Below are 57671 nucleotides of genomic sequence, written 5' to 3' on the forward strand. Positions count from 1 at the left end.
TGTTACTCATACCTAAAACCTACCTATCGATAGGTAGGTTTTGCAAGAATCTCTCTTCCGGGACTCCATCCGCCGAAAAGCCGGGGTCAACGGTGCCGCAGGCACGGCACCGGCAGGAAGAGGTGCCCGGCGCCCGCGCCTGCCCGCCGGGGAGCCGGCCGGCACCGGTACCGGCCGGGCGTTCGCGGCCGTCCGCGGGACGGGTGCGCGTCACGTGGTGCCGTACCCCCGCTTCCCGGGCGGCTGTCACAAGGACGCGGCGCCGAGGGCACGGCGCTGAGGACGCGGCGCCGAGGGCGCCGGCCCCGGCGGGGTGGCGGTGGCGGGGCCCGGCCGGTCAGCCGGAGCAGGCCGTGCGGCCGGCCTCCTGCCACGCGCAGACCGGGCACAGGGTGGCGCCCTTCGCCGACTCGGGGTACTCGGTCGGCTCCCGGCACAGCACGCACTCCGCGAACGGCCCCTCCACGGGTCCGGGTACGGGCGGTCGCTCGGGTGTGGCGCAGTAGGCGTCGTCCATGTGCACGAGCGTACTCACCGTCCCGCGGGCGTACTCGCTGTCCGCAGGCGTACTCACTCGCGCACGGCGGTGAGCCGCGCCGTGAACCAGGCCACCGCCACGGCCAGGAGCATCGCCGCTCCCGAGGCCGCCAGGGGCAGGCGCACGGTGCCGTCCTGTGATCCGGAGACCAGGTCCGTCACGGCGGAGCGCGCGGGCGAACCGCCGGCCACGAGGGCGAGCAGGGTGCCGAGCACGGTGGCGGCGAGCGACCGTCCACGGCGGTGCAGGACCGGACGGGCGCAGAGCGCCCCGATGGCGGTGCCCACCAGTGCGCAGGAGGCCGTGGCGAGCAGCCCGGCGAGCGCGGCGGACGGGAGCGGGATGCCGGTGGTGCGGTCGTTGCCGACCGGCGCGCCGGTCAGCAGGACGAGCCCGGTGGCCGCGACGCCCAGCGCCAGGGTGCAGCCGAGGGCGGTGAGCAGGGCGGCCAGATGGGCCCGGCCCGGTCCCGCGGCGGCCGCGGTGACGTCCCGGGAGGCGGGCGGCTCCTGGGTCACGCAGAGACGGGCCAGCCAGGCCCCGGCGGGCAGCAGGGCGGCGGCCGCGTATCCGAGGGAGTCCAGCAGCGGCTGCCCGGCCTGGATGCCGATCCCGGCGAAGGCCGCGTACAGGAGGACGGGCGCGAGCCATCGCTGTGAGCGGGCGAGCAGGGCGGCCTGGCAGCGCAGCAGGGGGCCGAGCCGGCGGCCGGGTGCCCGGGGGACACCGGCGGGCCGTGGGGCACCCGGCCGTACGGGCGGGGCCGGGGCGGCCGCTTCGGTGTGCCCCCTCCGGCCGCCGTCCGGCCCGGCCGGGCCCGCGGCCGTCGCCGTGCTCTCGTCAGGCGCCGGGGGCCCGTCGGACGTCCGTGCCGCTTCCGGTGCCGGCTCCGGGGTGAGCCGGGTGATGTGCCAGGGCTCGCCCGAGGTCAGCAGGGTGCGCAGCAGTCGGTCCGAGTGTGCCGTGGCGACCGTGAGGAGGACCCGGCCGGGGGTGTCCGGGTCCCGTTGGCAGGCCGGTGCGCCGGGCAGCCGGGGCGGAAGCGTCGCGCCGGGCGGGGCCGTCGCCTCGATCCGGACCCGGGAGGCCCCCGCGGCCCCGGCAGGCCCTACGGTCCCGGCGGAAGCGGTCGGCCCGGTGGTCCCGGCAGGCCCTACGGCCCCGGCGGAAGCGGCCGGTACGGCTGTGAGCCGGCCGCCGCCCAGCAGGTACACGGCGTCGACCGAGCCCGCCAGACGGCGTGGATCGTGGTCGACGAAGACCACGGTGGCTCCGGCGGCGACCCGTTCCCCGACGGCCCGGTCGAGTTCCTCGCGGGCCGCCGCGTCCAGCCCGGTCCACGCCTCGTCCAGGACCAGCAGGTCCGGTTCCGCCATGAGCGCCTGGACGACGGCGACCTTCTGGCTGCTGCCCTTGGACAGTTCCGCCAAGGGCGTGCGGGCGTACTCGGCCGCGTCGAACCTGGTCAGCCACCGTTCGGCCCGCCGGGCCGCCTCCGCGGTGCCCAGACCGTGCACCCTGCCCAGGTGGACCAGGTAGCCGGCCGCGGTGAACGGCAGGGCGGCCGGGAAGCGTTCGGGGACGTACGCCGTGCGCGGGCGCCCCTCGGCCCGCCCCTCGGTCGGCGCGTCGATACCGGCGAGCAGCCGGAGCAGGGTGGACTTCCCGGTGCCGTTGGCGCCCTGGAGCCGTATCAGGGTGCCGCGCGGCAGCACCAGGTCGGCCCCGCGCACCACCCAGGCGCCCCGAAGGCCGTAACGGCGGCCGGCCCCGCGCAGGTTCAGCTCGACGACGCCTTCTCCTGCTTGAGTTCGCTCGGCCGTACGATCACGAAGCCCTCGCCCTGGAGCATCAGCTGGACCGCCTCGCCGGAACCACCGCGCACCATGGACCCGAAGCTCTGCGAGCGGTGCAGCGAGGTGTTCAGCTGGGCACTCCAGCCGACGACCGCGTCCGTGTCGACGTACACCGGCTGCTGGGCGGTGACCGGGATGACGATGGGGTGGCCGTCACAGATCAGGCCCAGCTTCCCGTAACCGCTGAAGACGCTGTTGAAGAGCCCGCCGCCGGCCATCCCGGCGCCCTTGACCGTCTTGATCTCGTAGGAGAGGCCGGCGTCGAAGCAGAGGACGTTGCGGCCGTTGACGGTCAGGACGTCGCCCTGCTCCATCTCCACGATGAAGCAGTTCGCCGCCTCGTGGGCGAACCACGCCTCGCCCTGTCCCCGGACCGCCATGAGCGGCAGCCCCTCCCCGGTGACCGCGCGCTTGAGCATGCCGCCGATGCCCTGGCCCTTGCGCTCGAACTGGAGGTTGCCGCGGAAGGCGATCATCGAGCCCTGGCGGGCGTGCATCTCGCCGTTGACGGCGTACTTGATGGACTTGGCGTTCTGCAGGGTCATCCCGGGGGCGGTGGCCTGCTCGGCCAGGTGCTCGCTGGAAAAGAGGTCGCTCTTCATCCGGGCATCCTCACCCGGAGCACCGCCTTCCGCCAAGAGGCTCCTCCCGCTCGCCGGAAGGGGCCTCCGCCGGAAGGGACCGCTCCGCCGGAAGGCGCCTTTGCAGGAAGGGCCCCGCCGGCAGGGGCCTCCCCGCCGCCCGGTGTGCTGCCCGGTTCCCGCCCGGGAGGGGGACACGGCGGCCTGGCAGACTGGAGCCCGTGAGCAGCGACGACGTTCCCGAACCCCTTCCCACCGCTTCCGCGGACAGTCCCTTCCGGGTGGAGCCGGCCCCCCGCGACGAGGCACCGCAGTTCGTGCTTCCGCTGGTGGTGCGTCTGGAGAAGACCGATCCCCCGGCGCGTACCGACGCCCTGCGGACGGCGGCGCGCGCGGTGCTCACGATCCTGTCGGACGAGCGGTCTCTCGGGGACGGCGAGTGGGCCGAGGCCGTGCGGGACTGGCAGGACGCCCGGATCCGCAAGGTGGTGCGGCGGGCGCGCGGGGCGGAGTGGCGCAAGGCGTCCGCGCTGCCGGGCATCACGGTCACCGGCGAGCACGCCGAGGTGCGGGTGTTCCCGCCGGTGCCGCTGGACGGCTGGCCCAAGGAGCTGGCCAAGCTCCAGGTGTCCGGGACCGAACTGGACGACCCGGAGCCCCCGCCGGTGCCGGACGGGTCGAAGCCCGTGCTGTGGCTCAACCCCGGGCTGGGCATGTCCGCGGGCAAGACGATGGCCCAGGCCGGGCACGGCGCGCAGCTGGCGTGGTGGGGGCTGTCGGACACCGAGCGCGAGGCGTGGCGCGCGGCCGGGTTCCCCCTCGACGTGGCCGCCCCGGACGAGGTCCGCTGGCGTGAACTCACCGGGAGCGGGCTGCCGGTGGTACGGGACGCCGGCTTCACCGAGATCGAGCCGGGTTCCTGCACGGTCGTCGCGGACCACCCCGCGCTGCGCCGCTGAGAGGAAGGCGTTCCGCGGGCGGGCCCGGCGGCTCGCCGGACGCCGCACCGAGGGCGGGCCCGGCCCCGGAACCTCAAATCATGCTCTGAACGTCCCCGTTCACGGGTTCGGCGCTCCGGCACGGGGCCATGACCCCTGCACAAGGCATGGAGGGGGACGTCATGGGGCTGGGAATCGGAATCGGCTGGCGCCCGGAGATCGCGGACGCCGTCGAGGAGCTGCCGGGGATCGACTGGGTCGAGGCCGTCGCGGAGAACCTCTGCGACGACCACCTCCCCGGTCCGCTCGCACGGCTGCGGGAGCGCGGGGTCACCGTCGTCCCGCACGGGGTGTCGCTGGGCCTGGGCGGGGCCGGGCGCCCCGACCCCGGCCGTCTCGCCGCGCTCGCCGCGCGGGCCACGCTGCTCGGTGCTCCGCTGGTGACGGAACACATCGCGTTCGTACGGGCCGGAGGGCCGCTCACCGCTTCTCCCGGACTGGAGGCGGGTCATCTGCTGCCCGTCCCCCGTACCTGGGACGCGCTGGACGTGCTGTGCGAGAACGTCCGGATCGCCCAGGACGCGCTGCCCGTGCCGCTCGCGCTGGAGAACATCGCGGCGCTGGTCTCCTGGCCGGGCGAGGAGCTGACCGAGGGGCAGTTCCTCGCCGAGCTGGTCGAACGCACCGGGGTACGGCTGCTGATCGACGTGGCCAATCTGCACACCAACCACGTCAACCGGGGCGAGGACCCCGTGGCGGCCCTCGACGAGCTCCCCGTGGAGGCGATCGCCTACGTCCATGTGGCGGGCGGGATCGAGAAGGACGGTGTCTGGCACGACACCCACGCCCACCCGGTGACCCGGCCGGTCCTGGACGTGCTGGCGGAACTGCGCTCGCGGACCGATCCGCCGGGTGTGCTGCTGGAACGGGACGACGACTTCCCGCCCGCCGGGGAGCTGGCCGGTGAACTGGCCGCGATCCGCACCACCCTCGCGACCGCCCCGCCCGCGCCGCCGCCCGTGCCCCGTGCCCGGGCGCCGCGCCCCGCTCCGGCCGGGGGCGCCCGGGACCGGGTCGCGGTCGCCCAGACCGCGCTGCTGTCCGCGCTGGTCGCGGGCGCCCCGGCGCCGGAGGGGTTCGACCGGCGGCGGCTCGGGGTGCAGAGCCGCGCACTGGCCGCCAAGCGCGCCGACGTCGTCGCCAAGGTCGCGCCGGAGCTCCCGGAGATCCTGGGTGAGGGGTACCGCCCCGCGTTCCTCGCCTACGCCGGGAGCCGTCCGCAGACCGGGGGTTACCGGCGCGACGCGCTGGACTTCGCGGAACACCTGCTGATCGCGGGGGCCCCGGCCGACGGTGCGGCCCGGGACATGCTGACCGCGTGGTGGCGGGACCGGGCGTCGCCCCGCCCGCCGCGCCGCGCCGCCCGGCTCCTCCGGGCGGCGGGCGGCACACGCGTGGTGCGGGCCGCTCGCGGTGTTCTCGGCGGGCGGTGGGCGGGATGACCGTGCTGAGCGCTCTCGCCGTCCTGCTGACCGCCGTGGTGGCGGTGCTCTGCGTATGCGTACTGCGTCCGTCCCGCGGGCCGGCCGGGCGGTCCGCGGACGCCTCGGAGGTCCACGACGTCTTCGAGGCCGCCTTCCTGAGCGGGGGTCCGGCCCGGACGGTGGACACCGCGCTCACCGCGCTGTACGCGGACGGCCGGCTGGAGATCGGCGGCCCCGGCATCGTGGCCGTACGCCGTGCCGAGGCGCGCGACGCGGTGGAGCGTGCCGTCCTGCGGGAACTGGCCGCCGCGCCGAGCGGCGCCCTGGACGCCCTGCGGACGGCGGTGATGCGGCATCCGGCGGTGCAGGAGGTCGGTGACGGCCTCGCGGCCCGGGGGCTGCTGGCCGCACCGGGGGACGACCGCGGCCGGCGGACCCTGGCACGGGTGCTGGCGGCCGGGTCGGGCGTCGCCCTCCCGGTGAGTATCGTCCTGACGGTCCTGGAGTACCTCCTGCTCACCGACTTCGACGACATGCCGTTCCCGTTCGCCGCCAAGGTGCTGCCCGCGATCATGGCCGGGATCGTCGTCGGTCTGATCGGCGCCCCGTCGGCCGGATCACGGATCACCCCGGCCGGCCGCCGGGCCGCCGCCCGGTACCGGAACGCTCGTGCCCAGGAGGACGACCCCGTCCTCCTGGTGGCCACCCGGGGACCGGCCGCACTGCCGTACACGGAGCTGCGGGAGCGGTTGTCGGCCGCCGCCCGGACCTCCCGGCGGCATCCCTCCCCGCTCCTGGCCACCGGCGGTCCGTCCGACGGGGGCGTGCCGCCGCCGGTGTGGTGCGCGGGGACGGATCCCGGCCACGAGGGCTGCGGTGCGGGCGGTGACCCGGGGACGGGCTCCTCGTGCGGTTCCGGAGGCGGCGACGGCGGCGGGTCGAGCTGCGGGAGCGGATCGAGCTGCGGCGGCGGGTCGAGCTGCGGGGGCGGCGGGGGGTGCGGCAGCAGCTCCTGACGGGCTCCGGCTCCTGCGGAGCCCCGGCCCGGGCACCGGCACCGGCACCGGCACCGGAGCGTCCCGATCCAGCCACTGATGACCGACTACGACCACTTTTTGTCCACATCACGAACAAGGTATGGCGCTTCTGTGCCCTTCTCGCATAGAAATCGGCCATGCTCTGGGTTCTCTTCCTCCTGGTCGCATGGGGCGCGGCAGCCGTCTCCTGCATCCGGCTCTGTCTTGTCACCGCGAACGCCGCGCCACGGCCGGGCGATGCCGCCGATGGCCCGCCGCCGCGTGAACTGAGCCTTTACGAGACGGCGTTCCTGGCCGGCGGCCCCCATCGGGTCGCCGATCTGGCACTGGTCTCGATGCATCTGCGGCGGGGACTGCTGCTGGCCCACACCGGCTGGGCGACGGTCGTCGACCCGGAGGGCCGGGACGAGGTGGAGCGCACCGTGATCCGGGCGATCGGCCCGCAGGGGCAGTCGCGGATAGCGCCGATACGGGCGGCGGCGGCCGCCGCCGACACCGTGCGGGCCCTGGCCGACCGGCTCGTGGCGGCCGGCCTCGCCGTGCCGCACGGGACGCGGACCACTCTGGAGTCGGCGGCGCGGGGGGTGCGGGGAGCAGCGGTGCTGGTGGTGGTGCTGGCCGTGGCGACCGTGCTGATGCCGGGTCAGGAGACCGGGGACACGGGCCCGGTGGTGGCGTGGTTCGGGCTGCCGCTGGTGCTGACGCTGGGGTGCCTGGCCATCGCCCGGGTGGAGAGCCATCCGTACAGTCCGTGGGCCTCGCCGTCCGGACAGCGGTGGCTGGACTCGCTGCCCGCCCCCGCGCACGGGGCCGACCGCGACGTGCTGGCGGCGGTGGCCGTGCGGGGAGCGGCGGCCGTACCGGACCCGGGGCTGCGGGCCGCTCTGCTCGGCAGCGCACACGGTTCCCGTACCGGGGTCTGAGGGACGACGGCTGGTGAGGCGGCGAGGCGCGGTACCGGCTGCCGCGGCCCGGCCGGAGCGCCCGGCTTCGCCGGACCGTGCGGCCGCGGTGTGCGGCCCCCGGCACGGCGGGCCTGACACGGGGTCAGCGGGTCCGCCGTACCGGGGGGCCGTTCGGCCCGGGACACACATCGGCCGTACCCGGCACGGGCGGCGGCCCGCGGGGAGGAATGGCTGACTCCCCCGCGGGTCACCGCACATCGCCGGCCGGAGCCGATGTGCTCCCGGAACCGGACCCGGTGTCGCTGGAACGACGGGCGGCGTCACACACGCCGTTGCCCGCCAACTGATCTTCCGGGTCCGGGCGGCCGGTACACGCTGGCTGTGCGGGTCCGGCCACCAGGTCTTCTGTACGCGCCGGTTACGCGAGCCCTGCCACCAGGTCCGCGACCGACTTCCTGCGCCCCGTGTAGAACGGGACCTCCTCACGCACGTGCAGCCGCGCCTCGGAGCCGCGCAGATGACGCATCAGGTCGACGATGCGGTGCAGCTCGTCCGCCTCGAAGGCCAGCATCCACTCGTAGTCGCCGAGCGAGAACGCGGGGACGGTGTTGGCGCGGACGTCCGGGAAGCCCCGGGCCATCTTGCCGTGGTCCGCGAGCATACGACGGCGGTCCTCGTCCGGCAGCAGGTACCAGTCGTAACTGCGTACGAAGGGGTAGACGCTGACGTAGTTCCGCGGGGTCTCGTCGGCGAGGAAGGCCGGGATGTGCGACTTGTTGAACTCGGCGGGCCGGTGCAGGGCCATGTTCGACCAGACCGGTTCCAGGGCCCGGCCGAGCCGGGTGCGCCGGAAGAGGTTGTACGCCTCCTGGAGCGCGTCCGAGGTCTCTGCGTGCCACCAGATCATCAGGTCGGCGTCGGCCCGCAGACCGGAGACGTCGTAGGTGCCGCGGACGGTGACGTCCTCGGCGGCGAGCTGGTCGAACAGCTCCTGGACCTCGTCGGCGTAGCCGGTCCGGTCCTCGGGAAGCACATCGCGCAGTTTGAAGACCGACCACAGCGTGTAGCGGATGACCTCGTTGAGGTCCTTGGCCTTCTTACCGGCGTTCGGAAGCTTTTCTGGCGCACTCATACGGCTATTGTCCCGCCTCGCTCGAATCGCCCTGAACCCGGGTCGTCCTCCCGGCCGCCGGGCCGTTCTCCCCGGTGATCACGCGGTGGACGCGGCGTCGAGGTCCCGGGTGATCTCGTCCGCGGCGCGCCGGGCGCTGGCGACGCAGGCGGGGATGCCGACCCCGTCGTACACCGCTCCGCAGACCCGCAGCCCCGGCAGTTTCGCGACCTCCTCGCGGATCCGGGCGACCCTGGTCAGGTGGCCCACCGGGTACTGCGGCAGACCGCCGGTCCACCGGGTGACCACGGTGTCCACCGGCCGTGCGGCCAGCCCGGTCGCCTCCGCGAGGTCCCCGAGCGACACGTCGACGAGTTCGCCGTCCTCCCGGTGCAGATGGTCCTCCTCGCCGTACCGGCCGACCGAGGTACGCAGCACGAAGAGGTCGGGAGCGGCGTCCGCGACCCACCGCCACTTGTTGCTGGAGAAGGTCGCCGCCTTGATGGTGCGCCCGTCGACGGGGGGTACGAGGAAACCGGAGCGGTCCCGCAGCGCCTTTGTGCCGGCGAGGTCGGAGCGCCGGAAGGCCATGGTGATCAGCGCCATCGAGGCGTACTCCACGGCGGCCAGCAGGGCGGACGCGGCCGGGCACTCGGCGGCCAGCAGGGTGGAGGCCGACCAGGCGGGCGCCGCCAGCACGACCCCGTCCGCGGCGATCACCCCGGTGTCGGTGCGCACGTCCCAGCCGTCCCGGGTCCGGGTCAGGCCGAGGACGGGGGTGGAGGTGCGGATCTCGGCGCCGCCCCGGCGTACGGCGTCGGCCACCGCGTCCGGGAGGGTGCCGATCCCGCCGGCGACCCCCTGGAAGACCGGACCGGTCTGCTGCCGGGCCGCCGCCCGTTCCTGGATGCGGAGCACCCCGTCGAGGAGCGAGCCGCCCTCCTTCGCCGCCTCGAAGAGCTGCGGCACGGCGGCCCGCATCGAGATCCGGTAGGCGTCGCCCGCGTACACCCCGCCGAGCAGCGGCTCCACCAGCCGGTCGACCACCTCGCGGCCGAGCCGGCCGGCCACGTAGGCACCGACCGCGACGTCGTCGCCGACGGCGGTCGGGGCGAGGCCGCGCTCCTCGGCGATCCTGGCCAGCCCCTCGGGCGAGAGCACCCCGCCGAGCGCCGCCGGGTCCCCCGGTACGCCCATGACGTGGCCCTTGGGCATCGGGCGCAGGGCGTCACGGGTCCAGACCGAGGCGGTGGCGGTGGCGGGCGGCTGGAGGCGCCCGCCGAGCCCGGCCGCGGTGGCCAGCTCGACCGCCTCGGGGCGGCGCGCCAGCATCGACTCGGCGCCCAGGTCGACCCGCACGCCCGCGACCTCACCGGTCATCAGCTTGCCGCCGAGCCGCCCGGTCGCCTCCAGGAGGGTGACCCCGAGCCCGCCGGCCAGGAGCCGGTGGGCGGCGGCGAGTCCGGCGATCCCGCCGCCGATGACGACGACATGGCCCGTACGCGAGGTGTCGCGCTGAAGAGAACGCTGCATGGGTCCACTCTCTCAAACCCGTAACGAGTCCCGAACGTGACCGCTTCGAAACCGCTCACCGGCAACCCGCTCGCGGGCCCCCACGTCGAAAGGGCACCAACGGCAACAGTCCTGGGGGGACATGTCATGCACCTCGACCGGCACAGCGGCACCCGTCCGTCCGCGCATCCCGTACGCCGCCGCTTCCGCGCGCCGGCGGCGGCCGCGCTCCTCGTCCTGCTGCTCGGCACCGGAGCGTGCGGAGCGGCCGACAGCTCGTCCGACAGCGACAAGGGGGTGGCCGCCGCCGCAGACGCGAAGGGCCCGGCGCCCGAAGCGGAGGGGGCTCCCGGCGCGGAGGGCGCGGGCCGGGCGGAGGGTGCCGGGAAGGACGGCACCTCCTCGTCGGAGTCCGGACCCGGTACGGCGGTGGCCGTCCACGTCGTCCGTACGGCCACGCTCACCGTGGAGGTGAAGAGCGTGCCCGCGGCGGTCGCGGCGGCCCGCGGCGCCGTGGAGGGGGCGGGCGGCCTGGTCTCGCAGGAGAGCACGGAACGGGTGGACGACACCCGCGAGGTCTCGCACCTGGTGCTGCGGGTGCCCCAGGAGCGGTACGAGGACGTGCTGAGGACACTGGCGGGCTCGGGCAGGCTCCTGGCCCGGACGTCGGACGCGAAGGACGTCACGTCCCAGGTCGTCGACGTCGAGAGCCGGATCGCCACCCAGCGGGCGAGCGTGGCCCGGGTCCGCGAACTGATGGACAGGGCCGGGAAGCTGTCCGACGTGGTGACCCTGGAAGGCGAACTGAGCAGCCGTCAGGCAGACCTGGAGTCGCTGCTGGCCCAGCAGGCGTCGCTGAAGGACCGCACCTCGCTCGCGACGGTCACCCTGGAGCTCAGCGAACCGGAGAAGGAGGGCGAGGAGCGGAAGGACGAGGACACCGGCTTCCTGGACGCGCTGGCGGGCGGCTGGGACGCCTTCGTGACGCTGCTGCGGTGGATCACCGTGGTGATCGGGGCCTCCGCGCCGTTCCTGGCCGTCGCGGCCGTCGGGGTGGTGCTGTGGCGCCTGCTGCGCCGCCGCCGCCCGGCACGGCCCGCACCGGCGGGGCCGGACTCCGTTCCGGTCCGGGCCCCCGCCGCGGACGCCCCGGACACCCCGGACGCTCAGCCCGCTCCCTGAGCGCCGTAGCGTGGGCTCCCTGCGACTGCGGCGGAGGGAGCCGGCATGGCGGTGGAGCGACTGGTGGTCATCGGGGGCGACGCGGCGGGGATGTCCGCCGCGTCGCAGGCCCGCAGGCTGAAGGGGCCCGGCGAACTGGGCATCGTCGCCTTCGAGCGCGGCCACTTCGCCTCGTACTCCGCCTGCGGCATCCCCTACTGGGTGGGCGGGGACGTCGAGGGGCCCGAGGCCCTCGTGGCCCGTACGCCCGAGGAGCACCGGGCGCGCTCCATCGACCTGCGGACACGCACCGAGGTGACGGAGATCGACGTCGCCGGGCAGCGGGTGCGGGCCCTGGACCGCGACAGCGGTGAGACCTACTGGACGGGCTTCGACAAACTGGTGGTCGCGACCGGGGCCCGCCCGGTACGCCCCGCGATCCCCGGGATCGACGCGCCCGGGGTGCACGGGGTGCAGACGCTGGACGACGGCCGGGCGCTGCTGGACTCGCTGGAGGGGACCGCGGGCCGCCGGGCCGTCGTGGTCGGCGCCGGCTACATCGGTGTCGAGATGGCGGAGGCGCTGCTGAACCGGGGCTTCGAGGTGACGGTGCTCAACCGCGGGGCGCAGCCCATGGCGACGCTCGACCCCGACATGGGCCGCCTGGTCCACACCGCGATGGACGGTCTCGGCATCACCACGGTGAACGGGGCCGCGGTCACCCGGGTCCTCACCGGGGACGACGGCCGGGTCTCTGCGGTCGCCACCGCCGACGCGTCCTATCCGGCGGACGTGGTGGTGCTGGGCATCGGCGTGGAACCGGAGACCGCGCTGGCCCGCGCCGCCGGTCTGCCGACCGGCCCGAACGGCGGCCTGCTGACCGACCTGTCGATGCGGGTCCGGGGCCACGGCAACATCTGGGCGGGCGGCGACTGCGTCGAGGTCCTGGACCTGGTGGCGGGGCACACCCGGCACATCGCCCTGGGCACCCACGCCAACAAGCACGGGCAGATCATCGGATCGAACGCCGCCGGGGGTTACGGCACGTTCCCCGGTGTCGTCGGTACCGCGGTCAGCAAGGTCTGCGACCTGGAGATCGGCAGGACCGGGCTGCGGGAGAAGGACGCCTCGGCGGTGGGCCTGCGGTACGTCACGGCGACGATCGAGTCGACGGGCCGGGCGGGCTACTACCCGGGCGCCCGGGCGATGACGGTGAAGATGCTCGCCGAGTACCGCACCGGGAGGCTGCTGGGCGTCCAGATCGTGGGCCGCGAGGGGGCGGCGAAGCGGATCGACGTGGCGGCCGTGGCGCTGACCGCCCGGATGACGGTGGAGGAGATGACCGCGCTCGACCTGGGGTACGCCCCGCCGTTCTCCCCCGTCTGGGACCCGGTGCTGGTCGCGGCGCGCAGGACGGTGGCGGTGCTGCGCAGGGCGGGCACCGCCTGAGGGGCCGCCGCGGTGCCCTCCCCCTCGCGGTGAGGGGGAGGGCACGGGTTCAGCGGGCCGTCCGCTCGTGGACGTACTCGACCAGGCGGGTCAGCGCGCCCGGGTCGGTCGTGGGCATGACGCCGTGTCCCAGGTTGAAGATGTGGCCCTCCAGGCCGGCGGCGGCGTCCAGCACCTCGCGGGTCTTCGCCTCCACCGTCGCCGTCGGCGCGAACAGCACCGCCGGGTCGAGGTTGCCCTGGAGCGCCTTGCCGGGGCCGACGCGGCGCGCGCCCTCGTCCATCGGGACGCGCCAGTCGACGCCGACGACGTCGGCTCCCGCCTCGCCCATCAGCCCCAGCAGCTCACCGGTGCCGACGCCGAAGTGGATGCGCGGGACGCCGTAGCCCCGGACCGCGTCGAAGACCTTGGCGGAGGCCGGCATCACCGAGCGCCGGTAGTCGGCGGGGGCGAGGGCGCCCACCCAGGAGTCGAAGAGCTGGACGGCCGAGGCCCCGGCCTCGATCTGCACCTTCAGGAAGGCGCCGGTGATCTCCGCGAGCCGGTCGAGCAGGTCGGCCCAGAGTTCCGGGTCGCCGTACATCATGGCCTTGGTGTTCTCGTGGTTGCGGGACGGCCCGCCCTCCACGAGGTAGCTCGCGAGGGTGAACGGCGCCCCGGCGAAACCGATCAGCGGGGTGGCCCCCAGCTCGCCCGTGAGCATCCCGATCGCCTCGGTGACGTACGGGACGTCCTCGGGTGTCAGGTCGCGGAGCCGGGCCAGGTCGGCGCGGGTGCGGACCGGTTCGGCGATCACCGGGCCGATGCCCGGCTTGATGTCGAGGTCGATGCCGATGGCCTTGAGCGGTACGACGATGTCGCTGAAGAAGATGGCGGCGTCGACCTTGTGGCGGCGCACGGGCTGCAGCGTGATCTCGGCGACCAGCTCCGGCATCATGCACGAGTCGAGCATCGCGATGCCCTCGCGCACCTTCAGGTACTCGGGCAGCGACCGTCCCGCCTGCCTCATGAACCACACCGGGGTGTGGGGCACGGGCTCCCGCCTGCAGGCCTTGAGGAAGGCCGACTCATGGGTGGCGGATGTCGTCTGCGGGATCGAGGGGCTGTCGTAGGCGCTCACACCCGGAATCTTCGCATGAAGCGGTGGCGAGCCGTCCCGGCCGGGTGTCCTTCCCTGCGCGAAGCCCCTGTTCCGCCTACTCTTCCCCGCATGGCTCGGGCTCAGGGACACTTTTCCGATCAATCCGATGGCGCCGGCACCGAGGAGGGCGGGGAGGACGATCCGGTCGCGCCCGCGTTCCGGTCGGCGGTCGAAACTCTGCGCTCCGCGCACCTGCGCCCCGAACTGGAGGTCGAGCCGACACGGCCGCCCAAGCGGCTCGCCCCGTACGCGTACGCCCTGGAGGCGGCGGTCGTGGACGGCGAGGAGGACCTCGCCGACGGGCGTCTGGTCCTGCTGCACGACCCGGCCGGCCACGACACCTGGCAGGGCACCTTCCGGCTGGTGACGCTCGTACGCGCGGAGCTCGAACCGGAGATGGCCGCCGATCCGCTGCTGCCCGAGGTCTGCTGGTCCTGGCTGACGGGCGCGCTGGACGCGCGGGGCCTGTCGTACGGGGAGGCGGGCGGCACGGTGACGCGCGCGGGCTCGCACTACTTCGGCACCCTGTCCGCGCGCCTTTCCGCGACCCAGATCGAGATCCGCGCCTCCTGGACGCCCAGGGAGGACCGTGACGGGGTGCCGGACGTGGGCGCGCACCTGTCGGCGTGGGGCGAGCTGCTCTGCCAGCTCGCCGGCCTGCCGCCGTCGGGCACGGCCGACGCGGCGGTCGTCACGCTCCCGCAGCGGCGCGGCCCCCAGGCGCCGTAGCCGCCGCCGGGGAGCCCCGGGGCGCGGGGCGTCCGCAGAGACCACCCCGGGGCGTGCGCCGCGCAAGGCCCGGGGCGTGCACGGCGCGGGCCTCCCCGGGCGTGCACGGCGCGGGACCCGGGGGCGTGCGCGGCGCGGAGGACCGCGGGCCGCGCCCGTACCCCGTCCCCCGGAGCCCGTGACGGTGTGTCATTTCCGGGAGAGCCGGTCGCACAGGCGCCGGCTCTCTTTTCGTACAATCGATCGCCCGTCCGATTTGCCCGAATTGTTACTCACCAAATCGTGATCTTCCCCTAAAGGAGCACGCCCCTGCTGCCGAAGAGGTCAATGACCCTTCAAGCACGGTTCGCCCCGGCTTCACCCCGAGCCGGCCCGTCCCGCCACTCCCCCCAGGAGGCCTGGTGTCCGTTCTCCTCGAGCAGCCCGCAAGCCTGGTCGCCTACCGCCCGAACAAGCCGACGGCCATGGTCGTCGTGGCCGACCCGCGCGTCCGTTCCACCGTCACCCGCCATCTGTGGGCACTCGGAGTTCGTGACGTCATCGAGGCGTCGTCCATCGCGGAGGCCCGCCCCCGCGTCGGCAACCCACGCGACATCTGCGTTGCCGACGTCCACCTGCCCGACGGTTCCGGGCTGACCCTGCTGTCCGAGACCCGAGCCGCGGGCTGGCCGAACGGCCTCGCCCTCTCCGCCGCCGACGACATCGGGGCGGTACGCAACGCCCTCGCCGGCGGTGTGAAGGGGTACGTCGTCACCGGTACCCGCACCAACATCGGCCACCCCGGCCGTCCCGGCATGTCCGCCATCGGCATCGGCGCCGCCCGCGCCCACCGCAGGCCCCCCGGGTCCCCGAGCCACCCGGGCGGCTACCGCGAACTGTCCGGCCGCGAGGTGGAGGTGCTCCGCCTGGTGGCCGAAGGCCAGTCCAACAAGGCCATCGGCGTCTCGATGGGCCTCTCCGCACTCACCGTCAAGAGCCATCTCGCCCGCATCGCCCGCAAGCTGGGCACCGGGGACCGCGCCGGCATGGTCGCCGTGGCCCTGCGCACCGGCATCATCCACTGACCCCCCGGCTCCGGCACCGGCCGCCCGCGCGCGCCCGGCCGGTTCCCACACACCCGCGCCCGCCGCCGGAGCCTTCCGTCGGCGGGCGCCCGGCATACACAGATACCCTTGGCATGTGACCGACGCCCAAGAGACCGCAGAAGACACATCACTGCGAACCACCGGGGGCGCTCCCCCGGACGACGTCGCCCCGGCGCCGATCCCCTTGCTCGAACCGCGCGAGGGCATCCCCCCGGTGGTGGCGACCGATGACGCGCTGGCCGGGGTCGTGGCGGCCTTCGCCGCGGGGCGGGGCCCCGTGGCGGTCGACGCCGAGCGCGCCTCCGGTTACCGCTACGGCCAGCGCGCCTACCTCGTCCAGCTGCGCCGCGAAGGCGCCGGGAGCACGCTGATCGATCCGGTCGGCTGCCCCGACCTGTCGGTCCTGGGCGACGCGCTGACCGGCACCGAGTGGATCCTGCACGCGGCGACCCAGGACCTGCCCTGCCTGCGCGACATAGGCATGGTCCCCACCTCGCTCTTCGACACCGAGCTGGCCGGGCGGCTGGCCGGGTTCCCCCGGGTCGGCCTCGGCGCCATCGTCGAGAACCTCCTGGGGTACGCCCTGGAGAAGGGCCACTCCGCCGTCGACTGGTCCACCCGCCCCCTGCCCGAGCCGTGGCTGCGCTACGCCGCGCTCGACGTCGAGCTGCTGGTGGACCTGCGCGACGCCCTGGAGGCGGAGCTGGAGCGGCAGGGCAAGCTGGAATGGGCCCTGGAGGAGTTCGAGGCCATCGCGTCGGCACCCCCCGCGCCCCCGCGCAAGGACCCCTGGCGCCGGACCTCCGGCATGCACAAGGTGCGCCGCCGCCGCCAGATGGCCGTCGTACGGGAGCTGTGGACCGCCCGCGACCAGGTGGCGCAGCGCCGGGACGTGTCGCCCGGCAAGGTCCTCGGCGACGCAGCGATCATCGAGGCGGCCCTGGCCATGCCCTCCCATGTGCAGGCGCTGACCGCGCTGCCCGGGTTCGGCCACCGGATGGGGCGCCGCCAGCTCGAACAGTGGCAGGCGGCCGTGGACCGGGCCAGGGCGCTCCCCGAGGCGGAGCTGCCGCAGCCCGGCCAGCAGCCGGCCGGCCCGCCGCCCCCGCGGGCCTGGGCCGACAAGGACCCGGCCGCGGCGGCCCGTCTGTCGGCGGCCCGTACGGCGGTGTCGGGGCTCGCCGAGCAGCTGCACATGCCGCAGGAGAACCTGATCACCCCCGACACGGTGCGGCGGGTCTGCTGGGAGCCGCCCAAGAGCCTCACCCCGGGGGCGGTGGAGACGGCGCTGGCCGGGTACGGCGCACGCCGGTGGCAGATCGAGCAGGTCGCCCCGCTCCTGCTGCGCGCGCTGGGCAGCGGCGCCTGAGCCCCGCGGCCGGGCGCCGGGGGCTCCCGGCCGCGGGACCGCCGTTCCGGCGCCTTCCGCGGGGGCCCGTTCCGCTCTCCCCGCCGGGCGGCCGCTTTGGGCACCGTGCGGCGTGTGACCTTCGACGCTCCGGGCAGGGGGGCTGGGCAGCCTGGTTACCCGCAAGTAGCATGTGGGGGTCGGCGTGCCTCTCGGTGCGCCGCGCAGCAGTGCCATCCCGCACCCTGGAGGAGAGCCACCGTGCCTCGTACCATCCGGGACGTCGTCTTCGTCGACGGCGTCCGCACCCCGTTCGGCAAAGCGGGCCCGAAGGGCATCTACCACGAGACCCGCGCCGACGATCTCGTCGTGAAGGCCATCCGGGAGCTGCTGCGCCGCAACCCGGACCTGGACCCCGCACGGATCGACGAGGTCGCCGTCGCGGCGACCACCCAGATCGGCGACCAGGGCCTGACCCTCGGCCGGACCGCCGGGATCCTGGCCGGCCTGCCGCAGTCCGTCCCGGGCTACTCCATCGACCGCATGTGTGCGGGCGCCCTGACCGCCGTCACGTCGACGGCCGGTTCCATCGCCTTCGGCGCGTACGACGTGGTCGTCGCCGGCGGTGTCGAGCACATGGGCCGCCACCCGATGGGCGAGGGCGTGGACCCGAACCCGCGGCTGGTCTCGGAGAAGCTGGTCGACGAGTCCGCCCTGTTCATGGGGATGACCGCGGAGAACCTGCACGACCGGTACCCCTCGATCACCAAGCAGCGCGCCGACGAGTACGCGGTCCGCTCGCAGGAGAAGGCCGCCAAGGCGTACGCCGACGGCAAGATCCAGCAGGACCTGGTGCCGGTCGCGGTGCGCCGCACCAACGCCGAGGGCGGCGAGACGGGCTGGGGCCTGGTCACCGCCGACGAGCCGATGCGCCCGGGCACCACCCTGGAGTCCCTGGCCGGCCTGAAGACCCCCTTCCGCGCCCACGGCCGGGTCACCGCCGGCAACGCCGCGGGCCTCAACGACGGCGCCACCGCCTCGCTGCTGGCGGCCGAGGACGTCGCCCGCGAGCTGGGCCTCCCGGTCAGGATGCGCCTGGTCTCCTACGCCTTCGCGGGCGTCGAGCCCGAGGTCATGGGCTACGGCCCGATCCCGGCGACGGAGAAGGCGCTGGCCAAGGCCGGCCTCTCCATCGACGACATCGGTCTCTTCGAGATCAACGAGGCCTTCGCCGTGCAGGTGCTCGCCTTCCTGGAGCACTACGGCATCGCCGACGACGACGCGCGCGTCAACCAGTACGGCGGCGCGATCGCGTACGGCCACCCGCTGGCCTCCTCCGGTGTCCGGCTGATGACCCAGCTGGCCCGTCAGTTCGAGGACCACCCCGAGGTCCGCTACGGCCTGACGACGATGTGCGTCGGCTTCGGCATGGGCGCGACGGTCGTCTGGGAGAACCCGAACTTCGAGAACGCAGCCGGAGGCAGCAAGTGAGCACCACCACCGAGCTCCTGAAGGGCGCGGCCGAGCTGTTCCCCGGTGAGGTCGTCACGCAGGCGCACGTACGCCACCTCGACCTTCCGGCGGGTGCGGGCCGGTTCGCCCTGATCACGCTGGACAACGGCCTGGACCACACCAAGCCGACCACCATCGGCCCGCAGTCGCTGGCGAACATGGACGCCGCCCTCGACCAGGTCGAGAAGGAGGCGGCCGAGGGGTCGATCGTCGGTGTCGGTGTCACCGGCAAGCCGTTCATCTTCGCGGTCGGCGCCGACCTCAAGGGCGTCGAGCTGCTGAAGCGGCACGAGGACGCGCTCGCCATCGGCAAGGGCGGCCACGACGTCTTCCGCCGTCTGTCCTCCCTCGCGGTCCCGACGTTCGCGTACTACAACGGCGCGTCCATGGGCGGCGGTGTGGAGATCGGTCTGCACTGCACCTACCGCACCGTCTCCAAGGCGATCCCGGCGTTCTCGCTGCCCGAGGTCTTCCTCGGCCTGGTCCCCGGCTGGGGCGGCTGCACGCTGCTCCCGAACCTGATCGGTGCCGACCGCGCCGTGTCGGTGATCATCGAGAACGCGCTGAACCAGAACCGCCAGCTCAAGGGCCGGCAGGTCTTCGAGCTGGGCATCGCGGACGCGATCTTCGAGGGCGCCGACTTCCTGGAGCAGTCGCTGATCTGGACCGCTTCGGTCCTGCGGGGCGAGCTGACGGTGGAGCGCCCCGAGGTCGACCGCGGGGACGCCTGGGACCAGGCCGTCGCCCGGGGCCGCGCGATCGCCGACTCCAAGGTGCACGGGGCTGCCCCGGCCGCGTACCGCGCGCTGGAGATCGTCGCCGCGGCCAAGGACGGCGACCTGGGCGCCGGCTTCGACGCCGAGGACCAGGCCCTCGCGGACCTGATCATGTGCGGTGAGCTGCGCTCGGGCATCTACGCCTTCAACCTGGTCCAGAAGCGCGCCAAGCGCCCGGCCGGTGCCCCGGACAAGTCCCTGGCCCGCCCGGTCACCAAGGTCGGCGTCGTGGGCGCGGGCCTGATGGCCAGCCAGCTGGCGCTGCTGTTCCTGCGCCGCCTGGAGGTCCCGGTCGTCCTCACGGACATCGACCAGGAGCGTGTGGACAAGGGTGTGGGCTACGTCCACGCCGAGATCGAGAAGCTGCTCGGCAAGGGCCGGATCAACCAGGACAAGGCGAACCGCCTGAAGGCCCTGGTCACCGGTGTGCTGGACAAGGCCGAGGGCTTCTCCGACGCCGACTTCGTCATCGAGGCGGTCTTCGAGGAGATCGGCGTCAAGCAGCAGGTGTTCGCCGAGGTCGAGGCGGTCGCCCCGGCGCACGCGATCCTCGCCACCAACACCTCGTCCCTCTCGGTGACCGAGATGGCGTCGAAGCTGAAGCACCCCGAGCGGGTCGTCGGCTTCCACTTCTTCAACCCGGTCGCGGTCCTGCCCCTGCTGGAGATCGTCCGCGGCGAGCAGACGGACGACGCCTCGCTGGCGACGGCCTTCGGTGTGGCGCGGAAGCTGAAGAAGACCGCGGTACTGGTGAAGGACGCCCCGGCGTTCGTCGTCAACCGCATCCTCACCCGCTTCATGGGCGAGATCCAGAACATCATCGACGAGGGCACCCCGGTCGAAACGGCGGAGAAGGCCATCGAGCCGCTCGGCCTGCCGATGTCCCCGCTGGTGCTGCTGGAGCTGGTCGGCCCCGCGATCGGCCTGCATGTCTCCGAGACCCTCAACCGCGCGTTCCCGGACCGCTTCACGGTCTCCGGGAACCTCGCGGCCGTGGTCAAGGCCGGCAAGCGCGGTTTCTACGTCTACGACTCCGGGAAGCCGGAGCTGGACCCGGAGGTCGCCGCCCTCCTGAAGCAGGGCGACACCGTCCTGACCGAGGAGCAGGTCCGCGAGCGCGTCCTGGACGCGGTGGCGCAGGAGATCGGCCTGATGCTGGACGAGGGCGTCGTCGCCGAGGCCCAGGACATCGACCTCTGCCTGATCACCGGCGCGGGCTGGCCCTTCCACCTGGGCGGCATCACGCCGTACCTGGACCGCGAGGGCGTCTCCGAGCGGGTCAACGGGAAGCGGTTCCTGGCGCAGGGCGTGGCGAGCGTCCCGGCGTAACCCACGCTCCGGCCGAAGCGGAACGGGCCGTACGGGCAGATGCCCGTACGGCCCGTTCCGCGTGGTCTGCGCCTGCTCCCTGTCCCGGCGCCCCCGGATCACCAGGTGGCAGCCGAAGGCGCCGACGTCCTCCGGCCGTTCTTCCGGAAGAGCGTCCGCCGTGGCCCCGGGAACCGCGACTCCCGGGGCGACGGCGGAGCACAACTGGCTCAGCCCCTTCGGCGCCTGCGGGGGTTGGAGCGGCTCAGCCGGGCCGCGGCAGCGGAGTTGGGGTTGAACTTCAGCGCCTGCCTGGCGGCGGAGCGGCGCAGGTCCTTGCCCTTACGGCCCATCAGCTCGGCCGTCTCGGCTATCCGGATCCAGACCAGCGCGCGCTCGTTGCCCTCGGCCGCGGCCATCGCGTCCACCAGACATGACTCGGCGTCGGGAGCTGCCGGCGGCGTACGTAGATCTGCGCCATCCCGACCAGGACGTCGACGGACTCCTGTTCGGTGAGCAGCTTCTCCCCGACCTCCAGGGCTCCGTCGTCGTCGCCGGACTCCAGCAGTGAGCTGAACCCGCTCACCGAGACGTCCCACACCGGCGCGGCCGGTTCGGGTTTCCGCTTCCCGCCGCGCTCCTTCTTGGCCGCGGGCAGCGGCGGGCCGGGCAGTGAGAGCTTCTCGCGCACCCGGGGGTTGAAGTGCATCCCCAGCTCCGGCCTGCTGTCCCACTGCGGGACCGCTCCGGCGACGTAGTCCTCGGCCACGCCCCGCAGGAACGCGTAGCGCTTCGGCTGCATGCAGAAGCCGACGGTGGCCACGTACGGCGAGAGTTCGGACCGCACGTGGCCGAGGTCCATGATGCGGTCCTCGGCGTATCCGCCGGGGCTCTCCAGGTCGGACAGCAGCGCGTGCGTGATGGTCACGGGAATGCGGTTGCTGTTCTCGTAGGGGCGCATCCTGCGGATGATCTCCCGGGCCCCCACCTGGGCCACGGAGATCCCGTAGAAGGCCTTCGCCGTGAAGAGCCCCGTGGAGAAGCAGCCGATGACCAGCCTGGGCTGGAGATAGTGGAACACGGTCTCGGCCAGGACGGGCACGTCCAGGACGAGGAACTCGACGCCCGCCTCCCGCGCGGCCTGGGCCAGGGTGGCCGCGAGGCTGTCCGGGGCACTGGGGTGCGGCTTGAAGATCACCGTCCTGAAGCCCAGCCCGACGGCGGACTCGAACATCCTCAGGTGAAGGTTCTCCTCCTCCTCCTCGGTGAGGATTCCCAGACTCGACAGGTACTGCCCGAGCAGGACCGCGGTCTCCGGTCCACGCTCACGCAGGTGCTCCGGGATCGCCTGCTCGATCTGCGGCACGCATTCCTGGGTCACCTCGGCCATGAGCGACCACACGGCCGAGGAGTCCACGGGCCGCGACGGGACCTGATATTCCGTCAGGAGCATCGGCTCCAGGCCGGGGACGAGATCGAGGTAGAGCACCTCGGAGATGCGGGAGTGGATGTCACGGTGCAGGTCGTTCCGGGTGGGGCCGTAGCTCATCACCCCGTCGGCGTAGACCGTGACGGAGGCGTCCTGGAAGATCTTGCACAGCGTCTGGGCCGGCTTGACCTGGATGGACTCCACGATGAGCTGGAGCGGTCCGGGCGCCACCCCCAGCCGCCCGCCGAGCATCCTCCGCCACAGGGAGAGGTCCTCGTCCCGGGGTGCCCACATCGCCGGGTGGTAGGGGCTGATCAGGCTGTTCCAGTAGGCGACCTTGGTGAAGCGCTGCCGGATCGACTCCGCTCCGGGCATGAGGTGCAGCGGGGTGGAGACTTCCGGGATGTCCACGTTGTTGCAGACCAGGAGAATACGCTCGTGTTCGTCCCCGCCGAACTGGCCCGCGTCGATGGCCGCCGCCACCGTCATCGCACCGTACAGGGTGGATGCCGCGAAGATCTGAGTCATCAGGCTGCCACACCGAAATCGGACCAGAGCGCCCTGAGCTTCTTCACCCGTCGCGCGTCCATTCCACGCAACGTCTCCTCCAGAACATCCTGAGGAGAGTTGTGCAGCGCTCGCGCACTTCGTTCCATGAGGAGTCCGCGAGTGAATTCGTCATAGGTGTCCGCACGGTCCAGGTGAACGACGATCATCGCGCAGAGCGTACGCATCACCTTGAAGGAAAGATCGTACCCGCGCTCATGAACGGCTACTTCCTGGAATACCTTCTCGTAGCATTTGATGAAGTCCAGCTGGCGCTCGTCCGGGATTTTCGTGAGCGATCCCGCGACGTCCCGCCGATAGAATATCCCGTGCAGATCCGTGACGGCGAAGGTCCGCGTACGCAGATGCAGGCGCCACATCCAGTGCCGGTCCTCGGCGGTCCGGAGGGACTGGTCGAAGAAGAGGGAGTCCAGGGCGAGCAGGCGCTCACGGTCGTACACCCCGGCCCAGACCAGCGGATAGTCCACCATGGACGACGCGTCGACCGGAAGGACGAATGAGGCCGGGTCGAGCGGGACCGCCCTCGGCGACACGGGGGCCCGCACCACCTCCCGCTTCTTGCCGTACACACGGACATGGCCGGTGCGGACGAAGTCCACCCCGGCGGCGGTGATCGACTCGACCAGCTTCGCGAGATATCCGGGCGCAAACCAGTCGTCCCCGTCGAGGAAGGTCACATAGGTCCCCCGCGCCGCGGCCAGACCCACGTTCCGGGTGGCGGATATCCCCTTGTTCTCAGAATTGCGGAGCAACAGGGCACCCGGGACCGAAGGAATCATGTCCCGCAGGATCTCGAAGGTACCGTCCGTCGACCGGTCGTCGACGACGATGAACTCGAAATCACTCCTGGCATTGAGGGCAAGGGACTTCAAAGTGGCCCGACAATAGTCCCGGACGTTGCACATCGGAACAATGACCGACAACGTCACCATGTCCCCTCCTCCTTCTGTTCACCGAATACATACGCACGGCGACACCACCCCCCGGCACGACACGCGCGGCCGCAAGCCTACGCACACCCGCCCGAGCCGTCAGCCAGGAAGTCCACCCCCATAACGGACATACGCAACGCTATGGTTATGAAACATGCAATACAAAGCGCTTTGTGCATCAATCTTGACTTTGAATCGAAATCAACTTGTCACCTGTGAAGGCAAAGTGAACATGTAGGGTAAGTTCACTGGTGGCCGGCTGCACTTATCGGTGATTCCACCCCCGCCCGCGAGGGCCACGGGGGCGCCGTCCGGCCACCCGGGCAAGGGAGCCGACTCGAGCTCACGCCCCACCCCGCAGGCTCGAGATCCGTACCACCCGCCACCCGAGTAGGAGTCAGGGACTTGCGCATCCATGTCCTCGCCGACTCCGACACACGCTGGAAGTGGGGAGCCGGCCTCGCGACCGGCTTCTGCCCCCAGGGGGAAGTGCACGCGCACATGCTGCGCGGCCGGAGCACGCCCACCGCCCGGCAGATGGCCGAGGTCGGCATCACTCCGGCGAGCATCACGGAGACCACCCTTCCCGAGTTCGTCACCTCGCCGGAAGTCGCCGACGCGGACGTCATCGTGCTCGGTACGGTCGGCGGTGCCACCCAGGCCGCCCTGCACGGACTCGCCCACGCCTTCCGCGACTACCCGCAGCGCCCGGTCCTCGTGACCGGCTATGTCGGGGTCGTCTACGAGAAGGTGACGGACGGTCTGCTGCTGCGGGCCGGCGCCGACATCGTCCTGGCCAACAGCCCGTACGACACACGCAGGTTCCGCGGCATCTACGAGCCGCTGGGGATCCCCGGGGGCTCGGTCGTGCAGACCGCCCTCCCCTTCCTCGAACAGCGCCCCTACGACATGAACCGTGCGGGGGCCGAACACCCCTACACCGTCTGCTTCGCGGTGCAGCCGTCCGTCCCCGAGGACCGGAAGTCGCGCACCTACCTGCTGCGGCGGGCCATCCAGCACGCCCGGCTGCGCCCCGGACGCGATGTGCTCATCAAGCTGCGCAGCCGCCCCGGCGAGCAGACCACCCACATCGAGGCCTACCACTACCAGGACCTGGCCGAGCAGATGTCCGAACCGATGCCCCCCAACCTGCACTTCGTGTACGGGAACATGTCGGACACCCTGGACCGCACCGACCTCATGATCACGGTCAGCTCCACAGCGGCACTGGAATCGATGCACCGCGGCATGCCGACCGGCATCCTCAGCGATCTCGGCGTGCGCGAGGCCCACGGCAACCACTACTTCGTCGGGTCGGGCTGCGTCACCTCCTGGGACGACGTGGACCAGGGCGAGGCGCCCCTGGCGCACGAGGCGTGGAAGCGGGACCAGGGCATCCTCGCGGACGACCCGTACGGCGAGCTGCGCTCCCGTATCGACGTGCTGCTCCGGGCGCCCGCCCTGCCGCCGATCACCCCCTACTACACCAGGGCGAATGCGTCGGGCTACATGCCCACGCTGCTCGCCCGCCGCGGACTCAACCCCGACGGCTCCCCCGCCAGGGGGGAAGGGGCGACCGGCGGCAGCGGTTCCGCCCGGCGCACCTCGCGCCGGGTGATGCGCAGTGCCTACCAGTTCGGCGTCCAGCGAGTCGCACCCAAACTGCAGCGTTGGGGCGACGTCTGACGTGACCCTCCGTACCTACCAGGAGATTCCTGTGTCCGACACCCTCGCACGGGAGGCTCTTTCCTCCACCGTGACGGCCGTCATACCCGCGCGCGGCGGATCCAAGGGGATCCCCGGCAAGAACGTGATGCCGGTCGGCGGCGTGGCTCTGGTCGCGAGGGCGGTCCACGCCTGCCTGGCCGCCGAGCACGTCGGCCGCACCGTAGTCTCCACCGACGACCCGCTCATCGCGGCAGCCGCCCTGCGGGCGGGCGCCGAGGTGGTGGAGCGTCCCGAACAGCTCGCCTCCGACCAGGCGTCGAGCGAATCGGCCCTGATCCACGCGCTGGACACGGTCGAGTCCCGGCACCGGCAGTCCGTCGAGGTCCTGGTCTTCGTGCAGTGCACGAGCCCCTTCGTCACCGCCGGGGAGATCGACGAGACGGTGCTGGCGATCACCCGCGACGGGGCGGACACGGCGTTCACCGCCGCCCCCTTCCACGGCTTCGTCTGGCGCGCGGAACCCGCGTCCGCCGGTGCAGGGGCGAACGCCCGTGGCGCGTACGGGGTGAACCACGACAGCGCCGAGCGGCAGCGCCGGCAGGACCGCGTACCGGAGTTCCTGGAGACCGGGGCCGTCTACGCCATGCGCGCGGACGGTTTCCGGAAGTACCTGCACCGGTTCTTCGGCCGGACCGCGATGGTCGCCACCGCCCCCGAGCGGGCCATCGAGATCGACGAGCCCGGCGACCTCGACCGGGCTCGCGCCCTGGCCCCGCTGCTCGACGCCGCGACGCGCCCCCACCGGGACGACATCGACGCGGTCGTCCTCGACTTCGACGGCACCCAGACCGACGACCGCGTCTGGATCGACGGGACGGGGCGGGAGACGGTCTCCGTCCACCGCGGCGACGGCATGGGGACGTCCCGGCTGCGACGGGCCGGACTGCCGGTCCTCATCCTGTCGAGCGAGACCAATCCGGTCGTGGCCGCACGGGCGCGCAAACTCGGTGTCCCGGTGGTCCACGGTGTGGAGACCAAGGACGTCGAGTTGGAGAAGTGGTTCCGTGCGGAGGGCATCGACCCCGGACGCATCCTCTACGTCGGAAACGACGTCAACGACCTGCCTTGCTTCGAGCTCGTCGGCTGGCCCGTCGCTGTGGGAGACGCCCACCGCGCGGTGCGGGAACGGGCTCGTCTGACCACGTCGGCCCATGGAGGGCACGGCGCCGTGCGAGAAATCGCCGAATGGCTCCTTGGAAAGGACCTCTGAACAGTGGCGCACAACAACCGAATTCGCCAGATCGGCACCACCACCGTGGGGCCGGGCGCTCCCACCTATGTGATCGGTGAGATCGGTATCAACCACAACGGTGAACTCGACAACGCCCTCGCGCTGATCGACGCCGCCGCGGACGCCGGCTGCGACGCCGTGAAGTTCCAGAAGCGCACCCCGGAGATCTGCACCCCGCGCGACCAGTGGGACATCGAGCGCGACACCCCCTGGGGCCGGATGACGTACATCGACTACCGCCACCGCGTGGAGTTCGGCGAGGCCGAGTACACCGCCATCGCCGAGCACTGCGCCGAGCGCGGCATCGCCTGGTTCGCCTCCCCGTGGGACACCGAGGCCGTCGTCTTCCTGGAGAAGTTCGACGTCCCCGTCCACAAGGTGGCCTCCGCCTCCCTCACCGACGACGAGCTGCTGCGCGCGCTGCGCGCCACCGGCAAGCCCGTCATCCTCTCCACCGGCATGTCGACGCCCCGTCAGATCCGGCACGCCGTCGAGGTCCTCGGCAGCCAGAACACCATCCTGCTGCACGCCACGAGCACCTACCCGGCAGCGACCAACGAGCTGAACCTCCGGGTCATCAACACCCTCCAGGAGGAGTACCCGAACATACCGATCGGGTACTCGGGCCACGAGATCGGTCTGCAGACGACCCTGGCCGCCGTGGCGATCGGAGCGTGCGTCGTCGAGCGCCACATCACCCTCGACCGCGCCATGTGGGGCTCCGACCAGGCCGCCTCCGTCGAGCCGCAGGGCCTCACGCGCCTGGTCCGCGACATCCGCACCATCGACGAGGCCAAGGGCGACGGCGTCAAGAAGGTCTACGAGTCGGAGCTCGGCCCGATGAAGAAGCTGCGCCGCGTCCCGGGCAGCCTGGCCGAAGAGACCCTGCAGATCACGGCATGAGTGAGACCCTCGCCCTGGTGGAAAGCCCGGCCCAGCTGCTGAACGTCCTGGAGTGGGCCCACACCCACCGGGGCGAGGCCCCCTCTCTCTCCATCGCCGTCCTCATGCCCCTGGACGACCATTCGCGTTTCCAGGTGCGCCGGCTCTGCGACTACGCGACGCGGGCCGGGCTGGAGTGGCAGTGCTACGAGATCCGCTCCGGGCTGCTGGAACGGTTCCGGCAGATCGCACGGCTGCGCAGGCGCATGGCCGCGGCGCACCGGCTGCTGATCGGCGACCTCTTCTCCGGCATGATCCAGACCCTGCTGCCGGTCTCCCGCGCGCGCGAGGTCGTCATCGTGGACGACGGAACGGCCACCACCGAACTGGCCAGCCTGCTGGCGTACGGCCGCACCCTGTCGCGGTGGCACAAGCAGACCGAACGGCGCTCCTCCCGGAAGGACTCGGTGAACCGCTGGCTGAACCGCGGTTCCCTGGAGCGGTTCACCTTCTTCACCTGCCTGCCCATCGTCCCGCCGGCGAGGACGGAGATCGAGTACAACGACTACACGTGGATCCGCTCGACCTTCGGCCCGGTGAGGGTCCTGGGAGGCGCCGACCTGGCCGGGACGTCGCTGGTGGAGACCGAGGTGATCGACCAGGACCACTACCTGGAGGCGCTGACCCACATCGCGGAGGAACACCGTGTGTGGCGATATCTCGCGCACCGTCGCGAGAGTCCCGAGAAACTCCACCGGATCGCCGAGGCGACCGGTATGGAAATCGTCCATCCCGCCTTGCCCTTGGAGCTTTCGGTCAGACTCGAACCGATCGGGCGGAAGATCCTGACTTTCCCTTCGACCATCGCCTACACATTGCCGATAGTCCTGCGGCGGACGCCTGTCCAGGTGGAGCTGTGCGATATCGACGAGTCCTGGATCACACCCAGGACTTCGGACCGCTCGATAGAATTCCTCAAGCGTGTCTCGGTGCTGGCCGTCGACCGGCACGCCTTGACCCGCATTCCTCCTCCGCGCACCGGGAATGGCGGGTTCCGTACTCCCGGGAGCCACTGAGGACAGCGTTCAGAAGCGCATCCACTTTCCGAGCGAAAGTCCTCGGTTGTCTTTTTGCCGGGTGACGAGGAGTTCGCCGCTCCGGCTGATCGCGGCGATGACGATGCGGCCCTGCGCGTCGGTGGCCAGGGCGGGTGAGCCGAGGCAGTCCTCGCCCGTCTCCGTCCACCACAGGCCCGCGGCCTCATTCTCGGTCGGATAGGCCGCCAGCGCGGTGCCGCCCGTGAGGCTCCGGTAGGCGAGCACGGTGCAGTCGTAACCGTCGATGACCGCCCGGGTGGCCGCCAGGGCGTCACTGGCGGGGCCGCCGCCGAGTGACATCAGCCCGGCGCCTTCCCGGTATGCCTGGACACCGGTGCCGTCGGCCGCGTGCCAGAGGTACGTCACCCGGCCGGGCGCCGTCTCGATCGCGCAGCAGGACCCCTGCTGCGCGAGGACCGGCAGATCACCGGCGTGCTCGACCGGGCCGCCCGCCTTGGACTGGGCCCACAGGCTCAGCCGTTTCTCGGCCGGGGCCACGAGGGAGACGAGCCCGTCCCGGGTGGCGAACGCGAGCAGGCCGTCCAGGACCCCGCTGCCCTTCATGTCCGCCCACTTGGTCCAGGAGCCTTCGGAACTCTGGCGGCGCCCGTGCACGCCCTTCCCGAAGTTCCGTACGAAGACGTGGAGTCCGCCGTCCTTGTCCACGGCCGCGGTCGGCGTGCCGACCTGCCGGCTCATGTCCTCGTTCTTGTAGAGGTTGCCGAGCGACCTCCAGGAACCGATCGGCCTGCCGGTCTGGTACTGGGCGGCGTGCACGAAGGAGACCGCGGCCCCCTCTTCCCGCGTGCTGCTGCGGCGGCCCACCACATGGACGTATCCGTCCGCCCCCTGGGCGAACACCACGTCCGTCAGGTCCGGTACGGGAAAGAAATCAGGATGGAACCATTCCGCTTTGTCCGTCCCCTGCTCCGTCCAGCGCACGATCCCGCCGGACACGGAGGCGAAGGCACTCAACCGGCCGTCCTTACCGAGGAAAAGCCAGGAACTCGAAGCCGCGTCCTTTACCACGGGCCGTACGCTCGGCGTGGGCCTCTCCCGGCCCGGCCGCTGCGCCGGCCTCGGAGATCTACGCGCAGATCGCGTTGCCATGAATCGACCGCAGCCCTTCTCGATGTGCTTCACACACGCCTTCTCGGCCCAGGGCCGGGCCTCGGCGAAGCGTTGATTCCACCCCCGCCCCGGATCGCGCTCTACCGGTCCGTGAAGTTCCGGGGCGCGTCCGGGAAGCACAGGAACGGGAACGAGGATACCCGCCGCACTGCCAAGTCGAAACTATGTCTATAGTTCGCGTGAGTTTACTTACAGAGATGGATGGGCCGGTACCCCTGCGCCCGTACCCCGGCACGTTGGCCGTTTCGGCGAAGGGTCCAAGACATGGCATCGCATCGTTCAAACCCCGACACCGCTCAGGGTGTTCCTCGTTCCGGCCGGAGAGCCACCCCCCGCAAACGCCGCCGCGGGCTCAAGATCACGCTCGGGGTGCTGGTGGTGCTGGTGCTCGCCGGGGGCGGTACGGCGTACTGGATGTACCAGGACCTCGACGGCAACATCAAGGCCGTCGACATCGACGAGGCGCTCGGCGAGGACCGTCCCGAGAAGCTCCCCACCACCGGCCAGAACCTGCTCGTCCTGGGCTCCGACTCGCGCGCCGGCGCGGAGAACAAGGAGCTGGGCGGGGGCGGCGGTGTCAGCGGGTCCCGGTCCGACACCGCGCTGGTGGTGCACATACCCGAGGGCCGGAAGCAGGCCGTCGCGGTCTCGATCCCGCGCGACACGCTGGTGACCCGCCCGGAGTGCGTCAAGGCCGACGGGACGACGGTCCCGACGGCGGAGCGCAAGATGTTCAACTCCGTGTACTCCGAGGTCGGTCCGGCCTGTGTGGTCAAGACCGTGGAGAAGATGTCCGGGGTCCGCATCGACCACTACATGGAGATCGACTTCGCCGGTTTCAAGGATCTGGTGGACGCCATCGGCGGGGTCACCGTCGAGGTCGAGGAGCCGATCAGGGACAAGGCCTCCGGACTCGACCTGGCCGCCGGTGAGCACAAGCTGAACGGCACCGAGTCCCTGGCCTTCGTCCGTACCCGGCACGGCATAGGGGACGGCAGCGATCTGGGCCGCATCGGGTTGCAGCAGCAGTTCCTGCTGGCCCTGCTCACCGAGATCAAGTCGCAGGACCTGCTGGGCAGTCCGGCCAAGACGTACAAGATCGCGAACTCCGCCACCAAGTCGCTCACCACCGACGAGGGGCTCGCCTCGCTGACCTCGCTCAGCAAGTTCGCCCAGTCCATGAACGGTGTCGATCCCTCCACCATGGAGACGGTCATGCTGCCGGTCGCCTACGACACGATCGACAGGAACCGCGTGGTGGCCGCCGAGCCGCAGGCCGGTGACCTGTGGAAGGCGATCCGCGAGGACACCGCGGTCCCGGAATCGGCGAAGAAGTCGCCCGCCACCGGGGGCTGAGTGTGTGTCACCCTTCGGGGGTGACCGACCGACAGCCTCCGGAGCCCAAAGACCCCCTGACCGCCGAGCAGCCCCTGGTCGTGGTCGACGCGGCGAACGTCGTCGGGTCGGTGCCGGACGGCTGGTGGCGGGACCGGCGGGGTGCGGCCGAGCGGCTGCGGGACTCGCTCGTCCCGTACGCCGCCGCCGGGCTGCCCGGGTTCCCCGGGCCGCTGGAGATGGTGCTGGTCGTGGAGGGCGCGGCCCGGGGTGTGGAGTCCGTACCGGGTGTACGGGTGGAGAGCGCCCCGGGCGAGGGCGACGACCGGATCGTCGAGCTGGTCTCCGGCCGGGGGTCCGGTGCGGCGGCCGGGCGGCCGGACCGCCCCTGTCTGGTGGTCACCGCAGACCGGGGGCTGCGGCGGCGCGTGGAGGCGTACGGCGCCCGGTGCGCCGGCCCGCGTACGGTCCGCCCCCGGGGCTGAGCGGTCCCCGAGGCCGGACCCCGGCCCGCTGCCGGCCCCGTCTGCCGCCCGCCCGGCCCGCTGCCGGTGGTGCTCCGCCCGTCAGCGTTCCGCCCGGTCCGCCTCCGCGGCCTTCGCCATCGTGCTGTTCCGGCGTCCGTACACGAAGTAGATGACCACTCCGAGCACCATCCAGATCCCGAACCGGAGCCAGGTCTCCGCGGGCAGGTTCAGCATGAGCCAGACCGAGGCCGCCACCGAGAGGACCGGGATCAGCGGTACCCAGGGGGTGCGGAAGGCCCGGTGCAGGTCCGGGCGGGTGCGGCGCAGCACGATGACGCCGAGGGCGACGACCACGAACGCGAAGAGCGTGCCGATGTTCACCAGGGTGGCGAGTTCGTTGATGCTGGTGAGACCGGCGACGACCGCGATGATCACACCGAGCAGGACGGTGGGGCGGTAGGGGGTGCCGAAGCGCGGGTGGGTCTTGGAGAAGAAGCGCGGGAGCAGCCCGTCACGGCTCATCGCGAAGAACACCCGGGTCTGGCCGAGGAGCAGGATCAGGCAGACGGTGGTGAGGCCGACGGCGGCGCCGAAGCTGATGACACCGGCGTAGAAGGGGTGTCCGGCGGCCTTGAAGGCGTCGGCGAGCGGGGCGCTGACGGAGAGTTCGGAGTAGTGCTGCATTCCGGTCACCACGATGGACACGGCGACGTAGAGCAGGGTGCAGATGAGGAGTGAGGCGAGGATGCCGCGCGGCATGTCGCGCTGAGGGAGTTTCGTCTCCTCGGCGGCCGTGGCCACGACGTCGAAGCCGATGAAGGCGAAGAAGACGATGGAGGCGGCGGTGAAGATGCCCATGACCCCGAAGTTGGTCGGTTCGTAGCCGAAGATCAGCTGGACCAGCGGGGCGTCGAGGCCCGATCCCGAGGGCTGCGGTTCGGCGTCGGGGACGAAGGGCTTGTAGTTGGCGGCCTCGATGAAGAACAGCCCGGCGATGATCACGATCAGCACGACGGCGATCTTGACGGCCACCACGACCGTGGTGACCCGGGCGGAGAGCTTCATCCCGAGCACCAGGATGACGGTCAGGACGAGGACGAGGGCGAACGCCAGGATGTCGAAGCCGAATCCGTCGGCCACGTCGGGGCCGGAGAGCGCTTCGGGCATCGTCCAGCCGATGTTGTCCATCAGCGACCGCACGTACCCGGACCAGCCGACCGCCACCACCGCCGTGCCCAGCGCGAATTCGAGCACCAGGTCCCAGCCGATGATCCAGGCGACGAGTTCGCCCAGCGAGGCGTAGGAGAAGGTGTACGCCGACCCGGCGACCGGCACCGTCGAGGCGAACTCGGCGTAGCACAGGGCCGCGAGCGCGCAGACGATACCGGCGGCGACGAAGGCGAGGGCGGTGGCGGGGCCCGCCGTCTCCTTGGCGACCTTGCCCGTGAGGACGAAGATGCCGGTGCCGATGATGACACCCACCCCGAAGACGGTGAGGTCGAGGGCGGAGAGGGATTTCCTGAGGGCGTGCTCCGGTTCCTCCGTGTCCCTGATCGACTGTTCGACCGATTTCGTTCTGAACAGTGTGCTCATCGGCCAGCCTCCGTGGTGTCCGTCGGCGCGTCCTCGCGTTACCCGAATCACGGTCATGATCGAGAGGGGGCGCGGCCGACGAGCGGCAGCGGGGGGCGACTCACCCGATGGGGCCCGGGAGAGGGAAGCCCGCTGGGCCGAACGGCGTACGGAGCGGTGTCCGCGCGCCCCTGAGCGGCCCGCGCGCCTCCGCACGGCGCGCGGCCGCCCTACGGCCGCGCCCCTCCGTCCGGGTGGGCGGAGGGGCGCGGCGGGACCGGGCGCGGCGGGGCCGGACCAGGCCGTACGGGGCTCAGGCGGGCCGGGTCAGTCGCGGACGGGAGCCACGGCGGCCCGGCTCTCGTAACGGCCGTCCAGTTCGGCGACCAGACCGGTCACCTGGCGGGCGATGTCCGGGGCGGTCAGCCCGATCTCGGCCATGACCTCCTTGCGGGAGGCGTGGTCCAGGAAGACCGGCGGGATGCCGAAGTCACGCAGCGGTACGTCGACCCCGGCGTCCCGCAGCGCCTGGGAGACGGCGGAACCGACGCCGCCGGCACGGCTGTTGTCCTCGACGGTGACGACGACCCGGTGGCGCGCGGCGAGCGGGGCCAGGGCCTCGTCGACGGGCTTGACCCAGCGCGGGTCGACCACGGTGGTGGAGATGCCCTGGGCGTCCAGCAGTCCGGCGATCTCCAGGCACATCGGGGCGAGCGCCCCGACGGAGACCAGCAGGACGTCCGGCGCGTCGGTGCCGGCCTCACGCAGGACGTCCATGGAACCGGCCGTACCGACGGCCTTGACCGCCGGGCCGACCGCGCCCTTGGAGAAGCGGACCACGGTCGGGGCGTCGTCGACGGCGACGGCCTCGCGCAGCTGGGCGCGGACCTGGTCGGCGTCGCGCGGGGCGGCGATCCTGAGGCCGGGCACGCACTGGAGGATGGACATGTCCCACATGCCGTTGTGCGAGGCGCCGTCCGTGCCGGTGATCCCCGCGCGGTCCAGGACGAAGGTCACCCCGCACCTGTGCAGGGCGACGTCCATCAGGACCTGGTCGAAGGCCCGGTTGAGGAAGGTGGCGTAGACCGCGAAGACCGGGTGCAGTCCGCCCGTGGCGAGGCCGGCCGCGGAGACCGCGCCGTGCTGCTCGGCGATGCCGACGTCGTAGATGCGGTCCGGGAACGCCTCCTCGAACTTGCCGAGGCCGACGGGCTGGAGCATCGCCGCGGTGATGGCGACGATGTCCTCGCGTTCGTGGCCCAGCTTGACCATCTCCTCGCCGAAGACCGACGTCCAGTCCAGGCCGGAGGTGGAGATGGGCAGGCCGGTGTCGGGGTGGATCTTGCCGACGGCGTGGAAGCGGTCCGCCTCGTCCTGGAGGGCGGGGGTGTAGCCCCGGCCCTTCTCCGTGATGCAGTGGACGATGACGGGGCCGCCGAAGCGCTTGGCGCGCTGGAGCGCGGATTCCAGGGCCTCGATGTCGTGGCCGTCGATGGGGCCGACGTACTTCAGGCCCAGGTCCTCGAACATGCCCTGCGGGGCGATGAAGTCCTTGAGGCCCTTCTTCGCGCCGTGCAGGGTCTCGTAGAGCGGGCGGCCGACGACCGGCGTGCGCTCCAGGATGTCCTTGCCGCGCGCCAGGAAGCGTTCGTAGCCGTCCGTGGTGCGCAGCGTCGCGAGGTGGTTGGCGAGGCCGCCGATGGTCGGGGCGTAGGAGCGCTCGTTGTCGTTGACGACGATGACGAGGGGGCGGTCCTTGGCGGCGGCGATGTTGTTCAGCGCCTCCCAGGCCATACCGCCGGTGAGGGCCCCGTCACCGATGACGGCGACGACGCGGTCGTCCTTCTTCAGTACCTCGTTGGCCTTGGCGAGGCCGTCGGCCCAGCCGAGCACCGTCGAGGCGTGCGAGTTCTCGATGACGTCGTGCTCGGACTCGGCGCGGGAGGGGTACCCGGAGAGGCCGCCCTTGCTCTTGAGCTTCGAGAAGTCCTGCCGGCCGGTGAGCAGCTTGTGCACGTAGCTCTGGTGGCCGGTGTCGAAGAGGACCTTGTCCCGGGGCGACTCGAACACCCGGTGCAGGGCGATGGTCAGCTCGACCACGCCCAGGTTCGGGCCGAGGTGGCCGCCGGTCTTGGACACCGCGTCGACGAGGAAGGTACGGATCTCCTCGGCGAGCTGCTCCAGCTGCTCGAGGCTGAGCCGGTCCAGGTCGCGCGGTCCCCCGATGCGGGTCAGCAGGTCCACCCGTGCCTCCTTGCGTTTGAGCTGGTCGAGCGTGCCGATCCGATGAGTCTAATGTTCCCCCGGGCCGCGCGGTCATCCGGCGGTCTTTTCCGCCGCCTCGCGCCGGGGGCCCGGGGCACGCGTGTGCCCGGCGCCGTGGAGGACGCCGGGCACGTGGGAGCGGGTGCGGCCGTCAGGCGCGGCCCGCCGTCTTCTGCGTCTTACGGGTGACGGAGTCGATGACGACCGTGGCGAGAAGCACAGCTCCGGTCACCATGTACTGCACCGGTGTGGCGATGCCCTCCAGGGACAGGCCGTACTGGATCGAGACGATCACCATGACGCCGAGCAGGGCGTTCCAGGTGCGGCCCCGGCCGCCGAAGAGGCTGGTGCCGCCGATGACGGCCGCGGCGATGACGTTCATCAGGAGGTCGCCGGTGCCGGAGCCCTGGTTGGCGGCCGCGATCTTGGAGGCCCAGAACAGGCCGCCGATCGCCGCGAACGTGCCGGCGATGGAGAAGACCGAGACGCGGATCGCGGTGACGTTGATACCGGCCCTGCGGGACGCCTCGACACTGCCGCCGAGCGCGAAGATCTTCCGGCCGTAGGCGGTGCGGCGCAGGCCGAAGTCCGTACCGACCAGGACGACGAGGAAGAGGACCAGGGCCAGCGGCAGGCCCCGGTACTGGTTGAACATGTACGCGGCGGCGAAGGAGAACACCGCGAGCACCGCGGTGCGCACCACGATGTCGGCGACCGGCCGGGAGGGGACGCCCGCGGCCTCACGGCGGCGGCCGTCGAGGAACGCGGAGAGGAAGTAGGCGGCCACCGCGACGGCGGCGAGCCCGTAGGCGGCGGCGACGTCGGTGAAGTAGTACGTGGTGAGCTTGGAGACCACGCCCTCGCTGTCGAGGTTGATGGTGCCCGTGTCGCCCAGCAGCTGGAGCATCAGGCCGAGCCAGAACAGCAGCCCGGCGAGGGTCACGGCGAAGGCGGGGGCGCCGATCCTCGCGAAGAAGAAGCCGTGGAGGGCGCCGATGACCGCGCCGCTGGCGACGGCGACCAGCACGGCCAGCCACTCGTTCATGCCGTGGGTGACGCTGAGCACCGCGACGACGGCTCCGGAGACCCCGGAGACCGAGCCGACCGAGAGGTCGATCTCGCCGAGCAGCAGGACGAAGATGATGCCGACGGCCATCATGCCGGTGGCCACCATGGTCACGGCGATGTCGCTGATGTTCTTCGCGGAGAGGAACTCGGAGTTCAGGCTCTGGAAGACCACGCCGATGACGATCAGGCCGATGATCACCGGGATGGAGCCGAGGTCACCGCCGCGCATCTTGCGCTTGAACTCGGTCATGTACCCGGCGAAGCCCTGCTCGCGTATGAGCAGCCGGGGGTCGACCGCGGTGTCCGCGCCCTTGGCCGCCTCCGGGTTGACCACGGGGGCGCCGGCCGCGGTGGTCTTCTTGTCGGTTGTCACTTCTTGGCCTCCGCGTTGCGCGCCGCACGACGGGTCACGGCGTTCTCCGTGGCGCCCGTGATGGCGGAGATGATCTCTTCCTGCGAGGTGGTCTTCACGTCGAAGACCCCGTTGTTCCGGCCCAGCCGGAGCACGGCGACCTTGTCGGCGACGGCCTTCACATCGGCCATGTTGTGGCTGATGAGGATGACCGCGTGGCCCCGCTCGCGCAGCCGTTCGACGAGGTCGAGGACCTGGGCGGTCTGCTCGACGCCGAGGGCCGCGGTGGGCTCGTCGAGGATGACCAGCTTCGGCTCGCCGAGCATCGAGCGGGCGATGGCGACGGTCTGGCGCTGTCCGCCGGAGAGCGAGGCGATCGGGATGCGGACGCTGGGGATACGGATCGACAGCGTGCTCAGGAGCTCGCGCGAGCGGCGCTCCATCTCGACCTCGTCGAGGATGCCGAACCTGCGGATCTCCCGTCCGAGGTACAGGTTGCCGACGACGTCGATGTTGTCGCAGAGCGCGAGGTCCTGGTAGACGGTCGCGATCCCGAGACCCTGGGCGTCGTTGGGCTTGTTGATGTGGACCGGCCGGCCTTCCCACTCGATGACACCGTCATCGATGGGGTGCACCCCGGCGATCGTCTTGACCAGCGTTGACTTGCCGGCGCCGTTGTCACCCACGAGGGCGACCACCTCACCGGCATGGATCTCCAGCTCTACGTCGGTGAGCGCCTGGACGGCACCGAAACGCTTGGAGACCCCTCGCAACGCCAGCACGGGCGTAGCGGACACGTGAACCATCTCCTTCGCCGCCTGACCCGGCGGGGATGCCGCGCCTGGGGGGAGGCGCGGTGGTCGAGCAGAAGAGTTGAGTACGGAGCGCCGAAGCGCCGCGATCCTGCGCGCGGTGGCGGGAGCGGATACGCCGGACCGGTGTGCGGAATCGTTCCGTCCGGCGCCCCGCCCGGTAGCGGGGACGGTTGGTGGGCGCGGCGCCGGACAGGCTTCGGGGGCCGCCCCGGGGGAGGCGGGCCCGGTCCGGGCCGTCCGCGGTGCGGCGGCCCGGTGGCGGGGCTACTTCAGGCCGGCCGCGTCACACGCGGACTTGTACTTGGCCGTGCAGATCTCGTCGACCGTCCAGATACCGTCCTTGACGACGGTGTCCATGATGTTGGCCTTGGTCAGCGAGACGACCGGGACGAGGACGCTGGGGATGCCCTGGGTGCTCGCGTTGTCGACCTTCGAGGTGGCGATCGAGTCCAGCTTCTCGCCCTTGGCCAGCGCCACGGCCATCTCGGCGGCGACGATGCCCTCCTGCGGGTAGGGCTTGTAGACGCTCATGTACTGCTCACCGGTGACGATGTGCTGGACACCCGCGAGCTCGGCGTCCTGGCCGGTGACCGGCGGGAGCTCCTTGATGCCGGCGGCCTTGAGGGCGGTGATGATGCCGCCCGCCATGCCGTCGTTGGCGGAGTAGACGCCGTCGATCTTGTCCTTGCCGAGGGCCGTGATCGCGCCCTCCATGTTGGCGTTGGCGTTCTCGGCCTTCCACTCCTTGGTGTCGTACTCCTTGCCGTACGTCACCTTGCCGTCGAGGACCGACTTGGCGCCCTTCTTGAAGAGCGCGGCGTTCGGGTCGGTGATCGAGCCGTGCATCATGACGACGGTGGGCTTGTCCGTGCCCTTCAGCGCCTCCAGGAGGGCGGTGCCCTGGACGCGGCCGACCTCTTCGTTGTCGAAGGAGGTGTAGGCGTCGATCGGGCCCTCGGCGAGGCGGTCGAAGGCGATGACCGGGATGCCCTCGGCCTTGGCCTTCTTGACGCTGTTCTCGATGGCCTTGGAGTCGACGGCGTCGAGGATCAGGGCGTCGACCTTGTTGGTGATCATCGTGTCGACCTGCTGCGCCTGGAGCGTGGCGTCCTGCTTGGCGTTGGCGTAGACGACCTCGCCCTTGCCGCCCGTCAGCTCGTCGACCTTCTTCTCGATGATCGGCTTGTCGAACTTCTCGTAACGGGCCGTGCCGTTCTCGGGAAGCAGCAGGCCTATCTTGACGGCGTCGCCCTTCTTCCCGGCGGCCGGCTCGGAGCCGCCGTCCTTGTCGCCGGACTCCTTGGCGCTGCCGCAGGCGGCCAGCGAGACGGCCATGGCGGTGGCGGCGACGGCAACGGCGGCACGGCGCATACGCGTGTTCATTTCGAACCTCCCTGACGAGGCCGCGACGGTGCGGCCGAGGTGACCGGAAGTCAACTCGGCCCCTGAGCCGACGTCAAGGAGTAAATTCTTAACGAGATGACAACGGTGCCATGCCTTCTCTAAGTGAAGGCGGGGCTCCCCGTCGGCAGTGTGCTCTCCAAAAGGGTCGAATCCCCCATCTCGCTGAGCACCAGGGCCAGCGCGCCGAGCACTTCGGCACGCCCTCCGAGTGCTCCGGGGTCCACCGCGAGCTGCCGGGCCGCGCTGGGGATGGCGTAGCGCGAGACCGAGTCCCTGATGGGTCCCAGCACCAGCTCCCCGGCCTCCGCGAGGGACCCGCCGAGCACCACCCGGCTGGGGTTGAGCAGGTTGCACAGGTTGGCCACACCACTGCCGATGTGGCGGCCGACGTCGCCGATCACCCTGCGGCAGCCGGGGTCGCCCTCGCGGGCCAGCTGGACGACCCGCTCCATGGTGAGGTCGGGGCCGTGGCTGGGCCGCAGCAGCGGCAGGACGTACCGGGCGGCGGTGAAGGTCTCCAGGCAGCCGCGGTTCCCGCAGCGGCAGACCGGGCCGGACTCGTCGAGGGTGATGTGCCCGATCTCGCCGGCCGTGCCGCCGGGGCCCCGGTAGATGCGGCCGTCTATCACGAGACCGGCACCGACCCCGCTCGCGACCTTGATGTAGGCGAGGTCCCTGACGCCCCGGCCCGCGCCCCAGACGAGCTCGCCGAGAGCCCCGAGGTTGGCATCGTTGTCCACGTAGACCGGTACGCCGAGGCGGCCGGCCAGCTCCTGGCTGGGATTGATGCCGGTCCAGCCCGGCAGGATGGACGTGGAACCGAGGGTGCCGGACTCGACGTCGATGGGCCCGGGGACGCCCAGGCCGACGCCGATCACCTTCCCGGGGTTGATTCCGGTACTCTCCACCAGCCGGTTGACCAGCTGTTCCGCCCGGCCGAAGCCCTGTGCCGAGGACGCGTCCACGTCCAGCGGCTCGGACTCCTCGGCGAGGACCTGGTGGGCCAGGTTGCCGATGGCCACGCGCAGGTGGGTGTGGCCGAAGTCCACCCCGATGACGATTCCCGCGTCCCCGCTCAGCGAGACGCTCCTCGCCCGGCGGCCGCCCGCCGAGGTGGGGGTCACCTCGACCGTGCCGCCGTCCTTGAGCTCGCGGACGATGTTGGAGACGGTGGCCGCGGAGAGGCCCGTGCTCCGGGCGATCTCGGCCTGGGTCAGCGACCCCGCCATCCTCACCGCGCGTACGACCCGCTCAAGGTTGGCCCGATGCAGAGACGTCTGCGACCCCGGAGTCTCCATCGACTCTCCCACTCCTGCCGTTTTCTCCAACATGTGAACCCTAAGCTGAGCGTTCGGGGGCGCCCCCCGTCAAGACCTTGAGCAGCGGCAGCCACGGATGAGCATCGGGCACCGACATCCGGACAGCCACGAACACCCGCGAAACGCCATGAACCGCCGCCCGGCTTCCTGCCCGGCGGCGGTTCATGACCGAAAGAGATGTTCGTTTTTGGTGACTGTTGTTTTCGGGCCTCTGTACCGGACTGTTACGTGAACACGCCGCCGGACCCGTGCGCGGCCCTCCCCCGCCGTGTCACCCGGGCGCCCGCGGTCACTTGAGCGCCCCCGCGGTCAGCCCCGCCACCACCTGGCGCTGGAAGACGACGTACGCCGCGAGTACGGGCAGCATCGCCATGACCAGACCGGCGAAGAGACCGGACCAGTCCCCCTTGTACCCCTGGCTGACGGCGAGTTCGACCAGCCCCTGGGAGAGCACCTTGCCGTCCGGTTCGGTGTTGAGCACCGTCGGCAGCATGTACTGGTTCCACTGGCCGAGGAAGTTGAAGATCCCGACGCTGATCAGGCCGGGCTTGGCCATGGGCAGCATCACCTGGAAGAAGGTCCGGGTGTGCGAGGCCCCGTCGAGCATGGCCGCTTCCGCGATCGAGGTCGGCAGCGTCCGGAAGAAGGAGGTGAGGAAGAAGACGGTGAAGGGCAGCGAGTAGGCGATGTAGACGAGGATCAGCCCGTGCACCGAGTTCAGCAGGCCCATGTTGTTCATGACGAAGAACAGCGGGACCAGGGCCAGGATGATCGGGAAGCTCATCCCCCCGATGAAGAGGAAGTAGATGAAGCGGTTGCCCGGGAAGTCGAACCGCGCCAGCACGTACGCCGCCATCGAGCCCAGCAGCAGGGTGCCGACGAGTGAACCGCCGACCACCAGGATGGTGTTCAGGAAGTAGTCACTCATATGGGCCTGGGTCCAGGCCCGGGACCAGTTCTCGAAGTGGAGCTTGTCGGGCAGCGCCCACGGGGTCGAGAGGATCGAGTCGTCCGTCTTGAAGGACGACATCACCGCCCACAGCAGCGGCATGACGACCAGCACCGCCCAGATGATGAGCATGCCGTGCGAGAAGACGTTGAGGACGGTGCCCTCGGTGCCCTTGTCCGGGCGGCCCGACGGGGCATCGGTCTTCGCCACCGGCGAGCGGGGCGCCGGGGCGGCGGGCGGAGTCTCAGTGACCTTCACGTGTGCTCACCTCGTACAACTGTCGAGCCGGCCACCGGGACCGAACTGATCTGCGGGCCGCCGGGAACCCGGTCGTCGCGGTACCTCGGGTGCGCCGGCATCAGAACTCCAGCCGCTCGCGCCGGCCCAGCCGCATGACGACCGCGGCGAAGAGCATGGTGACGATGAGCAGTCCGACGCCGATCGTGGTCGCGTATCCGGCCTGGGCGTCCCGGAAGGCCGTCTGGTACACGTACAGCGGCAGGACGCTGGTGGAGTAGTCGGGGCCGCCGGGGCCGACGGTCATGACCTGGACGGCGGTGAACGCCTCCACGCCGAGGGCCAGGATGCCCATGTAGACCCAGCCGGACTGCACGGTGTCCCAGAGCAGCGGCAGCGTGATCCTGAAGAAGGTCGTGATGCGGCTCGCCCCGTCCAGCAGGGCCGCCTCGTAGAAGTCCTTCGGGATGGAGGCCATGCCCGCGGAGAACAGGACGACGAAGAATCCGACGGTCGACCAGATCAGGACCACCATCACGCAGTACAGCGCGAGGTCGGGGTCACCGAGCCAGTCCGACTGGAGGCTCCCCGCGCCGATCGCCTTCAGGGTCGAATTCAGCATCCCGGACGTCGGGTTGAACGCGAACTGGAAGAGCAGGGCCACGATCACGATCGAGAGGACCTGAGGGAAGAAATAGGCGATCTTGTAGAACGAGGACCCCCGCACGCCGGTGACCGCGGCGCCCTTTCGCCGCCGGCCACCGACATTGAGCATGAAGGCGAAGAAGAGCGCGAGCCCCAGCGTCACCAGCGGCAGCAGCAGCACGAGCAGCACGCTGTGCTGCAACGACTTCCAGAAGATGTCGTCCTGGAGCATCTTGCTGTAGTTGTCGAACCCGACCATTTCGAAGTCCGGGCTCAGTCCGGTCCAGTCCGTGAAGGAATAGTAGATGGACTGGACGAACGGCCAGATGACGAAGACCGCGTACAACGCCAGGGGAACCACCAGGAATCCGGCTATGAACCGGTACTTGCCGTGCTGCATCGTTTACCGACCCCGATCTCTGAGCGGGTGCCGCCGCTGGTGACGGTTGCTCACTGGTGCTTGTAGTGCTTGATGGACTGGTCCTTGGCCGCCGCGTCCGCGAAGGCCTGGATCTTCTTGATGGTCTCCGCCGGGGTCGCGCGGCCCGCCATCATCTCTCCGAGTCCCGCGTTGCCGATCTGCTCCTTCTGGAGCTTGACGTACCAGTCCTGGAGGCGCGGGTTGACGACGTTCTCGCCGGCCCGCTCCAGCACGTCCACACCGGACTGCATGGCGGTGGAGAGCGCCAGTCCGTCGGTGCCGCCGTTGAAGGCGCTGAGGGACTTCACCGACTGGGTGAAGTTCTTGGAGGACTCCTCGCTGAGCATGATGCGCAGCTGCTCCATCGCGCCCTCGGGGTTCTTCGCCTTCGCCGGGACGACGAAGGGCTCGCCGCCGGAGGCCCAGATGGTGCCGTAGGGCAGCTTGTCGGACGAGTCCAGGCTGGACGGCGCGCCGACCATCATCTTGAAGTCCTCGGGCGTGGTGGGCGCGGCCTCGTTCTCCACCCACGAACCGTTCGGGATGAAGAGGGCGTTGCCCTTGGTCCACTCGGTCTGCGACTGGATGTGCGTCAGGCCGGGCGTGCCCTTGAGGATGTAACCCTTCTGCTGGAGCTCGTAGTAGGCCTCGAACGCGGCCTTGACGGCCGGGTCCTTCCAGGCGTTGGGCTCCAGGTTGTCGATCTTGTCGAGGACCTCGCGGCCCCCGATCTTGCCGATGAAGGGGTACAGCGAGAACGGGATGTAGTACGGGTACTTGCCCGGGTACGTCCAGCCGGCGATGCCCTTCCTCTTCGCCTTCGCGCACAGCGCGAGCATGTCGTCCCAGGTCTCCGGGTACGCCGCGTCCAGCTTCTCCAGGGCGGTCTGGGAGTACCAGACGCCGTAGACCGTGTACGCGTAGTACATGATCCAGACCGGGTCGCCGTCGAACTGGCCCATCTCGACGATGCCCGGACGGAGGGTGTCGCGGACCTTCTTGGCCGGGTCGTCGTAGGACGGGGCGTCCAGCAGGGGCGTGAGATCGAGCAGTTGCTTCTTGCCGACCAGGACGCCCATGTCCATCTGCTCGGCGCCGGAGTTGTCGATCAGGTCCGGCGGGGTGCCGCCGTTGAAGCGCGGCTGCAGCGTCGACTGGATCTTCTCGGTCGCCGTGTGCTTGACCTTCGGCGCCTTGGGGAAGGCCTCGTTGTACTTCTTCTCCGCGTCGATGGCGTACTGCTCACCGAAGCCGCCGTTGAAGATGACGACTTCTAGAGGGGCGGTCTCATTGACACCGAGCGGGTTCTTCGCGCTCTTGGTGCCCTTCTCGACCTTCTCGTCGGTTCCGCTGTCGCTGCTGGCACACGCCGACAGGAAGCTCATCGTCGGGACGGCGATCAGGCCGAGTGCGGCAGAACGCTTGATCACATCGCGACGGCCAAGGCCCTCATTGGTGTGGGCGGAGGTGGATCCCATGCTCAAGTCCTCGCCTTCTCCAGGACTCAGGCGGTGTACCGGTCACCCGTCGTGAATTCGCCTAGGCGAAGGGTCCCGCCACCGCGGTCAGTTGCGCTTGGGTTGTGCAGGTTTCCGGATTGCCAGGTGCAGTGGGGAAGTTCCCGGGGACCGTTACGAAGATGCCTCAGGGCATGCCGCGACCGTTCCTCCGTCCCCGTGTCCGCGGACCGTGTGAAACGGCTGTGCGGACGCCGACAGGTATAGTCCACTTGCCGCCGACCGGGCAAGATCGAAAGCAGGTTTGAACGGCAGTCTTTCCCGAGTTGAGACCTCGCGGACACTTCGGCACCGTGTGCCCCGCGGCAGCCCTTCCACCGGAATGCGACTTTCCGGATCACGGGCGGATTTCCTCACGCGGTACCCCGCAACACCCTTGACATGAAGCATCACTTGGGTATTCCGCACCGGATCGGCCACCGCGGTCCCGTCTTCACCGAACCGGAATCGTCCAAAGCCCTCCGGACCACCGGAATACCGCAGAAGAGGACTGCGGCCGCAGAAAAAGGGCACCGGGAACCGGGGCCGGATTCCGGGAGCCGGCGGAGCAGCCGGGCCGGAAGGGACGCCGGCTCCCGGAACGCCGGCCCGCCGCGCCTCCGCCGGACCCGGGGACGGGTCCGCCCCGTCACCGCGCTCCCCCGCGGCGCCCATGGCCCGTTCGGGTCACATATCGGCCAGTCAGGGTACTTCTACGATTATTCGTGGTGTCAGAACACCAATTCCTGACGATCCATGGCATTTCTTAGGCGATCAGGTGATCAGTACGACAATCACATCTCGGCTTCAAGGAGTCCCCCATGCGTATGTCCGCGTCACCCCGTTCCCGCACTGTCCGCGCAGGCACCGCTCTCGCCGCCGCGGTCGCCGCCGCCGGAGTCACGCTGGCCGCAGCCCCGGCCGCCCACGCCCTCCCCGGCGACAACGGCGACCTCGACGTCCGGGCCGCGGGCTGGGCCTCGGAGGGCAAGACCGCCGGGGTCGAGGTCTGCAAGTTCGTGCTCGTGGCCAAGAACTTCGAAACCCTCCCCGCGGTCCCCTGGACCATCACCGAGCAGCCGCCGACCGTGCCCCCGGGCGACACACTGCTGGGCACCCTCCCGCTCGTCGACGGCAGGGGCACCAGCCAGGAGTACCTGCTCCCGGAAGGCACGTACCAGCTGGTGTGGACCGTCACCTCCGGTCCGCGGCAGAAGAGCTTCGAGGTCGACTGCACCAAGCCCCAGAACGCCGGGGACAGCCGCCAGGGCGGGGACGGCAACCGGGACGGATCGCAGTCGGGCTCCGGCAAGGGCTACGAGAAGCCGTCCGGCGCCGTCCCCGCGGGCGGCGGTGGCGTGCCGGACATGGAGAGCGTGAGCTCCGAGAGTGACTCGGGCCTCGGGACCACCGCCGCGCTGGCCGCCGGTGCGGCCGGGATCGCCGGCCTCGTCCTGGTCCGCCGGACCGCACTCCGCCGTGCCCGCAACCAGGCCTGACGCCCGTAGCCGACGGCGACGGCGACGGGGACCCACGCGTGCATGCCGTCTGACCATGACGCTGTGCGTGACCTCCTCGCTGGTGGCCGGCATCGTCTGGGCGGGTTCGGACCCGCCCGAGGACGGCGCGTCGGCCGCCGCCGCCCGCGGCAGTGACGCCGCGGGCGGCGGGGCGGAGCCGTTCCGGAGGGCTCCGCACAGGCCGCAGGAGCAGGTGCCCGCCTCCCATGCGCCGCTGGTGCACTCCCGCCCGGTGAAGATCGCCGTTCCCGCCATCTTCATCGAGGCCCCGGTCACCGGCCTGGGTCTCGACAAGAAGGGCCGGCTCGGTGCCCCTCCGCTGGACAAGCCCAACCTGGTGGGCTGGTACCGGAAGGGCCCCTCCCCCGGCGAAGCCGGGACCTCCCTGATCGTCGGCCACCGCGACACGGAGACAGGGCCGGCGATCTTCCTCAACCTCAACGCCCTGCGGCGGGGCGACACGGTGAAGGTCACCCGGGCCGACCGCCGCACCGCGGTCTTCACCGTCGACGCGGTGAAGACGTACACGAAGGACGAGTTCCCGGACGAGAAGGTCTACGGGGCCACCGGCCGCCCGGAGCTGCGGCTGCTCACCTGCGGGGGGCGGTTCGACAAGAAGAACGGCTACTCGGCCAACGTCGTCGTCTTCGCCCATCTGACGTCGTTGAAGAAGCAGGCCGCCTGACCACCCCGCGGGCGTCGTCCGCGGACGGAACCGGCCGGCACCTCGGGGGCGGGGTGCCGGCCTCCGCCGTTCCCCGCCCCGCCCGGCGCCCCTGCCCCGCGGAGTCCCACCGTCCCGCGGATTCCCACGCCCCGCGGAATGCCACCGTCCGGCGCCGTCGCCCCGGCCGGCGCACGCCGGGAGGTGACCGGTAGCCTCCTCGCACACAGATTCGAGGAGGGGCCGTGGGGCGGGCGGGGCGAGGGCTGCGGCGTGTGGCGTGGGTGTCCGGAGTGGCGGGAGCGCTGCTGCTGGCGGGGGCGGTGACGCTGATCGGTACCGGTTACACGGGCGTGCGGGTGGCCGGCTCCGCCATGGAACCGACGTACACGGGCCGCGATCACCTCGTCCTCGAACGGACAGGCGCCGGGGAGGTCCGGCGCGGGGACGTGGTCCTGTACGACACGGGGGACGACCGCTACATGGGCAGGCCCGTCCTGGGACGGGTGATCGGTGTGGGGGGCGACCGCGTCGCACAGGGGCCCGACGGGCCGGTGGTGGTGAACGGCGAACCGCTCTTCGAGCCGTACGTCAAGGACGGCGACCCGTCCGGCGGGACGCCCGGATACGACGTACGGGTCCCCGAAGGGCGGCTCTTCGTGCTCGGTGACTCCCGGGCCGCCGCCCGCGATTCCCGCTCCTTCCTGGACGACCACGCGGGCACGGTCGCCGCGGCCGGTGTGTCGGCCAGGGTCCCGGACGGCCCGGCCGGGCTCCTGGGGCGGGGGGCGGCCCTGTTGCTCGGCGTCCTCCTGATGGTCACCGCGCTGGTCACGGGTGTCGTCTCCGCGACCCGGGGCCGCCCCGCGGTCCTCCCGCCGGGGCCGGTGCCCTTCCCCGGCTGAAAGGCGTCCGCCCGTCCGCCGGGGAGGGCCGTGGCGTCCGTGGCGTGCCACCGCCCGGCCGTCCCGCGGCGCGGCCGGACGCCGTCACCGGGTCCGCCGCCGCGCCGGCCCGCGGGGGCGGGTCCGGCGCGACGGCGGGACCGGCGCGGGGCATGCCCGGAGCGGGCCGGCCGTCAGCCCGTCAGCCCGTCAGCCCACGAGCGTGACGGTGTACGGCCGGTCCGTGTCGGCCGTGACGCGGACCTCGCCGCCCTCGTACACCACCTCGTAGGTGGCGGCGGTCTCGCCGGTGAGTCCGGGGACCGCCACCGCGCGGGTGAAGTCGCCGGTGCCCTCCGGGGCGTAAACGCGCAGTTCCAGGTCCGTCAGCCAGTCGCCGTCCGGGCGGGACTCGTCCGCGCCGAGGGCCAGGACGGCGCCCTGGCGCACCAGCAGGGGCAGGCTGTCGAAGCCGTGGACCTCCTGGCGCCAGGCCGGGCCGGTGACGGTCTCGCCGGTCAGGAAGTGGGTCCAGGTGCCCTCGGGGACGTAGTACTCCACCTCTCCGCCGGCCGTGAAGACCGGAGCGACCAGCAGATCGGGGCCCAGGAGGTACTGGCGGTCCGCGGTGCGGGCCGTCGGGTCGTCCGGGAACTCCAGCAGCAGGGGCCGCATGGTCGGGACGCCGGTGCGGTGCGCCTCGGCCGCAGCTCCGTAGAGGTAGGGCATCAGGCGGTGCTTGAGGCGGGTGAACTTCCGCGCCACGTCCACCGCCTCGTCGCCGAACTCCCACGGCACCCGGTACGACGAGGAGCCGTGCAGGCGGCTGTGGGAGGAGAGCAGGCCGAAGGCGAGCCAGCGCTTGAAGACCGCCGGGTCGGGCGTGCCCTCGAAGCCGCCGATGTCGTGGCTCCAGAAGCCGAAGCCGGACAGCGACAGGGACAGTCCGCCGCGCAGCGACTCCGCCATCGCCTCGAAGGAGGACCAGCAGTCGCCGCCCCAGTGCACCGGGAACTGCTGGCCGCCGGCGGCGGCGGAGCGGGCGAAGAGGACCGCCTCACCGGCACCGCGCTCCTCCTCCAGGAGTTCGAAGACGGCCTTGTTGTAGAGGTGGGTGTAGTAGTTGTGCATGCGCTCCGGGTCGGAGCCGTCGTGCCAGACCACACCGGTGGGGATGCGCTCGCCGAAGTCGGTCTTGAAACCGTCCACGCCCTGGTCCAGGAGGACCTTGAGCTTGGCCTGGAACCAGGCGGTGGCCTCCGGGTTGGTGAAGTCGACCAGGGCCATGCCGGCCTGCCACTTGTCCCACTGCCAGATGTCGCCGTCGGTGGTCTCGACGAAGTAGCCCTTGGCGGCGCCCTCTTCGTACAGGGGGCTCTTCTGCCCGATGTAGGGGTTGATCCAGACGCAGATCTTCAGGCCCTTGTCCTTGAGCCGGGCGATCATGCCCTCGGGGTCGGGGAAGACCGCCGGGTCCCACTCGAAGTCGCACCACTGGTACTCGCGCATCCAGAAGCAGTCGAAGTGGAAGACGCTGAGCGGGATGCCCCGCTCGGCCATGCCATCGACGAAGGAGGTGACGGTGGCCTCGTCGTAGGAGGTGGTGAAGGAGGTGGTGAGCCAGAGGCCGAAGGACCAGGCCGGCGGGAGGGCCGGCCGGCCGGTGAGGGCGGTGTAGCGGGCCAGGACGTCCTTCGGGGTGGGCCCGGCGATGACGAAGTACTCCAGCGTCTGGTCCTCGACGCTGAACTGGACCTGGCCGACGGCCTCGGAGCCGACCTCGAAGGAGACCTTGCCGGGGTGGTTGACGAAGACGCCGTAGCCGCGCGAGGACAGGTAGAACGGGATGTTCTTGTAGGCCTGCTCGCTGCTGGTGCCGCCGTCGGCCTGCCACATGTCGACGACCTGGCCGTTCTTGACGTACGGCGTGAAGCGCTCGCCGAGGCCGTGGACGGTCTCGCCGACGCCCAGGGCGAGCTGGGCGAACATGTGGTGGCCGCCGTCCTCGACGGTGGCGAAGGCGGTGCCCTTGCGGCCGGCCGAGGTCAGCACACGGCCGTCCTGGTCGAGGAACTCCAGCCCGAAGGCGCCCTCGGTGGGCAGCCGCAGGGTGAGCGGGCCGCTGGTCAGCTCGGCGGTGGTGCCCTCGGTGCGGGTGACCGCGGCGGACCGGCCGGCGGCACCCGGCAGAGCGAAGTCGGGGCCCTTGCGCCGCTTGCCCGCGTGATGGGTCAGGCGCACCGCGATGACGCCTTCGGCCGGCGCGTGGGCGTCCACGGTGATCAGCGGGGCGTTCAGCGTGTCGCCGCGCCGCTCGACGCGCTTCACGGCCGCGTAGGCGGCGAGGCGGTCGTCGTCGAGACGGACGTCACGGACTTCGGTGGCGTACGAGGCGTGCACTCCGCTGCGCAACTGCCAGAAGCCGTCGGTGAACTTCATGGGGGTGGTCCTTAGCCGATCGGATGGTGCTGAGGTGCTGGACCCGGGGGCGGGCCGGGGCGCCCGCGGCCGGACGGGCCCGCTGGGTGCCGCCGTACGCCCGGGGGAGCCGGACGGGACGTCGAGGCCCCGGCCTCCTGCGGCTACGGGCCCTCTCGATAGCTCCTCAGATTTTGATCGTACACAAAACAAATGTGTCCGAGGAGGCCGGTAGACAGGGAAATTCCCGGATTGCCCGGTAAACAGAAGAGCGGGGCAGAGGCCCGTATCAGCGGCGTTGGCGCCGCGTGACCGATACATCACGGAAACGGTCTAGAAACCGCCAACGGAATGGAGTATTAGTACTGCAAGCAAACAAATGGGGTCGGGTGGCAGCGCAGCCGCCCGGGCCCCCGTCGACAAGAGGCTGAGCAATGTCGGACCGCTTCACTCCCACTCCTGCTGACAGGTTCACTTTCGGTCTGTGGACCGTGGGCTGGCGGGGCAACGACCCGTTCGGTGAGCCGACGCGTCCGGCGCTGGACCCGGTCGAGTCGGTCGAGCGGCTGGCGGAGCTGGGCGCGCACGGTGTGACCTTCCACGACGACGACCTGATCCCGTTCGGGTCCACCGAGAGCGAGCGTGCCGGTCACATCTCCCGGTTCAGGGACGCGCTGGAGCGGACGGGGCTGAAGGTCCCGATGGCCACGACGAACCTGTTCACCCACCCGGTGTTCAAGGACGGCGGTTTCACCTCCAACGACCGCGAGGTGCGCCGTTTCGCGCTGCGCAAGGTGATCCGCAACATCGACCTGGCCGTCGAGCTCGGCGCCACCACCTACGTCGCCTGGGGCGGCCGCGAGGGCGCCGAGTCCGGTGCGGCCAAGGACGTGCGGGTCGCCCTGGACCGGATGAAGGAGGCCTTCGACCTGCTGGGCGAGTACGTCACCGAGCAGGGCTACGACCTGCGCTTCGCCATCGAGCCCAAGCCCAACGAGCCCCGCGGCGACATCCTCCTGCCCACCATCGGCCACGCCCTGGCCTTCATCGAGCGCCTGGAGCGCCCCGAGCTGGTCGGCGTGAACCCGGAGACCGGCCACGAGCAGATGGCCGGCCTGAACTTCCCCCACGGCATCGCCCAGGCCCTGTGGGCCGGCAAGCTCTTCCACATCGACCTCAACGGCCAGTCCGGCATCAAGTACGACCAGGACTTCCGCTTCGGCGCCGGCGACCTGCGCCAGGCGTTCTGGCTCGTGGACCTGCTGGAGAGCTCCGACTACCAGGGCCCCCTCCACTTCGACTTCAAGCCGGTGCGCACCGACGGCATCGACGGGGTCTGGGAGTCCGCGAAGAACTGCATGCGCAACTACCTCATCCTCAAGGACCGGGCCGCGGCCTTCCGCGCCGATCCCGCCGTCCAGGAGGCCCTGACCGCCTCCCGCCTCGACGAACTCGCCCGCCCCACCGCCGAGGACGGCCTCAAGGCCCTCCTCGCCGACAGGACGGCCTACGAGGACTTCGACGCCGACACCGTCGCCACCCGCTCCATGGCCTTCGAAGCACTCGACCAGCTCGCCATGGAACACCTCCTCGGCGTCCGCTGACGCCCGGGTCCGTCCGGTGCCCCCCGGTACCGGACGGCCCCCGCCCCCCGCCGTGGCTCCGCCGGATCACGCCGGGGGTTGACGATGAACCCATGGGAGCGTTCCCATGGGGCCGGCCACCCTCTCAATGCAAGGGCACCACCGTGACAGAACCCTCCCCGGACGGGCGGCTCCGACGCCGTGACCGCCGTACCAGGCGGATCGTCGTCCCCCTCACCGTCGTCTCCGCGATCGTCGCCGGCACCGTTCTCTCGGGGTGCGGCCAGCAGCGGGATCCTGACGTCTACACCGTCATGAACTCCTCGACCGACGAGTCGTACCACCGCTGGGACGGGGACACCCTGAAGCGGTGCAGCAAGGAGCTCGGTATCACCATCGAGCAGCAGAGCGTGCCGGCCGCGCAGCTGATGACGAAGGCGCTGCGGATGGCGTCCTCCAAGTCGCTGCCGGACGTCCTCCAGCTCGACGCCTCCGAGATGCCGACCTTCGCCGAGGCCGGCGGCCTGATCCCGCTGAAGGACCTCGGGCTGGCCACGACGGACATCCCCGAGGGGATCGTCGACTTCGGCTCGTACGACGGCGAGTACTACGGGGCCGCGCGCACGGTGAACACCCTGGCGCTGTTCTACAACAAGGACATCCTCGACAAGGCCGGGCTGAAGGTGCCCACGACCTGGGACGAGATGCGCGACACCGCCAAGGAGCTCACCCAGGGCAAGCGGTACGGCCTGGCGCTGAGCGCGGGCGGCGCGGAGGACGGCGTCTTCCAGTTCACGCCGTTCATGTGGTCCAACGGCGGTGACGAGACGGAGCTGGACTCCCCCGAGGTCGCCGGCGCGCTCGACTACTGGAAGGCGCTGCTGAAGGACGGCTCCCTCTCCAAGTCCACGGTCAACTGGACGCAGGCCGATGTGAACGACCAGTTCATGGCGGGCAACGCGGCCATGATGATCAACGGCCCGTGGCAGGTCGAGACCCTGAACGCCAAGAAGGGCCTGGACTGGGGCATCGCCCAGATCCCGGTCCCCGAGGCGGGGGACGACTCGGTGGGCCCGCTGGGCGGCGGTGTGCTGACGGTGCCCAACACCGGTGACAGCGAGCGCGAGAAGACGGCCGCCAAGATCATCGGCTGTATGGCGAGCGAGCAGGAGCAGATCACCTACGCCCTGAACAGCTGGATGGTCCCGGCCAACACCAAGGCCGCCGCCGTGTGGCGTACGAAGGCCCCGGAGCTGGCGGCCCTGGCAGGACAGGTCTCGACGGCGCGCTCGCGTACGGCGAAGGTCGGCGCCCAGTGGTCGTCGGTGTCGCTCGCCCTCCAGAGCGCCTTCCAGTCCGCGCTCACCGGCGAGTCCAGCGAAGCCGCTCTGAAGCGCGCCCAGCGCCAGGTCACGAGCGGGAACTGAGGTAACGAACGATGTCATCCACCACCGCCTCCGCGGCCACGGCGGGCGCCCCGCAGACCGCGGGCACCGCCGCCGCCAAGAAGCCGCTCAGCCCGCAGGGCGCGAAGCGCCGCAGGCAGCTCGCCCAGTGGGGCTTCATCGCCCCCGCCGTGATCTTCATGGCGCTGTTCTTCGGCTACCCGCTCGTCCGCAACATCGTGATGAGCTTCCAGGACTACTCGCCGACCACCTTCTTCACCGGTGAGGCGCCGTTCAACGGAACGGACAACTGGAGCAACGTCTTCAGCGACGGGCTGTTCGGCAAGGCCCTGTGGCAGACGATCCTCTTCACCGTCGGATCGCTCGTCGGCCAGTTCTGCATCGGTCTGGCGCTCGCCGTCTTCTTCACCCGCCGCTTCCCGCTGAACGGGATCCTGCGCTCGCTCATCCTGCTGCCGTGGCTGGTCCCCATGGTCGTCTCCGGCATCGTCTGGCGGCGCATCTTCGACCAGGACACGGGTGTCCTGAACTCCTTCCTCGGCACCATCGGCCTGCCCGGTGACACCCCCTGGCTGACCAGCACCAGCATGGCGCTGGTCTCGGTGATCCTGGTGAACATCTGGATCGGCATCCCGTTCAACATGGTGATCCTCTACGGCGGCCTCCAGGAGGTCCCCAAGGAGCTGCACGAAGCCGCCGCCCTCGACGGGGCCTCCGCCTGGCGTACGTTCCGCTCGGTCACGCTGCCCATGCTCAAGCCCGTCATCACCGTGGTACTGGTCCTCGGCTTCATGTCCACGGTCAAGATCCTCGACCTGGTGCTGGCCCTCACCGACGGCGGTCCCGCCGACTCCACCCAGACGCTCGGCACGCTCACCTACCAGAACTCCTTCGTCCAGATGGACTTCGGTGCCGGTGCCGTGGTCGGCAACATCCTGATCCTGATCTCCGCCGTCTTCGCGGTGTTCTACCTGCGGGTCAACCGCAACGAGGGGAAGTGACCGGCATGGCGACCACCACCCAGATCCCCGCCGCCCCGGCTCCCGCGACCGTCCGGCCGAAGCGCCGCTGGGGCGCGACCGTCTTCGGCCTCGTCATCCTCGCGGTCATGCTCTTCCCGCTGTACTGGATGATCAACACCGCGCTCCAGCCGGACGCGAGCCTGGTCGACGTGGGCCCGGTCCCGACGGGCGTGGACTTCTCCGGCTTCACCTCGGCCATCACCGAGCAGGGCGGCAACCTGCTGACCTCGCTGGCCGTGGCGCTGGGCGCCGTGGCCATCTGCCTGGCCGTCGCCGCGCCCGCCGCGTACGGTCTGGCGCAGTTCAAGCTGCGCGGCAGCAAGACGATCGTCTTCGGCACGCTGATCACCCAGATGGTGCCCGGCATCGTCATCGCCAACGCCCTGTACAGCGCGTACGTCGACCTCGGCCTGGTCAACTCCTACTTCGGCCTGATGCTGGCGGACGCCTCGCTGGGCATCCCGTTCGCGATCGTGCTGATGCGCTCGTTCATGGTGTCCATCCCGCGTGAGGTCATCGAGGCCGCCGAGGTGGACGGCGCGGGCCGCATCCGTACGTTCGTCCAGGTCGTCCTGCCGATGAGCCGCAACTCGCTGATCACCGCCGGGCTGTTCTCGTTCCTGTACGCGTGGAGCGACTTCATGTTCGCCCTGACGCTGAACACCACGGACGAGGTCAAGCCGATCACGCTCGGCATCTACCAGTACATCGGCGCGCACGTCGGTGACTGGGGTTCGGTCATGGCCGCCTCGGTGCTCTCCGCGGTGCCCGCCGCCGTCCTGCTGGTCCTGTCCCAGAAGTACATCGCCGCCGGGATCACCGGCGGCTCCGTCAAGTAAGGGTTCACATGAGTGACTTCCCGGTCTTCCCGCCCGGATTCGTCTTCGGCGCGGCCACGGCCTCGTACCAGATCGAGGGTGCCGTGCGGGAGGACGGCCGCGGCCCGTCCATCTGGGACACCTACAGCCACACCCCCGGCCGCACGGACGGCGGTGACACCGGTGACGTGGCGTGCGACCACTACCACCGCTACCCCGAGGACGTGGCGCTCCTGCGCGACCTGGGCGTGGACTCCTACCGCTTCTCGATCTCCTGGTCCCGGATCCAGGCGGAGGGCAGCGGGGCGGTCAACCCCAAGGGCCTGGACTTCTACTCCCGGCTCGTGGACTCCCTCCTGGAGGCGGGCATCGAGCCGGCCGCCACCCTCTACCACTGGGACCTGCCGCAGGCCCTGGAGGACAAGGGCGGCTGGCGGGTGCGCGAGACGGCGGAGCGCTTCGGCGAGTACACCGCGATCATGGCCGAGCACCTGGGCGACCGGGTCCCGCGCTGGATCACCCTCAACGAGCCGTGGTGCAGCGCCTTCCTCGGCTACTCGGTCGGCCGGCACGCGCCGGGCGCCCAGGAGGGCCGCGGGGCGCTGGCCGCCGCGCACCACCTGCTGGTGGGCCACGGCCACGCGATGACCGCGCTGCGCGCGGCGGGCGTCCGCGAGGCGGGCATCACGCTGAACCTGGACCGCAACGTCCCCGCCACCGAGTCGGACGCGGACCTCGCGGCCGTCGTACGGGCGGACACCCAGCACAACCTGGTGTGGACCGAGCCGATCCTCGCGGGCCGCTACCCGGCCACCGAGGAGGAGACCTGGGGCGAGCTGATCACCGGTGAGGACTTCCGCCGCGAGGGCGACCTGGAGCTGATCTCCCAGCCGCTGGACTTCCTCGGCATCAACTACTACCGGCCGATCGTGGTGGCCGCGGCCCCGCACCGCGAGGCGGACCCGGCGCTGCGTGTGGCCACGGACAACCGGTACACCGAGGGTGAGTACCCCGAGGTCCGCAGGACCGCGATGGGCTGGCCGGTCGTCCCGCACACCTTCACCGACCTGCTGACCGCGCTGAAGCAGACCTACGGTGACGCGCTGCCGCCGGTGCACATCACGGAGAACGGCTCGGCGGAGTTCGACTCCGTCGAGGCGGACGGCTCGGTCCGTGACACCGACCGGGTGGAGTACCTCCGCGACCACCTGACCGCCCTGCGGGGGGCCATGGACGCGGGTGTGGACGTCCGCGGGTACTACGTGTGGTCGCTGCTGGACAACTTCGAGTGGGCGCTGGGCTACGCGAAGCGGTTCGGGATCATCCGGGTCGACTACGACACCCTGGAGCGCACCCCGAAGGACAGCTACCGCTGGTACCAGCAGCTGATCGCGGCCCACCGGGCCGTCTGACCCGGCCCGTCCGGCCACCCGGGGGCGTACGCGTGTTCCACCGCGCGTGCGCCCCCGGTTCCGTTTCCCTCCGCCCTGGTCCCGTCTTCTCCGCCCCCGGGGCCGCGCGGCGGTGCGCGGGGCGGTGCCCCCGGGTGCGCGGGTCCGCCGGGGGCGCCGTGTTCTGCCCGCGGGGCCGGTGCGCGCTGCCCCCGGGTACCTGGCGGTCCGCTCCTTCGCCGTGTACGCAGGAGGGGTCGGAGTCCCCGTACCGGAAGAGGCGGCCTTGCGCGACCACGAGAACGTCAGGACGGATCCGGACCACGCCCCGGCCCGCGGGCCGGCCGCCGCGCCGCAGGCGCCCGGCGGGCGGCTCCTCGCCCTGCAGGGCGAGGCCGGCAACGCGGCCGTGGTCCAGATGCTCCGCCGGGCCGGGCACCCCGGGGCCCAGGCGGGCCCGCCGCGCGGCGGGGGCGGCGCAGACCCGTCCGCCACCGTGCAGCGCTCCGCCGTCCACGCCGTACTGCGGTCCGGGGGCCGTCCGCTGGACGAGGCCACCCGCACCGACATGGAGGCCCGGCTCGGCGCCGACTTCTCCGACGTACGCGTCCACACGGACGCCGCCGCGAGGGCGTCGGCCGCCGAGGTGGGTGCCCGTGCCTACACCTCCGGCAGCCATGTCGTCATCGGTGCCGGCGGGGGCGACCGGCACACCCTGGCCCATGAGCTGACCCATGTCATCCAGCAGCGGCAGGGCCCGGTCGCGGGTACCGACAACGGTGCGGGACTGAGCGTCTCGGACCCCTCGGACCGCTTCGAGCGGGAGGCGGAGGCCAACGCCAGGCGGGTGCTCGGCGGCCCGGCACCGGTCCGGCACCCCCACGACCGGGACGCGCCGGCGCCCGGCGGGGCGGGCCCGGGGGCAGCGGTGCAACGGACGAGTGACACCGAGATGGCGAGCCAGTCCAGTACCGGCTCCGGGATGAGCATCGACTATCCGTCCACGGCCGACGCGGGCCGCCTCGCGGCGGTGACCAAGGCGCTCTCCGCGCAGAAGCCCGAGAACCTGAGCTTCATGGGCAACATCCTGAAGGCGACGGTGCGGCCCGCGCCGGCCGCGGACGGCTCGGGGGGCGGCGGCCGGTCCAAGAAGCTGTACCAGATCGGCAGGGAGAGCCTGGAGCGCCTCTACACGGAGAACCCCGGTCCCACGGAGGACCCCGAATGGCACTGGGACAAGGAGTCCTGGTCGGTGCTCCGGGCGGAGGTCGAGGCGGTCTACACCTACCTGAGCGCCCGTGCCCGGCTCTCGGACGGCGGTGGCCTGATGCACTCCAAGAGCGACAAGCAGTGGCTGATGGTGAAGCCCCCGCTGTCCCCGGGCAAGCAGGCGGCCTCCTCGAAGTCGCTCGGCGAACTGCCCTTCTACGAGTCTCCCGCCCTGAAGCCGGTTCCCGGCTCCACCACACCCGACCAGGTCCTCCTCGGCGACGGCACCGAGATGGGACGCGGCGCCACCTACGCCTTCGACTCCCCCGGCGGCACCACGCACCGCATGATCACCTACGCCAAGGACATGCCCGCCGAGGTGCCCGACTTCGCCCTGCCGCCCGCCCTGGCCCAGGTGCCCACCGCGGCGCTCGGCAGAGGGCTGATGCCGTTCACGCAGGCCACCAAGACCGCCGGCCCCGTCACGGTCGACCAGAAGGTGCTCAACCGCTGGGGCGGGGGCAAGCGTGACGGCCACAAGCCCGACCAGAACGGCGCGATGAAGGGGGTTTCGGCCTCCGAGGCCGCCAAGGCGAGCAACATGGCCGACGGCGACTGGCAGTGGCTCCATCTGATCGCGTTCACGATGGGCGGCCACGACGGCACCCAGCCGAACGCGCCGGAGAACCTGGCCGCCGGGCTCGCCGCCGCCAACGGGCACCACCTGGTCCTGGAGACGCTGGTCAAGAAGATGATCCTCCAGGCGGGCATCAGCGAGGTGAAGGTCACCGCGACGGCCAGGATGCTGACCGGCAGCTACCACGTCTGTTCGAGTATCGACTACCAGCTGGAGTGGACGCAGAACGGGACGTCCTACTCGGACGTCTTCAAGGTGAACGCGCTCAACCCGAACAAGTCCATGGGCGGCCATCTCGCGCTGCTC

General features: G+C 71.2%; 47 protein-coding genes (2 of these 47 cut by a window edge). 26 read left to right on the forward strand and 21 right to left on the reverse strand.

Features of this window, described 5'->3' with window-relative positions; genetic code table 11:
* The 4 genes from CP967_RS05720 to CP967_RS05740 form a co-directional block, all read right to left on the reverse strand.
* Positions 1 to 10 carry the start of an ABC transporter ATP-binding protein gene (locus CP967_RS05720; RefSeq protein ID WP_150486902.1) on the reverse strand. The gene continues 956 nt to the left of window position 1, outside the view, so only the first 10 of its 966 coding nucleotides appear in the window; its start codon is at positions 8 to 10; its stop codon lies off the left edge, out of view.
* Between the two features lie 327 nt (positions 11 to 337).
* Positions 338 to 517, reverse strand: coding sequence for a hypothetical protein (locus CP967_RS05730; RefSeq protein WP_150486903.1), 180 nt, complete (start codon positions 515 to 517; stop codon positions 338 to 340).
* A 53-nt stretch (positions 518 to 570) separates the two neighbouring features.
* Complete coding sequence (locus tag CP967_RS35190) at positions 571 to 2274, reverse strand: ATP-binding cassette domain-containing protein (RefSeq protein WP_150486904.1); 1704 nt, start codon at positions 2272 to 2274, stop codon at positions 571 to 573.
* A 44-nt stretch (positions 2275 to 2318) separates the two neighbouring features.
* Positions 2319 to 2996 (reverse strand): AIM24 family protein, encoded by a 678-nt coding sequence (locus CP967_RS05740; protein ID WP_150486905.1) that lies wholly within the window; start codon positions 2994 to 2996, stop codon positions 2319 to 2321.
* Positions 2997 to 3196: 200 nt separating this feature from the next.
* Between CP967_RS05740 and CP967_RS05745 the strand changes: the two genes are divergently transcribed.
* From CP967_RS05745 to CP967_RS05760, 4 genes are all read left to right on the forward strand, one after another.
* A complete protein-coding gene (locus tag CP967_RS05745) occupies positions 3197 to 3934 on the forward strand; it encodes an aminoacyl-tRNA hydrolase (RefSeq protein ID WP_150486906.1) in 738 nt (245 codons plus the stop codon).
* Between the two features lie 161 nt (positions 3935 to 4095).
* Complete coding sequence (locus tag CP967_RS05750; protein ID WP_150491717.1) at positions 4096 to 5415, forward strand: MbnB/TglH/ChrH family RiPP precursor modification enzyme; 1320 nt, start codon at positions 4096 to 4098, stop codon at positions 5413 to 5415.
* A complete protein-coding gene (locus CP967_RS05755) occupies positions 5412 to 6413 on the forward strand; it encodes a TIGR04222 domain-containing membrane protein (protein WP_190175144.1) in 1002 nt (333 codons plus the stop codon). The genes CP967_RS05750 and CP967_RS05755 overlap by 4 nt, the downstream gene beginning before the upstream one ends.
* Positions 6414 to 6571: 158 nt before the next feature.
* The gene (locus tag CP967_RS05760; protein WP_150486907.1) at positions 6572 to 7357 is read left to right on the forward strand and encodes a TIGR04222 domain-containing membrane protein; all 786 of its coding nucleotides are present in this window, start codon (positions 6572 to 6574) and stop codon (positions 7355 to 7357) included.
* 400 nt (positions 7358 to 7757) lie between these two features.
* On the opposite strand, the gene hemQ is transcribed toward CP967_RS05760, so the two are convergent.
* Positions 7758 to 8471, reverse strand: coding sequence for a hydrogen peroxide-dependent heme synthase (gene hemQ / locus CP967_RS05765; RefSeq protein ID WP_150486908.1), 714 nt, complete (start codon positions 8469 to 8471; stop codon positions 7758 to 7760).
* A gap of 78 nt (positions 8472 to 8549) precedes the next feature.
* Positions 8550 to 9983 (reverse strand): protoporphyrinogen oxidase, encoded by a 1434-nt coding sequence (hemG, locus tag CP967_RS05770; protein WP_150486909.1) that lies wholly within the window; start codon positions 9981 to 9983, stop codon positions 8550 to 8552.
* 126 nt (positions 9984 to 10109) lie between these two features.
* On the opposite strand from hemG, the gene CP967_RS05775 reads away from it, so the two are divergent.
* Both CP967_RS05775 and CP967_RS05780 read left to right on the forward strand, forming a co-directional pair.
* On the forward strand, positions 10110 to 11144 hold the full coding sequence (locus tag CP967_RS05775) for a DUF4349 domain-containing protein (RefSeq protein ID WP_150486910.1): 1035 nt from the start codon (positions 10110 to 10112) through the stop codon (positions 11142 to 11144).
* A gap of 45 nt (positions 11145 to 11189) precedes the next feature.
* Positions 11190 to 12572: an FAD-dependent oxidoreductase gene (locus CP967_RS05780; protein ID WP_150486911.1), complete on the forward strand. Its 1383-nt coding sequence runs from the start codon at positions 11190 to 11192 to the stop codon at positions 12570 to 12572.
* A 49-nt stretch (positions 12573 to 12621) separates the two neighbouring features.
* Here CP967_RS05780 and hemE read toward each other — a convergent pair whose 3' ends face one another.
* Positions 12622 to 13692, reverse strand: a complete 1071-nt coding sequence (gene hemE / locus CP967_RS05785) for a uroporphyrinogen decarboxylase (RefSeq protein ID WP_150486912.1) — start codon at positions 13690 to 13692, stop codon at positions 12622 to 12624.
* Between the two features lie 90 nt (positions 13693 to 13782).
* On the opposite strand from hemE, the gene CP967_RS05790 reads away from it, so the two are divergent.
* The 5 genes from CP967_RS05790 (at position 13783) to CP967_RS05810 (ending at position 20492) form a co-directional block, all read left to right on the forward strand.
* Entirely contained in the window at positions 13783 to 14442 is a 660-nt protein-coding gene (locus tag CP967_RS05790; protein WP_150486913.1) for a DUF3000 domain-containing protein, read from the forward strand.
* Positions 14443 to 14843: 401 nt separating this feature from the next.
* Positions 14844 to 15506: a helix-turn-helix transcriptional regulator gene (locus tag CP967_RS05795; protein ID WP_150486914.1), complete on the forward strand. Its 663-nt coding sequence runs from the start codon at positions 14844 to 14846 to the stop codon at positions 15504 to 15506.
* 115 nt (positions 15507 to 15621) lie between these two features.
* Positions 15622 to 16896, forward strand: coding sequence for an HRDC domain-containing protein (locus CP967_RS05800; RefSeq protein WP_150486915.1), 1275 nt, complete (start codon positions 15622 to 15624; stop codon positions 16894 to 16896).
* A 240-nt stretch (positions 16897 to 17136) separates the two neighbouring features.
* Complete coding sequence (locus CP967_RS05805; RefSeq protein ID WP_150486916.1) at positions 17137 to 18366, forward strand: thiolase family protein; 1230 nt, start codon at positions 17137 to 17139, stop codon at positions 18364 to 18366.
* Complete coding sequence (locus CP967_RS05810; protein ID WP_150486917.1) at positions 18363 to 20492, forward strand: 3-hydroxyacyl-CoA dehydrogenase NAD-binding domain-containing protein; 2130 nt, start codon at positions 18363 to 18365, stop codon at positions 20490 to 20492. Before CP967_RS05805 ends, CP967_RS05810 begins: the two co-directional genes overlap by 4 nt.
* Before the next feature lie 209 nt (positions 20493 to 20701).
* Here the strand turns inward: CP967_RS05810 and CP967_RS05815 are convergent, their stop codons facing one another.
* Genes CP967_RS05815 through CP967_RS05825 form a run of 3 tightly spaced genes read right to left on the reverse strand, consistent with a single transcriptional unit; the run spans position 20702 to position 23399 of the window.
* Positions 20702 to 20890, reverse strand: coding sequence for a hypothetical protein (locus CP967_RS05815; protein ID WP_150486918.1), 189 nt, complete (start codon positions 20888 to 20890; stop codon positions 20702 to 20704).
* Entirely contained in the window at positions 20842 to 22428 is a 1587-nt protein-coding gene (locus CP967_RS05820; protein ID WP_150486919.1) for a polysialyltransferase family glycosyltransferase, read from the reverse strand. Before CP967_RS05820 ends, CP967_RS05815 begins: the two co-directional genes overlap by 49 nt.
* Positions 22428 to 23399, reverse strand: a complete 972-nt coding sequence (locus CP967_RS05825; RefSeq protein ID WP_150486920.1) for a glycosyltransferase family 2 protein — start codon at positions 23397 to 23399, stop codon at positions 22428 to 22430. The genes CP967_RS05820 and CP967_RS05825 overlap by 1 nt, the downstream gene beginning before the upstream one ends.
* A 405-nt stretch (positions 23400 to 23804) precedes the next feature.
* On the opposite strand from CP967_RS05825, the gene CP967_RS05830 reads away from it, so the two are divergent.
* Genes CP967_RS05830 through CP967_RS05845 form a run of 4 tightly spaced genes read left to right on the forward strand, consistent with a single transcriptional unit; the run spans position 23805 to position 28316 of the window.
* Complete coding sequence (locus CP967_RS05830; RefSeq protein WP_150486921.1) at positions 23805 to 25085, forward strand: DUF6716 putative glycosyltransferase; 1281 nt, start codon at positions 23805 to 23807, stop codon at positions 25083 to 25085.
* Between the two features lie 31 nt (positions 25086 to 25116).
* Positions 25117 to 26337 carry an acylneuraminate cytidylyltransferase gene (locus tag CP967_RS05835; protein WP_229888476.1) on the forward strand — a complete coding sequence of 407 codons (1221 nt, stop codon included), beginning with the start codon at positions 25117 to 25119 and terminating at the stop codon, positions 26335 to 26337.
* Positions 26338 to 26340: 3 nt separating this feature from the next.
* Complete coding sequence (locus CP967_RS05840) at positions 26341 to 27261, forward strand: N-acetylneuraminate synthase family protein (protein WP_150486922.1); 921 nt, start codon at positions 26341 to 26343, stop codon at positions 27259 to 27261.
* Positions 27258 to 28316, forward strand: a complete 1059-nt coding sequence (locus CP967_RS05845) for a hypothetical protein (RefSeq protein WP_150486923.1) — start codon at positions 27258 to 27260, stop codon at positions 28314 to 28316. Before CP967_RS05840 ends, CP967_RS05845 begins: the two co-directional genes overlap by 4 nt.
* 9 nt (positions 28317 to 28325) lie before the next feature.
* Here the strand turns inward: CP967_RS05845 and CP967_RS05850 are convergent, their stop codons facing one another.
* The gene (locus CP967_RS05850; RefSeq protein WP_150486924.1) at positions 28326 to 29312 is read right to left on the reverse strand and encodes a PLL family lectin; all 987 of its coding nucleotides are present in this window, start codon (positions 29310 to 29312) and stop codon (positions 28326 to 28328) included.
* A gap of 420 nt (positions 29313 to 29732) precedes the next feature.
* Between CP967_RS05850 and CP967_RS05855 the strand changes: the two genes are divergently transcribed.
* A complete protein-coding gene (locus CP967_RS05855) occupies positions 29733 to 30824 on the forward strand; it encodes an LCP family protein (protein WP_150486925.1) in 1092 nt (363 codons plus the stop codon).
* A gap of 56 nt (positions 30825 to 30880) precedes the next feature.
* Positions 30881 to 31288 carry an NYN domain-containing protein gene (locus CP967_RS05860; RefSeq protein WP_150491719.1) on the forward strand — a complete coding sequence of 136 codons (408 nt, stop codon included), beginning with the start codon at positions 30881 to 30883 and terminating at the stop codon, positions 31286 to 31288.
* Positions 31289 to 31369: 81 nt separating this feature from the next.
* On the opposite strand, the gene CP967_RS05865 is transcribed toward CP967_RS05860, so the two are convergent.
* From CP967_RS05865 to ngcE, 9 genes are all read right to left on the reverse strand, one after another.
* A complete protein-coding gene (locus CP967_RS05865; RefSeq protein WP_150486926.1) occupies positions 31370 to 32863 on the reverse strand; it encodes an amino acid permease in 1494 nt (497 codons plus the stop codon).
* Between the two features lie 306 nt (positions 32864 to 33169).
* Positions 33170 to 35086, reverse strand: coding sequence for a 1-deoxy-D-xylulose-5-phosphate synthase (gene dxs, locus CP967_RS05870; RefSeq protein WP_150486927.1), 1917 nt, complete (start codon positions 35084 to 35086; stop codon positions 33170 to 33172).
* Between the two features lie 172 nt (positions 35087 to 35258).
* The gene (locus CP967_RS05875; protein ID WP_150486928.1) at positions 35259 to 36548 is read right to left on the reverse strand and encodes a sugar ABC transporter permease; all 1290 of its coding nucleotides are present in this window, start codon (positions 36546 to 36548) and stop codon (positions 35259 to 35261) included.
* Positions 36545 to 37333, reverse strand: coding sequence for an ATP-binding cassette domain-containing protein (locus CP967_RS05880; RefSeq protein ID WP_150486929.1), 789 nt, complete (start codon positions 37331 to 37333; stop codon positions 36545 to 36547). The genes CP967_RS05875 and CP967_RS05880 overlap by 4 nt, the downstream gene beginning before the upstream one ends.
* A 273-nt stretch (positions 37334 to 37606) precedes the next feature.
* Positions 37607 to 38725, reverse strand: coding sequence for a sugar ABC transporter substrate-binding protein (locus tag CP967_RS05885; RefSeq protein ID WP_150486930.1), 1119 nt, complete (start codon positions 38723 to 38725; stop codon positions 37607 to 37609).
* A 119-nt stretch (positions 38726 to 38844) separates the two neighbouring features.
* Positions 38845 to 40044, reverse strand: coding sequence for an ROK family transcriptional regulator (locus tag CP967_RS05890; RefSeq protein WP_150486931.1), 1200 nt, complete (start codon positions 40042 to 40044; stop codon positions 38845 to 38847).
* Positions 40045 to 40354: 310 nt separating this feature from the next.
* Positions 40355 to 41272, reverse strand: a complete 918-nt coding sequence (locus tag CP967_RS05895) for a carbohydrate ABC transporter permease (RefSeq protein WP_150486932.1) — start codon at positions 41270 to 41272, stop codon at positions 40355 to 40357.
* Between the two features lie 100 nt (positions 41273 to 41372).
* Complete coding sequence (locus CP967_RS05900; protein ID WP_150486933.1) at positions 41373 to 42296, reverse strand: carbohydrate ABC transporter permease; 924 nt, start codon at positions 42294 to 42296, stop codon at positions 41373 to 41375.
* 50 nt (positions 42297 to 42346) lie between these two features.
* Complete coding sequence (gene ngcE / locus CP967_RS05905; RefSeq protein ID WP_150486934.1) at positions 42347 to 43795, reverse strand: N-acetylglucosamine/diacetylchitobiose ABC transporter substrate-binding protein; 1449 nt, start codon at positions 43793 to 43795, stop codon at positions 42347 to 42349.
* An 839-nt stretch (positions 43796 to 44634) separates the two neighbouring features.
* Between ngcE and CP967_RS05910 the strand changes: the two genes are divergently transcribed.
* The 3 genes from CP967_RS05910 (at position 44635) to lepB (ending at position 46902) form a co-directional block, all read left to right on the forward strand.
* A complete protein-coding gene (locus CP967_RS05910; RefSeq protein ID WP_150486935.1) occupies positions 44635 to 45312 on the forward strand; it encodes a hypothetical protein in 678 nt (225 codons plus the stop codon).
* Positions 45313 to 45367: 55 nt separating this feature from the next.
* On the forward strand, positions 45368 to 46018 hold the full coding sequence (locus CP967_RS05915; RefSeq protein ID WP_150486936.1) for a class F sortase: 651 nt from the start codon (positions 45368 to 45370) through the stop codon (positions 46016 to 46018).
* 254 nt (positions 46019 to 46272) lie between these two features.
* Positions 46273 to 46902 (forward strand): signal peptidase I, encoded by a 630-nt coding sequence (lepB, locus tag CP967_RS05920; protein ID WP_229888477.1) that lies wholly within the window; start codon positions 46273 to 46275, stop codon positions 46900 to 46902.
* 189 nt (positions 46903 to 47091) lie between these two features.
* Here the strand turns inward: lepB and yicI are convergent, their stop codons facing one another.
* Positions 47092 to 49320, reverse strand: coding sequence for an alpha-xylosidase (gene yicI, locus CP967_RS05925; RefSeq protein WP_150486937.1), 2229 nt, complete (start codon positions 49318 to 49320; stop codon positions 47092 to 47094).
* Between the two features lie 413 nt (positions 49321 to 49733).
* On the opposite strand from yicI, the gene xylA reads away from it, so the two are divergent.
* The 6 genes from xylA to CP967_RS35355 form a co-directional block, all read left to right on the forward strand.
* A complete protein-coding gene (gene xylA / locus CP967_RS05930; protein WP_150486938.1) occupies positions 49734 to 50903 on the forward strand; it encodes a xylose isomerase in 1170 nt (389 codons plus the stop codon).
* A gap of 92 nt (positions 50904 to 50995) precedes the next feature.
* Positions 50996 to 52309, forward strand: a complete 1314-nt coding sequence (locus CP967_RS05935; protein ID WP_229888478.1) for a sugar ABC transporter substrate-binding protein — start codon at positions 50996 to 50998, stop codon at positions 52307 to 52309.
* An 11-nt stretch (positions 52310 to 52320) separates the two neighbouring features.
* Entirely contained in the window at positions 52321 to 53289 is a 969-nt protein-coding gene (locus CP967_RS05940) for a carbohydrate ABC transporter permease (protein ID WP_150486940.1), read from the forward strand.
* 5 nt (positions 53290 to 53294) lie between these two features.
* On the forward strand, positions 53295 to 54149 hold the full coding sequence (locus CP967_RS05945) for a carbohydrate ABC transporter permease (RefSeq protein WP_150486941.1): 855 nt from the start codon (positions 53295 to 53297) through the stop codon (positions 54147 to 54149).
* Positions 54150 to 54157: 8 nt separating this feature from the next.
* The gene (locus CP967_RS05950) at positions 54158 to 55540 is read left to right on the forward strand and encodes a GH1 family beta-glucosidase (RefSeq protein WP_150486942.1); all 1383 of its coding nucleotides are present in this window, start codon (positions 54158 to 54160) and stop codon (positions 55538 to 55540) included.
* Positions 55541 to 55805: 265 nt separating this feature from the next.
* Positions 55806 to 57671: the 5' portion of an eCIS core domain-containing protein gene (locus CP967_RS35355; RefSeq protein ID WP_373300403.1), read on the forward strand. Its footprint extends 30 nt past the window's final position; the window shows 1866 of its 1896 coding nt (coding positions 1–1866); its start codon is at positions 55806 to 55808; its stop codon lies beyond the right edge, outside the window.

The organism is Streptomyces nitrosporeus (assembly GCF_008704555.1).
Taxonomy (GTDB): Bacteria; Actinomycetota; Actinomycetes; order Streptomycetales; family Streptomycetaceae; genus Streptomyces; species Streptomyces nitrosporeus.

What these genes read in the sequence shown, in the direction of transcription:
- CP967_RS05750 (WP_150491717.1), top strand. Translation starts at nt 4,096, where the DNA reads ATGGGGCTGGGAATCGGAATCGGCTGGCGCCCGGAGATCGCGGACGCC.
- CP967_RS05865 (WP_150486926.1), bottom strand. Translation starts at nt 32,863, where the DNA reads ATGAGCACACTGTTCAGAACGAAATCGGTCGAACAGTCGATCAGGGAC.
- CP967_RS05780 (WP_150486911.1), top strand. Translation starts at nt 11,190, where the DNA reads ATGGCGGTGGAGCGACTGGTGGTCATCGGGGGCGACGCGGCGGGGATG.
- CP967_RS05730 (WP_150486903.1), bottom strand. Translation starts at nt 517, where the DNA reads ATGGACGACGCCTACTGCGCCACACCCGAGCGACCGCCCGTACCCGGA.
- CP967_RS05790 (WP_150486913.1), top strand. Translation starts at nt 13,783, where the DNA reads ATGGCTCGGGCTCAGGGACACTTTTCCGATCAATCCGATGGCGCCGGC.
- CP967_RS05825 (WP_150486920.1), bottom strand. Translation starts at nt 23,399, where the DNA reads ATGGTGACGTTGTCGGTCATTGTTCCGATGTGCAACGTCCGGGACTAT.
- CP967_RS05775 (WP_150486910.1), top strand. Translation starts at nt 10,110, where the DNA reads ATGCACCTCGACCGGCACAGCGGCACCCGTCCGTCCGCGCATCCCGTA.
- yicI (WP_150486937.1), bottom strand. Translation starts at nt 49,320, where the DNA reads ATGAAGTTCACCGACGGCTTCTGGCAGTTGCGCAGCGGAGTGCACGCC.
- CP967_RS05900 (WP_150486933.1), bottom strand. Translation starts at nt 42,296, where the DNA reads ATGCAGCACGGCAAGTACCGGTTCATAGCCGGATTCCTGGTGGTTCCC.
- CP967_RS05910 (WP_150486935.1), top strand. Translation starts at nt 44,635, where the DNA reads ATGCGTATGTCCGCGTCACCCCGTTCCCGCACTGTCCGCGCAGGCACC.
- hemG (WP_150486909.1), bottom strand. Translation starts at nt 9,983, where the DNA reads ATGCAGCGTTCTCTTCAGCGCGACACCTCGCGTACGGGCCATGTCGTC.
- CP967_RS05950 (WP_150486942.1), top strand. Translation starts at nt 54,158, where the DNA reads ATGAGTGACTTCCCGGTCTTCCCGCCCGGATTCGTCTTCGGCGCGGCC.
- CP967_RS05755 (WP_190175144.1), top strand. Translation starts at nt 5,412, where the DNA reads ATGACCGTGCTGAGCGCTCTCGCCGTCCTGCTGACCGCCGTGGTGGCG.
- hemQ (WP_150486908.1), bottom strand. Translation starts at nt 8,471, where the DNA reads ATGAGTGCGCCAGAAAAGCTTCCGAACGCCGGTAAGAAGGCCAAGGAC.
- CP967_RS05845 (WP_150486923.1), top strand. Translation starts at nt 27,258, where the DNA reads ATGAGTGAGACCCTCGCCCTGGTGGAAAGCCCGGCCCAGCTGCTGAAC.
- CP967_RS05815 (WP_150486918.1), bottom strand. Translation starts at nt 20,890, where the DNA reads ATGGCCGCGGCCGAGGGCAACGAGCGCGCGCTGGTCTGGATCCGGATA.
- CP967_RS05940 (WP_150486940.1), top strand. Translation starts at nt 52,321, where the DNA reads ATGTCATCCACCACCGCCTCCGCGGCCACGGCGGGCGCCCCGCAGACC.
- CP967_RS05855 (WP_150486925.1), top strand. Translation starts at nt 29,733, where the DNA reads ATGGCATCGCATCGTTCAAACCCCGACACCGCTCAGGGTGTTCCTCGT.
- CP967_RS05760 (WP_150486907.1), top strand. Translation starts at nt 6,572, where the DNA reads ATGCTCTGGGTTCTCTTCCTCCTGGTCGCATGGGGCGCGGCAGCCGTC.
- CP967_RS05740 (WP_150486905.1), bottom strand. Translation starts at nt 2,996, where the DNA reads ATGAAGAGCGACCTCTTTTCCAGCGAGCACCTGGCCGAGCAGGCCACC.
- ngcE (WP_150486934.1), bottom strand. Translation starts at nt 43,795, where the DNA reads ATGGGATCCACCTCCGCCCACACCAATGAGGGCCTTGGCCGTCGCGAT.
- CP967_RS05935 (WP_229888478.1), top strand. Translation starts at nt 50,996, where the DNA reads ATGGGAGCGTTCCCATGGGGCCGGCCACCCTCTCAATGCAAGGGCACC.
- CP967_RS05945 (WP_150486941.1), top strand. Translation starts at nt 53,295, where the DNA reads ATGGCGACCACCACCCAGATCCCCGCCGCCCCGGCTCCCGCGACCGTC.
- CP967_RS05820 (WP_150486919.1), bottom strand. Translation starts at nt 22,428, where the DNA reads ATGACTCAGATCTTCGCGGCATCCACCCTGTACGGTGCGATGACGGTG.
- CP967_RS05885 (WP_150486930.1), bottom strand. Translation starts at nt 38,725, where the DNA reads ATGAACACGCGTATGCGCCGTGCCGCCGTTGCCGTCGCCGCCACCGCC.
- CP967_RS05890 (WP_150486931.1), bottom strand. Translation starts at nt 40,044, where the DNA reads ATGGAGACTCCGGGGTCGCAGACGTCTCTGCATCGGGCCAACCTTGAG.
- CP967_RS05915 (WP_150486936.1), top strand. Translation starts at nt 45,368, where the DNA reads ATGACGCTGTGCGTGACCTCCTCGCTGGTGGCCGGCATCGTCTGGGCG.
- xylA (WP_150486938.1), top strand. Translation starts at nt 49,734, where the DNA reads ATGTCGGACCGCTTCACTCCCACTCCTGCTGACAGGTTCACTTTCGGT.
- CP967_RS05880 (WP_150486929.1), bottom strand. Translation starts at nt 37,333, where the DNA reads ATGGTTCACGTGTCCGCTACGCCCGTGCTGGCGTTGCGAGGGGTCTCC.